The following is a 53,425-nucleotide window of genomic DNA, read 5'->3' on the forward strand; positions in this document are numbered from 1 at the left end:
CGTAAAGCGGCGTCAATTTCGCCCGCAGATGGGCCAGCAGCGGCTCGTGCGACAGAGGCGCGCCGGTCACTAGCTCGACCAACTCGGCCGCGCTGTAACGCTGGCCGTGCAGGTGGATCTTTGACGCCAGCCAATCTCGCAGCGGCTGGAACTCGCCGGCGGCAAACTGCTCCGCCAACCCTCCCAACTCGCGGTCGGCCTGAGCAAAAAACTGCGCGGCATAGAGGTTGCCCAGCGAATACGTGGGAAAATAGCCGAACAGCCCCGCCGACCAATGAATGTCCTGCAAAGCGCCGTCGGCGTCGTTCGGCGGCGACACGCCCAGATACGACGCATATTTTTGCGTCCACGCGCCGGGCAAGTCCGCAACGGTCAGCGAACCGCCCAACAGATCCTGCTCCAACTCGAAGCGGATCAGAATGTGCAGATTGTAGGTCGCTTCGTCCGACTCGATGCGGATCAACGATGGCCGCACGGCGTTGATCGCGAAGTGAAAATCGTCCAACGGCACGTCGCCCAGCGCGTCGGCAAACGTCGCTTGGGCCGCCGGGTAAAAATAGTCCCAGAAGCTGCGGTGCCGGCCGACCAGGTTTTCCCACATCCGCGATTGCGATTCGTGAATGCCCATCGACACCGCCTCGCCGGGCGGAAGTCCGAACAAGCCGGCCGGCAGTCCTTGATCGTAAATGCCGTGCCCGGCCTCGTGCAGCGTGCCGAAAAAAGCGCAACCGAAATTGTGCTCTTCATACCGCGTGGTGATGCGGCAGTCGTGCGGACCCGGCGCGGTGCAGAAAGGATGGGCGGTCACATCCAGCCGTCCCCGCGAGAAATCGAAGCCGATCCGCGCGGCCGCCTCGCGCGAGAACTTCTGCTGGCCTTCCACGGGGTAATGGCGGTGCAGCAGGGCCAAGTCGGGCGAGCGGCGGCTGTCGCGGATCTCGGCCACCAGCGGCACCAACTCTTCGCGCAAAGCGCCGAGCACGCGGGTGAGATTGCTGGTCCGCTCGTCGGGTTCGTAATCGTCGAGCAGCGCGTCGTAAAGCGACTCCTGGTAGCCGATGGCCTGAGCTTGCTCGCGCTTCAGCTCGATCGTCTTTTGCAGCAGCGGAGCGAAGGAGGCAAAGTCGTCGTGTTGCCGCGCGGTTTGCCACACTTGCTGGCCCAGCACGCTGGTGCGGGTCAGTTCTTCCACCAAGCTCTGCGGCAGCTTCGTCTTCTTATCGTATTGCCGCTTCAACTGCCGGATCGTGGTGCCGGTTTCGCTGGTGGGGTCGGCGGCCAGCGGGCTATCGACGAGCTCGGCCAGCCAATCGCCCACGCGGCGATCGGTCTGCCGGCGATGTATGAGGCCGGAGAGCAAGGTCATCTGCTCGGCGCGATAATCGGCCGCGGCCGGCGGCAGCAAGCACCGCTCGTCCCAGCCCAGCAGGGCCTCGATCGACTGCAAGAGCGCCGTCTCGTGGACGAAGTGGCAGAGATTGTCGTAAGTCGCGTGTGGTGATGACATGGCGGCACGCATCAACGGCTCGCATCAGCCGGCAACGTCGAGCTACCTGACACCGAAATCGTCGGACCGATTGGTGGCGGTTGATCCGAAATGCCTTGCAGCCGTGCCAACAGCTCTTCGCGATGACGTACCATCACGCCCATTAGCTCGTCATCGTCGATATAGCCGAGGCCGTGCCCGAAGTAGTTCTCGCCGAGCAGCCCGAGGTGCGACATCAACTGCCCCAGCCGCACGTCGGGCGACCGTTCCCAAAGCTCGGCCAACAACGCAATCGCCGATCGCTGGTTATCGGATGGCATGCTACTTTTTCGCCGCCGCGTACCGTTCCGCCACCGCGGACCAATTCACCACGTTCCACCAAGCGGCCAGATAATCCGCGCGGCGGTTCTGGTACTTCAGGTAATAGGCATGCTCCCAGACGTCGCAGCCGACGATCGGCGTATGGCCGTGCATCAGCGGATTGTCCTGGTTGGGGGTGCTCTCCACCACCAGCTTCTTGTTCTTGTCGAGACTCAGCCAGGCCCAGCCGCTGCCGAAGCGGCCCATGCCGGCTTTGCTGAAGGCGTCTTTGAAAGCGTCGAAGCCGCCCAACTCGCTTTTGATGGCGTCGCCCAGCGGGCCGGTCGGTGTGCCGCCCGCCTTCGGCCCCATGATCGTCCAGAACAGCGAGTGGTTGGCGTGCCCGCCGCCGTTGTTCCGCACCGCCTGACGGATGTTTTCGGGCACCTTGTCGATGTTCGCGCACAGCGACTCGACGCTCTGGCTGCCCAGGTCGGTGTTGGCGATGGCGTTGTTGACGTTCGTCACGTAGGCCGCATGGTGCTTGTCGTGGTGAATCTCCATCGTCTTGGCGTCGATGTGGGGTTCAAGCGCGTCGAAGGCATACGGCAGAGGCGGTACGGTAAAAGCCATGGCATAGGTCTCCTGTCAATGCGTGCTGGCCCCAATTGGCAAATGCTTGCGCCCGCAGCATAGCGGATCGGCGAAAAACTGGGTAGGGGCCTGGTCGCTCGACCCTACCACTTCCAGCCCGGCCGCAGCTCTGCGTTCACGACACAGCCTTCGGGCCAGCGGCCTTGATAAAGATCGGCGATGCATTGGGCCGCCATCGTGCTCATGTCGCGCTGGCTTTCGAAGTCGAGGCCGCCCATGTGCGGCGAGAGGAGCACGTTGTCGAGCTTCAGCAGCGGGCTGTCGAGCGGCAATGGCTCGGTCTTGAACACGTCCAGTCCGGCCGCCATCAGTTTTCCGCCGGCCAAGGCCTCAGCCAAAGCATTTTCATCGACCAGGCCGCCGCGCGACGTATTGATTAGCACAGCACCTTGCTTCATGCGGGCCAACGTGCGGGCGTCGATCAGGTCGGTCGTTTCGGGCGTGCAGGGCAGGTGCAGGCTGACGATGTCGGCATCGGCCAACAACTCGTCGAGCGACATCAGTTTCACACCGTGCAGCCCGGCAAAGGCTTCGTTCGGTTGCGGGTCGTAGGCGATGACTTTCAATCCCAGGCCGATGGCCCGCGGCACCACCGCCTGGCCGATCCGGCCGAGGCCGACCAGGCCGAGAGTGCGGCCCGCCAATCGCGGCAATGCCTGCCGCCGCCAGACACCGCCGCGCACCTCCCGGTCGCGGCCGGGAAAACCTCGGAACACGCCCAGCAGCAGAACCAGCGTGGTTTCGGCGACCGAGTGGTGGTTGGTGCCGGGCACAATCGTCACCAGCGTGCCCGCCCGGCTGGCCGCCGCCACGTCGATGGCGTCGTAACCCACGCCCATTCGCGCAATCACGCGCAGACCCGCTTTTTCCAGCACCTCGCGGTCATAGAGCTCGCTGCCCGCCAAGACGGCGGAAGCGCCTTGAAGCTGCTCCATGAGCAAGCCGGCGTCGGGGACCGATTCGGAGAGCTTGACGCTGGGATAAGCGACCTCAAAACCAGCGGTTTCCAGGACGTTGCGATAGGGACCGGGCTGGTTCTTGATGACGGTGGGAGTGACGAGTACGCGGGGCATGGTCGAAGGCGGCTGGTTGGCGGTCAGTGACGGGCTGGAAGTCCAGGGACCAGTGTCGGATTTTCTTCGGCCGGCTTCAAGCGCTAATGGCGATTTCAGGGCTTGCCAGAACGGCCCGATGGGCTTACGTTGGTCGGCATGTTGTACCGTCCCTCCGGCCCTGCGCGGCAACTGCACAGCGTGGCATTGCGCCACCGCCATCCGCTCGCGCGCGGCGCTGCGCCCGGCGCACGGGGGCGGTTCTGGAGTTCGGCGGGTCAGCCGGGCGAAGCGACTCACCGCCGCCAGGAAAGCCCCTGCCAACGCGACGACCACCTGGCGCGCGTCGAAGCGGTTTTGTTCGTGGCCCACGAGCCGCTGACGACGCGCAAAATTGCCCGCCTGGCCGGCTTGGCGGACGGCACCGAAGCACGTACACTGATTCGCCGGCTGAACCGGTTTTATGATTCGCAGGCCAGCGCCTTTCGGGTCGAGCAGGTGGCGGGCGGCTTTCAGCTTTTGACGAGGCCCAAGTTCGGCGGTTGGTTGCGCCGGCTGCATCCCTCGCCCGTCGAGACGCGGCTCTCGGCGCCGGCGCTGGAGACGCTGGCGGTGGTGGCCTATCGCCAGCCGGTGGTGCGGGCGGAAATCGAATCGATTCGCGGGGTGCAGTGCGGCGAAATGCTGCGACAGTTGATCGAGCGCGATCTGGTCCGCATCGCCGGCCGGTCGCACGAGTTGGGGCGTCCCTTTTTATATGGCACGACCCGACGGTTCCTTCAATGGCTCGGCCTGCAAAGCATCGACGATTTGCCGCGGGCAGAGTTGTTGCGGGCCAAGCCGGCAGGTACGCTAGACAACTCACCAGAGAACACACCCGTCGCGCGGCGGGACAACGAACCAACCCCGAGGAATGATTTGAACGAGGAGTCTGAAGTGAAGACGGAAATGAGCGTGGAGTCTGCCTACGAGGAACCCTGGAAGTTTGCCGCCGAGACGCTGGTGCTGCCGCGCGCCGCGGCCGACGAAAAGGCCGAGGACGTCGACGAAGACGACTTTGGCGATGAAGACGACGACGACGATGAAGACGACGACTTGGATGAAGACGACGATCTCGATGACGACGATCTCGAGGATGACGAGTGGGAGGAAGTCGACGACGACGATGACGACTGGGACGACGAAGACGAAGATGAAGACTGGGACGAGGAAGACGAGGACGACGAAGACGAAGACGAGGACTGGGAAGACGACTAAGAGGCCCGTCGGCCCTGAAAAAGTTCCACGCTCCATTCCGCTTGCCACGTGGCCCGCTTGCGCCGGCGGGGTCGGGAGTACGGTTGAGAATCCGCTGATAGAGCGCGGGCAGCCACGATTGCGGTGTACCGCCGGCCGAGTTATAAAACTCCGGGCTGTCGGCAAAACCGGCCTTGATCTGCTCCGGTCCGCCCGTGGCGTGCCAGATGCCCTTCCAGTACGTCAGCCCGTTCGCGTCCAGCGGCCGCAACAGGTACTGCTCGTAGTACTTGCCCAACACCTTGTCGAGCAGCTCGTCGCTCTCGAAGAAGCCGTAGGCCATGTCGCCCGTGTTGCCGCCGGTGTTGAAATAGACGGCGAAGTTTATGAAATGCGACACCCCGAAAGCGCGATCTTGATGAAGAGCGATCTAATGCTCGTCTATCCCGAAAAAGACAGATGCGTGATTGCGGCAACGGCGCAGGTATCGAAGGTGCAGCCGCCTCAACCCGCATAGCTCTTTCTCCCGTGCGCCATCCCGCACTCGATTTGCCGCAAGACTTCTTTGGGCGGCAGCCCGGAATCAAGTCACAGGCAAATTGCTGGCCCGCAGCACGGTTTCTTGCACGGACAAGTCGTGATCGTAGGAAAAATCGGCCTGTTTCTCGCCGCGAAGAATCGCCGCCATGTCGGACGCGTCGGCCACGTAGCGTTCGTATTTCGCCACGCGGACCTCCTGATAGCCGGCCCGATAGTCGCCGCGGGCCTGGGAAAACGCCACCCGTGCGGCGGGCGGTTCCAGCGGCTGAATATGGAACGTCCCTTCGCTGCCGCAGACCGTCAATTGCCGCCGCGCAAAACCGTCGACTTCCAAAGCGCTGGCCCGCACCGTCGCCGTGGCTTTGGGATATTCAAGCACGGCCAGCATGTTGTCCATCAGTCCATCGTCGAGCCGAGACGTATGGCGCGGAAACGGCGTCACCCGTTCGGGCTTGCCCAGCACCGCGATCACCAAGTCGATCACGTGGCAGCCGAGCTCGAACATCATGCCGCCCGGATAGTTGGCCAGCTCGCGCCGAACGTCGGGCGCGACGACCTTGCTCATGATCGCCGAGACCTCGAAGGGCTCGCCCAGCCAACCACGGGCGAGCAGTTCGCCCAGCAGCACGACGGCCGGATTGTACCGCAGCATATAGCCCATTTGCACAAGCAGCTTTTGTTTGGCGGCAGCCTGCAGGATCCGCCGATACCGCGGCAGCGATTCGCCGGCCGGCTTGTCGAGGTGAACGTGTTTGCCGGCGGCGACGCAGGTTTCGGCGGCCGGCAGCAGGTCGCGGACGCGGGTCTCGACCAGCACCGCTTCGAGGCCCGGCACGTTCAGCAGTTGCTCCGGGGTCATCCAAGGCAACCCCTGAAACGCGGCCTGGTTCGCGGCCCGCAGGCGCAAATCGTCGTCAGGCTCGACGAGGCCCACGACTTCATAGTCGGGCGACCGGCGATAGACGGCGAGTTTGCCGGCGTGGGCATGGCCGACGCCGATCTGGCCGATCTTGATCTTCGTTCTTTTGGTCGGTCCGGCGGCGCGGGCCATGTCGGTCAAGGCGAGCGTCGAACCGGCCAGGAATGTGCGGCGAGAGAAGCTGTGCATAGCTCGTGTTTTCGCGTTCGGAGCTTGATGGCGGCGGCTGGGAGTATCCTATACTTCACGCGGCCGACCACCGCCAATGTCTCATTCTCGGCCGCGTGAAGTATATCGAGGCCATGCCCATCGCGGAAAGCCCGGACCTTCCGCCGGGTAGTGGGCCGCCGCTTGCGATTGCGTCGCGAGAACCTGTCCACTACAATAGGCACAAAAGGTAGAGGGACATGAATTTATTCCCAATCGTTTGGGACAACGGACTCAGCGTCCTCGAAGTGGGGCGGCTCTTGCAAGAAAAAGGCATCGCCCTGATCAAGGCGGCGCCGGGCGACGCGGAAGGCCGTGAGTTGCGCCACATCGTCGGACGTCTGGGGACGGCTGAGGAGCACGACCGACTCGGCCGAGTTGTCTGGGACATCCGCTATGATGCTCTGGCCGCGGCACAAGGGGCGACGGCGTCGCTGACGATGGAGCCGTTGCCGTTTCACACCGACGGCGCCTTCCAAAATCCCTCGCCTCGCTTCTTGGCGCAGTACGTCGTGCGCGAAGACCGCTTCGGGGGCGGCAAAACGCTGCTCGTCGAGGTCGCGTCGGTTCTGCGCCGACTTTCGGCAGATACGCTCGGCATTTTGAGATCGAAACATTTCCGCTTCTATGCTCCCGCCGAATATGCCAACGGCATCCCGCACCACGACGCGCCCATTCTCTTTGGAGACGGGCTGCTGCGCTATCGCCGCGCGATCATCGACGAAGACGCGCACGGGGGTGCCAAAGCGGTCCTGGACGAGCTCGACGCCGCCATCAGCGCCGTCGAGCCGACGGCTCTGCCGTTGCGGTCCGGCGACATTCTGCTGCTGGACAACGCGCGGTTCCTGCACGCCCGCACCGAGTTGCGCGATCCCGAGCGCCACCTGTTGCGGATGCGTTTTTCCCGCCCAACTCGCGGTCCCACGGCCATCGGTGCGGATTCTCCGTCGAATTGAGTCTTCTTGCTGACAGGCATTTTCTTTGCCGCGCGGCATGGATAGACCCGCGGCTCAACCGCACCAGTTTCACCTGGACGTCGGGCCTGATGACGCACGCGTCGAGCCGTCCAACGCCGCCTTGCGCGTACTGTGATACCACAGCAGCCGATAACCATCGCTCGTCACGGTTTCGTCGTTGCACACGGAGAGCCGGTCGAGCACTTCGCCCGCCTCGTCGGCCACGTCGTAGACCCACTGCCAAGCGACGGCGACGCCTTCCCGCAAACGCGAACGGAACGATTCGTCCTCCTTGCGCGTGCGCGGCAACACCGTCGCGAACCGTCCGCCCCGCGCCGCGATGTGGGCCAGATTCTCCTTGCTGGCCAGCTTGCAGTCCGCCACGTAGAGAAAGTCGCGCTTGCCTGTCAACTGGCAGACGCGTTCCCAGGTGTCGATGTGCGTGGTGTCGTCCGTCACGTTGCCGCTGGAGGTGGTGAAAAACACCGGCACGCTGCCGTCTTCGTTGATCGTCAGCGTATGCGGCAATCGCGTCGGGCGATGCCAGTTCGGCGACATCGCGAGGCGTCAGGTCTAATTCCGTGGCGTGCGGCACCAGGTGCTCCCCATGACGTTAAGGCCATATCCGTACTGGCATTAGCCTAACAAACCCGCGGGGGAAGTTCACCTTCCTGCTGTGCGGCATGCTGGTAGCGGCCTATTTCTGAGTTGGGCGAAGCGTTGCCAAGACGGGCAGCCACCCGCTATGATGCTAAGGAAATTTCTGCCCGACCCATCTGTTTTATCGGAGCCGAACGATGCGAGCGCTGGTTGTGTCTTTCTTGGTACTTTTCGCGGCGACGACGGCGAGCTCCGCCGAAAAGCCGGCGTCGCCCGTCGGCAAGCAGATCGAAGACTTCAAGCTGCAAGACTATCTTGGCACGGGGCACCGGCTCGCCGACTTGAAAGACAAGCAGGCGGTCGTCGTCGCGTTCCTCGGCACCGAATGCCCGCTCTGCCTGCATTATGGTCCACGATTGGCGGAGCTGGCCAAGGAATACGAACCCAAGGGCGTGGCGTTTGTCGGCATCGACTCGAATCAGCAAGACTCGCTCGAAGAGATCGCCCATTACGTCCGCGTCCACAAGATCGACTTCACACTGTTGAAAGACCCCGGCAATGCCGTGGCCGACCAGTTCGGCGCGGTGCGTACGCCGGAGGTTTTTCTGCTCGACGGCCAGCGGACCGTGCGTTATTGGGGCCGCATCGACGACCAGTTCGGCGTCGGCTATGCCCGGCCTGCGCCCGAGCATCGCGAGCTGGCCGAGGCGATCGACGCCGTGCTGGCGGGAAAAGAAGTCGCCAGCCCCGTCACGAAGGCGGTCGGCTGTCACGTTGGCCGCGTCCGCCGAAAGCCGCCCACCGGCGACATCACCTACGCCAAGCACGTCGCGCCGATTCTCAACGCCCACTGCGTGCGCTGCCATCGTCAGGGCGAGATCGGCCCCTTCACGCTCACCAAGTATGAAGACGTCGTCGGCTGGACCGAAACGATCCGCGAAGTGATCGCCGAGCGGCGCATGCCTCCCTGGCACGCCAATCCCCAATTCGGCCATTTTCGCAATGACGCCAGTTTGTCGGAAGCCGACCAGAAGCTGATCTTCCAATGGCTCGATAACGGCGCTCCCGAAGGCGATCCGGCCGACCTGCCTCCGCCGCCGGAGTTTGTCGAAGGCTGGCGGATTCCGCGGCCCGATCTCGTGCTGTCGATGCCCAAGCCGTTTACCGTGCCGGCCAAAGGCGTGGTGCAATATCAGCATTTCGTGACCGACGCGAGCTTTGACGAAGACAAGTGGGTCCGGGCGGCGGAAGTGCGGCCGGGCAACCGGGCCGTGGTCCATCATTTGGTGTTGTATTTTGTTCCACCGGGAACCGAGAAGATGCGTGGTGAGGCGGTGATTTTCAATTCGCTGGCCGGCTACGCGCCGGGCATGCCCGCCACGGTCTTGCCGCCCGGCCTCGCCAAGCGAGTTCCCAAAGGCTCGAAGCTCATCATCCAATGCCACTATACGCCCAATGGCAGCGAGCAGACCGACCAGAGCACGGCGGGTATCGTGTTCGCCGACCCGGCCACCGTCAAGCAGCAGTTGAACACGGAAATGTGCCTGAACTTCAAGCTGAACATCCCGCCGGGCGAAAAGAACTACCGGGCCGAGGCCGAGCATCGCTTCGACCAGGACACCTACCTCTATTCGCTGTTGCCGCACATGCACCTGCGCGGCAAGTCGTTCCGCTTCGAAGCCCGTTACCCTGACGGCCGCAACGAAACGCTCGTCGATGTTCCGCGTTACGACTTCAACTGGCAGAACTCATACGTGCTGGCCGAGCGGAAGCGGATGCCCGAAGGGACGGTGATGCACGGCACGGCGATCTTCGACAACTCGGCCGACAATCTGACGAACCCCGACCCGACGGCCACCGTGCGGTGGGGCGATCAGACCTGGGAAGAGATGATGGTCGGCACGTTCGAAACCACCCGTGCCGACCAGGATCTTTCGCTCGGCACGCCTACGGCGAAGCGACTCGATAGCGGCGACTACGAAGTGAGTTTCGCCTATCGCCCGAATGTGGAAGCCCGCGAGGTCTATCTGGCCGGCGAGTTCAATGAGTGGCAGCCGACCGGCCATAAGATGGACGGCCCCGACGCCGAAGGTCGCTACACGACCACGCTCGTCCTCAAGCCCGGCATGCACGAGTACAAGTACGTCATCGACGGCAGCCGCTGGCGCGCCGATCCGGGCAACCCGAACCAGAACGGCCTATACCACAACAGCGTGCTGCGGCTGGGCGAGGGGCGATAGGGCCGCGCAGCGAGGATGCCAACGGCCCGCAGCCAAACAAAGGCGGCGTCGGCCAGAGGCTCTGGCCGACGCCGCTCAAAATAATCACAAAGCCAAAAAGCGACTGCCACATCGAAAACCGGGGCATCGCCGCGGCACAACGTTTTCGGTCGTATCGAGACGATACTCGCCGCGGCTCTGCCCCAGCCACCGAGTTCAGCCGTTACTGCACGACTTACAGGGAAACCGCTACCGCCCGCCGGCGCCACCGGCACGCAGCCCGCTGCCCAAGCTCGTGCCCAACAGCTTGTTGACCCCCTCTTCGGCCTCGATGCGATAGCGGACGCCGTTTTCGATGTTCTCCAACGTGATGCTCACGTGGTCCTTGCCGCCCTTCAGACTCTCCGCCAGCATGGCCGCCATCGGATTGCCGTTCTGCGACGAAACCAACTTCAACACCGGTGCCAACGCCAGCGTAATCCGCATCGGCGCCGGATCTTTTTCCGCGCCCTCGGCCGATTTGTCGATCACCCGCTTGATGGTCGCCGGGCCCTCTTCGCCGACGGCGATGTAAAACGTGTCTTCGCCGAAGGCCATCACGATTCTCACCGGATCGCCCAGGGCCTGCTTCAACTGCTCGGCATTTTCGGCGTCGTCGTCGACCGGCACCGAAAGAGCATGGAAACGGTGCCCCTTGTATTTCTCGACGTTGAACTTCGGCTTCGGCAGCTCGGCGTCTTCGGCCGCCAGGGTGATAAACTCCTTGGCGATTTTCTCCAGTTCGGCGGCATCGGCCACCAGCACGCCCGCCACCAGCGTAAAGGGCTTCTCGCCCACCAGCGCGATGCCCGCGTTCAAGCGGCCTTCTTCCTCGAGCGTTTCTTCCAACACCTCGAACAGGTCGCCGGCCAGTTCCTTGGCCTTGGCCTTCTGCTCATCGTCCAGGTCGTCTTCATCATCGATTTCGGAGAAAAGCTGCGTGCGCAGTCCCTCGAGCATACTCTCGATCTGCTCCTCTTGCTCCTCGCCGTCCGCCACCGGTGTGTTCAGGTGCAGCGAGGCGATGGCATCGGGCAGCAAAAAGCCGGCCATCCGCGAGTCCTCGGCCTCTTCCGACGAGGCGGCAATCTGCTTGGCCGTGTCCGTCCCTTCCAAGGCCGTCACGGCGATGTCGAGATAGGTGCGGCTCTCCTCACGGTCGATATTCAAGCCAACGGTAATCTGGTCGACCTCGTTGATGCCCTTGACCAGCGACTCAGCCTGAGTGCGAGCGATCTTGGCTTTCAATTCGGCCTGCTCGTCGTCGCCCAGGTTTTGCTGCAAGCCGGTCTCCAGGCCCTGCTTGAGGAGGTCGGCGGCCATGTCGCGCAGGGCCTGGGGAATGCTCTGCACATGCACGCTGACGGCCAGATCGTACTGTTTCTCCAGGCCGCGAAACGGCTTGAGCGGATTGCCGGGCGCGTCTTCCAGCACGCTCTTCTGCTGTGCGATATAGGCCCATTTCCCCTTCTGCGTAATGAATAGCGTGTTGGTGCCGCGTTTGATCTTGTAGACATCGTCGCCGGCGTCGTCGGCCTCGCCGATGATGGCCGCCAGGGCGTCGAGCAATTCCTTCAGATCGGTGACGGGCAAGAACGCCAGCAGGGGAAACTGCGAGCCGTCGGGGGTCACGCTGAGCGAGGCGCCCCACGGCCGGCCCTTGTCCAGCCCGGCCAGGCCCTGGTTCTGCGTGAAGAGCATGAGCAACTGCTCCAGGCCCTTGGCCATGTCGGGATTGCCCGACAATGTTCCCAGGTATTCCAAGTCGCGTTTCAACTCGGCATAACCCGAGAACGTGGCGACGACGACGGGTTGGGGCGACGATTCATCCTCAGCCTTGGCGGCCGGCGCGTGGAAGGCCAACAGCGCCAGAGCCAGAAAGGGCAAGAGCAACTTCTTCACGATCATTCTCCTTGACAGGTCTCAACAACAGGTTTGGTTCCAGGCGACCGCGGACATCTCCAGTCCCGCCCGCGGGCTATCGAGCGCCGGGCGGGGCGATTGCGCAGTCCCTACGTTTTATGCCAAACTTGCCGGCAATACCACTGGGCACGCTCCCGCATGTGCGATTCAGACACAAAAGGCTAGGTCGGGAACCGTCGCGGCGCGTGGCCCGACGATTGCAGCACGCCAGAAAAGCGTGAGAATTGGGCAAGAGTTTAGCGTTCGCGGAACGTGATGCGGCCCTTCGAGAGGTCGTAGGGCGACAACTCGACGCGCACCTTGTCGCCGGGAACAATGCGAATGAAGTTTTTGCGCATTTTGCCGGCGACATGGGCGATCACGGTGTGTCCACCCTCGATGGTGACGCGGAACCGGGTGTTCGCCAAGGCTTGCGTCACCACGCCTTCGACTTCCAATGCTTCTTCTTTTTGGGCCATACTAATCCTGTGCGGGACGACGATCGAGCGCGGCCGCGAAAAAGCGGCCGACAAGAACTCATCAGTATTGTAATGATTCGGCGGGCTTTGGTCCAGATAGGCTTGACATGCTCAAGAACGTAACGGATGTCTTTCCCCTCACCGGCATGCAGCAGATGATGCTGGTGCGGACACTTCGCGATCCGCAATCGTCGCTCTTCGTCGAGCGGCTCAGTGCCACGATGGAAGGGCGGCTCGACCTGGCGATCATGCGGCAAGCGTGGCAGCGGGCGGCCGAACTGCACCCGGCCCTGCGGACGGCGATCGTCTGGCAGGGGCTCGACCGGCCGCTGCAAGTCGTGCGCGAACGGGTCGATTTGCCCTTGGTCGAGCACGACGTTCGCGGGCTCTCCGCGACGGAACAGGAACGCCGCCTGACCGAGCGGTCGGCCGCCGCCGCACAGCCGTTCGATCTCGGTTCCGCGCCTTTGGTGCGGCTCGACGTGTTTCGATTGGCCGACGACCGTTACCGGTTCTTCTGCCATGCCCATCATCTGCTGTTCGATGGCTGGAGCCTGGCCATTCTTGTAGGCGAGGTTTTAGAGTTCTACCGCCGCCTCGCGACCGGGCAGCCCGTGACCCTTCGCCCACCGCGGGGATTTCGCGACTACGTAGCCTGGCTGCAAAAGCAGGACGAACGCGCGGCACAGGATTTTTGGCAAAACAAGCTGGCCGGTTTTCGCGCGCCCACGCCCATCGGCTTTCGGCGGGCCACGGCGAGCAATGCAGAGCGCGGGCAGATTTCGCTCGCCGCGCGGCTTGCGCCGCCCGATGCCGCCCAGCTCAAAGACTGGCTCCGGCAGCGGCAACTGACCCTGAGTACGCTGCTGCACGGCGCCTGGGCGATCACGCTGGCCCGGCATAGCGGCCAGCGCGAGGTGGCGTTTGGCACGACGGTGTCGGGCCGTCCGGCCGACCTGCCGGGCGTCGACGTCATGGTCGGGCCGTTCATCAACAACGTCCCCTTGCGGGTCCGCTTCGCCGGCCAGAAGGTGCTCGATTGGCTCAAGCAGGTGCAAAGCGGCCTGGGCGAGTTGACCGGCTTTCAGCACACGCCGCTGGTCGACATCGAACGCTGGAGCGACTTGGACGGTCACGCGCGGCTGTTCGAGAGCCTGGTCGTGCTGGAGAACTACCCGCGCGCCATCGCGGCCCTGGAATCGCTGCCGGACCTGCGCCTCAGCGATTTTCGGGGCACGGCCACGACGACCTATCCGTTGTCGCTGGTGGCGCGGCCCCAAGAGGCTTCGTTCGACCTTTGCTACGATCGCCGACGGTTCTCGCCCGATGAAGCAGAGGTCTTGCTGCGCGAGTTCGAACACCTGGTCGTGCAGCTTCCGGAGCGCGAAGACGAACTGGTGGACAGCCTTCTCGCCGGACCACCGCAGGCCGCGGGAGCGGTTTCGCCCGCTCTCTGGGACGCGACTTCGCTGGCGGAAGCCACGGCGGCGACGGCCGAGCGGGCTTCCGCCGAATACGTCGCGCCGCGCGACGCGGTCGAGCGCACGCTGGCGGCGATGTGGTGCGGCCTGACCGGCCGGGAAAAAGTGGGCGTGCGCGACAACTTCTTTGAGTTGGGCGGCGACTCGTTGATGGCCGTGCGCTTGATGGCCGAGGTCGAACGGGAGTTCGGCCGCAAGCTGCCGCTGGTATGGCTGTTTCAGGATCCGACGATCGAGCGCCTGGCCGACGTGCTGCGTTCGGGCGACCAGCCGGCGATTTGCCTGGTGCCGATTCGGCCGCGCCGCGCCGGCTCACGGCCGCCCTTGTTCTGCGCGCACCCGGCGGGTGGCACGGTGTTTTGCTATCGCGAGCTGGCCCGGCTGCTGCCCGACGATCGGCCGGTTTACGGTTTGCAGGCCCGCGGCATCGACGGCCGCGAGCCGCCTCGTGCCCGGTTGGAGGAGATGGCGGCCGACTACGTGGCCGAGGTCCGCAAGCTTCAGCCCGTCGGTCCCTATTGGCTGCTCGGTTGGTCGCTGGGCGGCTTGATCGCCTTCGAGATGGGCCGTCAGCTTGCCGCGCAGGGACAGCGGGCGGCGCTGGTGGCGATCATCGACGCGGGCATGATCCGGCCGGGCGACACGTTCGACGAACACGACTTCGTACCGATGCTGTTGCAGCTTTTTCCCGAAGACCTGCGGCCCACCGAAGAAGAATTCAAGAACCTCAAGGCCGACGAGCAACTCGACTTTTTCCGCGTGCGGGCCGAGCGGGCCAGGCTGGTGGCTGTGAATGACAGCCCGATCGAAGACCAGCACGTGTTCCAGGTGTTCCAGGCGAACATGAGCGCGCTTTTGGACTATCGTCCCGAGCCGTTTGCCGGCAAGCTGACGCTGTTTCGCGCCCGGCGGGATGCCACGCCGATGCATCGCGAGCAGCTCATGGGTTGGGGGCCGTGGGCCTTGGGCGGCGTCGACGAGCACCGCATCGAGGGCGAGCACGTGAACCTGTTCCGCGAGCCCTACATCAGCCAGTTGGCCCAGGAAATTCGCATGGCGCTGGATGCGGAACCGTCACCGTAACGTGGATCCCGCGCATCCACCCATCCGGCCGCGCTTCGGTCGCTACGCTTTCTTTTTTCTCGGTTTGCGGCCGGCGGTCTTCCTGTGTTCCGCTTTTGCCCATTTGCCGAATGCGTGAACCACGTCCTCGGTTGGTTCGTTGGGCAGCCGGGCGAGAAAGCGGTCAATGTCGTCAGGACTGAGGAATGGATACGAGAGACTCTGGGTGACTTCATGATAATCGCCCTCTCGCAGCGCGAAAAAACGCGTTATCTTGCCGTCATGCTTCCAAATTTCCGGGATTTGCAATGCCGCATAGATTCGCATGCGGCGCTTCGACGGCCGCCGCAAGTCAACTTCGATGACCAGGTCAGGCGGCGGATCGCGTTCTGCGTTGAAGTCGAAACGCCCCCGCATGGCCGGCTCGTTGGCAATGAAATAGGTTTCATCTGGTTCGAGGCCCCGACGCAATGATCGCCGCCGCCTTGTCGCGCTACCGAAGCCCTCCACGCGTATTCCTATCGACCAACTCATTTCCTCGATGAATCGTCCGATCACGTACGAAAGTTTTTCATGTCTATCCGAGGGTGACATCATCTCGAGGAAGCCTCGATCGTAGGTGTGCCGAAGGCGATGATCAGGCAATGCCTTAAGAAGGGCATCGTATTGCTCCCAAGTAACACCGCGCATGCGAGAGGGCAAAGACAGCGTTTCCGTGCGGGGATCGTAGCGCAGCCTCTCCGACCCGAATGCGGCTGCGATCCGATCGTGTGATTTACGCGGCACAAAGTAAATATCCACCCATCGCGTGCCCGCTACCGACGCGTGTCGCATTGCTTCACCTTTTGGCAACGGCAGGAATTGGGTCGTACATCTTGGGCGTTCGGCGTCGTTTTTTAGCGATTGCAATCGGTCGACTTCCAGTCGTCAAAACGATCCCGAGCGTGATCGAGGAACGCCCTGGTCAACGTTTGGAAATGCGGAGGCGATTTGAGCGTATTGGTCTGGCTCGACCATCACGATCTGAATGCGATTTGACAGAATAGCCATTTGAGACGACTCCCACTTAGGGACCTTTCTTCTTCCGCGGTTTTCGGGCGACGAGTTTCCGATGTTCCGCTTTCGCCCATTTTGTGAAGGCGTGAAACACGTCATTGCTTGGTTCGCTGGCGAGCCGAGCGAGAAAGCGGTCCAGATCGGCCGGAGCGACGAACGGAAACGAGAGGCTTTGCTCGACTTCCTCGTATTTACCCTTGGCCCCAAGAGCAAAGAATCGCATCGCCTGACCGTCGTATTTCCAGACCTCCGGGACGCGGAGTGCCGCGTAAATGCGCATGCGTCGGCTCGACGGTCGTCGCAAGTCGACCTCGACGACCAGGTCCGGCGGCGGGTCGCGCCGCGGGTTGTAGTCGAACTTGCCCTGCATCGCTGATGCGTTCGCGATGTAATACGTTTCATCCGGCTCGAGGCCGCTTTCCGCGGACCTCCGCCGATAGGTTGCGGATCCGAAGGGCTCGAATAGGATACCGAGCGAAAGGGCCATCTGCTCGATGAACCCCCCAATGACTCTCTTCAGCTTGTCATGCTTCTGGGATGGCGGCATGATCTCGAGAAACCCTCGGTCGTAGGTATGCCGCAGCCTGTGATCGGGCAGCGCTTTGAGCAAGGTGTCGTACTGCTCCCATGTCACTCCCCGCATGCGCGAGGGCAGGGCGAGGGTTTCCGTATCGGGGTCGTAGCGCAGCCTCTCGGCGCCAAATTCGGATGCTATTCTCTCGCCTGACTTGGGCGGCACGTCGAACAGTTTCATCCAACCCGTGGGGGAGTTCGCTTTTCGCAACATCAAGCACCTCGCGGCCATCGCAAAATGGCTTCTCGCTGTTCATTGGTAAGCACCCGAAACGGTCGAACATGGTGCTTAAGAATCAACTCGAATTGTCCCGACTATCGTCGATAATCGCCCATCTTCGGCAGATTCTTATGCACATCCGGGCCGAAGTAGCGCAGGCTCACCAGCGGCTCGCTGCCGGTGTTCTCGATCTCGACCCCGGCCGTCGCCGCCTCGTACGAGATGAAGACTTCGTCTTCAGTCTCTTCGCCGAAGCGGATCATGGCCGGCGTTTGCAAAGCCAACTTGCCGATGCGGCCGCGGCCCTGCACGGTAATCCAGCCGCTGGCGCAGCCGTCTTTCAAGGTACACTTCGCGCCCGGCTCCAGCGTCAGCTCCTTGGCGCTAAAGAGCTGCTGACCATCGATGGTGCCGTAGACGATCCAGCGGTCGGTAGCACCGTTCGCCGAAGCGCTCCGGTCGACGATCGGTTCCAGGTAGTTGTGTTCTTTGAAGTGCGTGTCGACGTTCTTTTCCCAGTCGAGCTGGTCGATGATGAAGTCGAGGTCGCGGTGTTTCTCCTTGGGCACGTCTTTCACCAATAGCGACCAGGGCACTTCGCGGCCTTCGACCAGCGACTGGAACATGCCGAACACGTCGGATCCCCATTGCGGCTCGTAGGTGCAAAGCGAGCCGGGAGCGTGCAGCACTCCGGGCGGAATCAGCCAGCCGGTGCCCCGCTTCAGCCGGTAGGCCCGTGACAGGTCGAGAATGCCGTTGTCGCCCTGGTCCCAGTCTTCCAGGCACTTGCGCACCTGCTGGCGCGTGGTGCCCGGCTCGAGGCCCATGAAGGTGTAGGCGAAGTTGTTATCGACGTTGTTCAACTGCGGCGGGAAGTAATAGCTTTCGGGCTTGCCCTCTTGCCCGGTGAGCTTGGCGTGCCGGAAGCTCTGGTGCATGTGGTGGGGGATCGGCCCCATGTTGTCGAAGAACTTGGAGTAGACCGGCCAGCGCTTGTATTTGTCGAACATGGGCTGGCCGATCAGCCGGCCGCCGGCTTCGGCCACGGCGTCGCGGAGCGTGAAGCGCTGGCCTTCGAAGGCGACGTAGCTGAGTCCCTCGTCGGGCGTGCGGTTCTCGTTGGCCGCTTCGGTGGCGCTGGCGAACCAGCGTTCGTCGATGCCGCCGCGGTGCGCGCCGTAGGCGTACCAATCGCTGGGCGCCAGCTTGATCCGCTTGCCGGGGTGCAGAAAGCTGCGCGGCACCCAGGTGGGCGTGAGCCGCAACAGCCCTTGGCCGGCGTCGATGGCCCGGTCCAACAGCTTGCCGATGTTGTCTTTGCCGACGATCTTCGAGGTAACCATAAAGAAAATGAACTCCGCTTTCGGGCGCGCGAGGAAACAGATGGCGGCAACGGGGCCGCTCGAATTGTTTTATTCGTTGGGAGAGCGACTGGCAAGCGGCGGCCGAGAGCCGTTCACGCCGGAATTGGTCTGTAGGGAGCGGCCTCCGTGGCGTTCCGCCGATCGAGAGCGGGATCATGACATGTGCAGCCAACGAGCCATTTGGCATATAATGGGGCGATAAACTGCCTCGATGCCCGTATGGGCCACCGACTCGTTTTCCATTTCACCGGTTTTCCGAGGGATAAGCCCATGGACGTTGATTCAGACGAAAAGTGCGAGATTGGTTGTCTTGTCCGCGATATCGTCGACGATCCGGCCAAATGGATGGATACGCCGAACGATCAGCTTGGCGGCCGCAAACCCCATGAGTTCGTCGGCACCCCCCAGGAACGCCTGCTCAGAGAACTGTTGAGGTCCATTAAGCATGGAATGCCCACATGAAGCTGGCGAGCTGTGCCTCCCTTGTTCTTGGACCCACGACGGGCACGTGGTACCGCGCCGTCCAGCCCAAGCATTGGCCGACCTCACTCACCACGGCACACACGAAGACAATCCCAAGCCGCTTCGGTGCCGGAACCACGGCGCATCCCGGGTTCGAGATTCTTTATCTCGCGGAAGACCAGCAAGTCGCGCTCTTCGAGGTGCAAGCTCTGCTTGGTTCACCGCTGCCCGGAGCAGCTTACGCTCCGAATCCGGCGCAGACGTGGGTCATCGTCAACGTTAGCGTCGCCCTCTCGAAGGTGGCCGATCTTTGCCACGTGCCCGAGCGAAAGAAAATCCAGACCAGTGTTCAGGAATTGACGGGCGATTGGCGCGGTTATGGGCTTCGCAGCCCGAACGCCAGGCTGGCGGCTCCCTATTGGAGCAACGTGCCAACCCAAAAGCTGGGCGCCGAGCTCTATAATGTCCGCGACCTTGAGGCTTTCGTGACGTATTCTGCGAAGGTTCCAACTCGCAGAAACCTCGTTGTCTTTCCACAAAAGCTGCTGCCGGGCAGCCGACTGACTCTTCGCTTCTTCAACCCGCACACTCTCGCGACGCACACCGAGAGAATTGGACCGTGATCCTTGCGGCCGCGCCTTTCAGTGGGACCGCGGAAGAGAGGGCGGCGGCTCAGACCTCTTTAAGCAACTCGTCAATCACACTATCGCCACTTCTGGCCGACAGCCTTGCGTGATCGTAAAGGTCGGTCATCCAATCGACGTCGTCCTCTTGCGGCACAAATTCCTCGACAATCTTGCCCTGTTTGTTCAAGAGAGTCGCCTCAAGGTAGCGGACCGATGAGACAGGCGCGTCGTCGGGCATCGGGCGTTCTTTGCGCGCGATAAGCACCGCCCCGTTGTGAAATTCGGCCAGGAAGGTGTCTTCGTCAGCCGTTTCTTTCCAACTTATCTCTCCGCCAAGCGTCTGCCGCAGCACACGATGCAGAAACTCGGTCAGCTTATTCGTCGCCATTCGATTGCTCCATCAACTCCGCATGGTACTGCTGGAATCGCATATTATGCAAGCGTTTCCGTGCCTGCCTGCTTGGCGTGCCTGGACGCCAAGCAAAACGGGCCCTCGCCGCGCGTGCGACGAAGGCCCGTTGCTTTCACCCCTCGCTGACGACAAACGCTACGAGCGGTCCTTCGAGTCGCCCGAGTCGCTGCCTTCCTTCTCGAGCTGCTTCATGAGTTCTTTGGCACGGTCCAGGTGTTCTTGCGCAATGTGCTCGCTCTCCTCGATCACTTGATCGAGTTGCGGCGAGGCGTACCGGCTGAATACCTTCAGGCTGGTGAGCATCTCGTGGTGCATGCCCAACTGCATGCCGATGTAGCACTTGTCGAACTCCTCGCCCTCTTTTTCTTCCAGCTCGTGCTGGGCGGAAGCCACGCACTGCTGACCAAGCTGCTGCTTCAGCCGGATGATGTTCAAACCGCCGGCGGGTTGAAGGCCACGATTGGCCGCGTAGTCTTGTGGTCCTGGCCTGCCCATCCCGGTAAATCGCTGCAATTGCTCGACGGTCCGAGCGTGGTCGTCGATCAGTTGCTTGGCGAAGTCCTTAACCTCGTCGCTGGAAGCCCGTTCTTCCGCCAACCGGGCCAACTGAATTTCACCGCGGTCATCGACGAGCAGCCAATTGGCAACCTGCTGATCGGTGAGACTGGCGCCCTGCCGTTGGTCCACGGCGCCCTGTGTGTAACTGCGATTGGCCATCCGCGGCTGCCCTTGTTGATACGGTCCCTGCTGATACGGTCCTTGCTGATACGCTCCCTGCCGATACTGCTCTTGCTGATACGGTCCCTGCTGATACTGTTGGTACTGCGGCTGGGCATATTGGTTTTGATACGCCGGCTCATAGGTTTGTGAGTAACGACGGCTGCGGCGGAGTTGGGCCGAAGCCACCGAACAGGCCGAAATGAGCACGCTTGCCGCGGCAATGCTGACGATCCACTTGCGCATGGAGAAACCCTCCCTTTCCTTGGAACAAGAAGCCACGTACACCTCGCAACGCACTTCGCCGCTGAGGCGGACAAAATACCGTGGAGCAGGGGTGCGAGCACAAGATGTGCCGGCAGGCGCCGAAATGCGGGCTAAGGAGCCGAAATCACCATCGCTACCGCCTGCCCCATCACCGAATGGTTGAGCAGCAGGGCCGTCGGCTTGCAACCGGTCAGCGGACGACCGGCCACGACGTGGACCGGGCAGGCCGGATCCGGTCGTTCGTAGTTCAGCGTGACAGGGACGCGACCGTTTACCAGGGCCAACACACTGGCCACCGCCTCGACCGCTCCCGTGCCCGACGAGAGGTTGCCGAAATAGCTCTTTGGGGCGGTGACGGGCACGTCGCCCAGTTCCGCGCGGATCGCTTGGGCCTCCGCGCGGTCGTCGCCGACGGTGCTCAGGCCGTGCGCGTTCACATGGCCGATGTCGCTCGGCCGTAAACCGGCCGATCGAAGTGCGGCCACGATCGAGCGTCGCGTGGCGCCGCCCTCCGGCGGGCGACCATCAATCCGGCGCTCGTGCGATGTGCCGTAACCGACAATACGGGCGAACATCTTCGCACCGCGTGCCGCCGCGTGTTCGCGACGCTCCAGGACCAGTGCCGCGGCCCCTTCGCCGTTCACAAAACCATCGCGCGAGGAATCGAAGGGCCGCGAAAGCCTTTCCGGCTCACCGCGGCGCCGCGTCACTTCTTGCAGCTTGCTGCGCACCCACAGCACAGGGTGGATTCGCGAAGCCGTTCCCCCGCCGATCATCACATCGGCGTCGCCACGCTCGATCACCCGCACCGCTTCTCCCAGTGCCATCAGACTCGATGCCTCGGCGAGCGAATGGGAGTTGTTCGGTCCGCGGGCATCATGGGCGATGGCGATGTGGCAGGCCGGCATGTTCGGCAGGTATTTCAGCATCCAGAGGGGGTAGATTTCTTCCATGGCGGCCTTGCCCCACAGCCGGAAGTCGAAGCGGCCATCGACCATCGAGCGACGGTAGGCGTTGGCAATGTCCTCCGGCTCGCAATGGATCATGTCGGCCCCGAACACCACGCCGAGCCGCTCCGGATCGACGCCTTGCGGAGCCAGCGCAGCCTCGGAAACGGCCAAACTGGCCGCCACCACCCCCATTTGGATGTCTCGCGACATGACTTTCAGGCTTTTACGGGGTTTGACGAACTCCTTGGCGTCAAAATCAACCACCTCGGCCCCGAAGTCGGGTCCGATGCCGCTGGTGTCAAATGCCGAAATGCGGCGTACGCCGGAGACCTGGCCCTCCAGTGAATTCCAGAATGCGGCCGTGCCGATGCCGATAGGGCTCACGACCCCAAGCCCGGTAATCACGACGTCGGGGACCGGCGACATTTTGGCCTGAGAAAAGAGCAAACTACGGGAGGAGAGGTCACCGACCGGTTGCTAAGAAATTCGTTGTCTCCGAAGTCCTTGCGCACGATTTATGCTAGCCCACCGGCCGAATCGCCACAAGCGCAATCATCGAGGCTTGCCCAGAACGCTAATATTATCCAGGACTCCCAATTTAGCCGAAGCCGGGCCGAATGCTCAATCAAACGGCCTTTTTTACCATCAGGTTTGACATCTCGATATGCCCCAACGGGTTTATTGCAACAGCGACGCCAACTTTTCGATTCGTGAAGCGCGATCGATCGTGCGCGATTTGTTCGAGCCGAATCCCGCCATATACTGGGGCGACTTTCTCTCGAGCCTGGCACTGGGCGCCGCATGTTTCTTTGCCTCGCGGCGGGTCACGCCTTATTCGCCCGGACAGGTTTTGCTCGCGCTGGCGGCCTGCTTGGCCTATTATCGCGCGGCGTTGTTCATTCACGAGTTGACGCACCTGCGGAAAGAATCGTTTGTGGCGTTCCGCGTTGCTTGGAACGTGCTCTGCGGCATTCCGTTTTTTATGCCCTCATTTCTCTACTACACGCACTTGGCCCATCACGCGCGCCAGCATTATGGAACGCCCGATGACGGCGAATACCTGCCGTTGGGCATCCGCCCCCGCGGCGAAACCCTGAAGTACCTTTTGCAGCCGCTCGTAATTCCTGTGCTGGCAGTGCTGCGGTTTGTGCTGTTCACGCCGTTGACCTGGGTCAGTCCGCGGCTGAGGCGTTTCGTGCAGCAGCGGGCATCCAGCATGGTAATGGATCCGAGCTATGTGCGTCCGCTGCCGAAGCCGGTTGAGCTGCGCATTTGGCGTCTCCAAGAGGCGGGCTGTTTTCTGTATGGCCTGGCAGCGGCGATCTTGTTCGCAGGTGGCTGGTTGCCGGTCAGCCTGCTCGCGCACGCCTATGTGACCGCGGTGGTCGTGCTGCTGTTGAATCACGTCCGCACGCTGGGAGCGCACCGCTTTCGCCATCAGGGCGAGCCATTGACGTTTGTCGAGCAACTGCTCGATTCCGTCAACTATCCGCGCTGGCCTTTGACCAGCGAGCTGTGGGCGCCGGTGGGCCTGCGGTTCCATGCGCTGCACCACCTGTTTCCCTCGCTTCCTTATCACGCCTTGCCCGAAGCGCATCGCCGGCTGATGCGGCAACTCCCCGGCGAGTCGCCCTATCGACGAACCGAAAGTCGCGGCCTGTGGGCCAGCCTGCGCGAGCTATGGCAGGCCGCGGGCAGCTCTTCCCCAGAAGCCGTATCGCCCCACGGCGGTGGCACGCGCACCGGCCGCGCTGCCGGCGGGGCCACGATGTCGGGCGCCGCATAAGGTTAAGAGGCGATCCGAACACTTCCGTGGGGCGGCCTTCCCAGGCCGTCGCATGCCACGGCGGATGAACCGCGGCGGGTGCGAAACTTTTTGGCCGCCGGAGGGTTATATTCACTGCGGTGACCGATCGCTGGTTCTCGCCGCTTCCGCTCCCTTCCCTCTCAAGGATTCCTCAAACATGCTCTATCGACGCCTCTCCTTTGTCGCCCTGCTGTTGGCGGGGTCCGCCGTCCAAGCCGAAGAAAGCGCCAAGCCCGACGCCAACCAGTCCGCACTCTTCAAGCAGATCGATGCCAACGGCGACAACCAGATCAGCGAAGACGAAGTGCCGCAAGACAAACGGCGGTTGTTCGCCCGCCTGTTGCGCCGCGGCGATGCCAATGCCGACGGCAAGTTGAGCCAGGAAGAGTTTACCAAGGCGATCGCCGACGAGCGTCCTCAAGCGCCGGCTGCGGGGCCGGGCGGCGACGGCGGAGATCGGTTTCGGCAGTTCCTGGAAGCCGACCCGGCTGAAGCCTTCAAGCGGCTCGATGCGAATGGAGACGGCAAAATCGAGTTGAGCGAGGTGCCGGAACAAGGGCAGGGACGGCTGGCACAGTTCCTGGAATACTACGATGCCAACCGCGACAAGGCGCTGAGCCTCGACGAATTCCGCAAGGGTCACGAGATACTGCGTGCGCAGGCGGGAATCGGCCAGCCGCCGCGGCCCGCAATGCCCGGCGGGCTGCTGAAGGTTCTGGATACCAATGGCGACGGCGCTCTGTCGAAGGAAGAGATCGCTGCCGCCGCCGATTCGCTCCGCAAACTCGATCGCGACAGCGATGGTTCGCTCAGCCCGCGCGAATTGCAGGCGGTGCTGCCGCGTCCGCCAGGGCAATCGGCTCCGGCTCCATCCGGTGAAAAGCGGCCCGATGGGAATCCGCGTCCGGAAGCGGCCAGGTTATTGGAGCGGCTCCGTTCGATGGATGCCAATGGCGACGGCAAGTGGAGCGAGAGCGAGCTGCCGCCTTTCTTACGGCCGCGGTTCAGCAAGATCGACGCCAACGGCGATGGGCTGGTCGACGGCGACGAGTTGAAGCAGGCGCTGGCCTCGTTGCGGCAACCGCAGCAGTAGCCGCCATCGTAGCGTAAGCGTCCTCGCTTGCGCCGCAGCCCCGTTGCGGCCGCCGGAGCAACTGCCAAAAAAGCTCGCATCGGCAGCAGCGATTTGATTCATGCCGGTGTCATGCGCGCAACGTTGAGCGATACCGCACGTCAAGCATGACGAGTCTTAGCGAGCATGGCCCGGGTTCTCAACGCCATGGCGCATACCGACTTCGGCCGCGCGAACCCGCGGGCGAGGCTTTGTGTCTGGCCACTTAGTGGCCGCTGGCACGGGAATCGCATAGGTGGAGAGCGACTATCCTGGCTGCCAAACGCCGTGCGAGCAAATGTTAGCCAGGCACCTTCTGGGAGATGCTGCGATGAGCCCGGTTCCATCCAAAGGGAAAAAAGGATTCCAACTCGTTTCAGACCACGACGATCGGCTCGGCTTGCCGGTCGCCGACCAAACGGTTTACGTTCCCTTTGCCGCCTGGTTGGATGAACAGTTGGAAGAGCTCGTCACACGATGGATACACTTGGCGGCACCCAACGCTTCGCGACGCGAACGGGCAATTCACAGCCGCCGACGATAGCAGCTACTCTTTCAGCAGCCAATTGACCGCTTCCAAAACGGCACTCGATGGTTCGCCAGCAGACTCCACCAATTTGGCCGGTTGGCCGGCCGCCGCATAACTCTTGCGCACCAGCGCAGCCGCCTCGCCCTTCTCGCCCGCCAACCACAGCGGCCGCGGCGCCGAAAGGGCCAGCAAGGCCGGGATGTCTCCATACTTCACCGCGCCGGGCAGAAACGCCGGGTCGTCGAAGCTGCTCAGCCGCTGAAAACGGAAACCGGCGGTGTCGATGGCAACGTGGTCGATGGCCGGGCCTGCCAGAGCGGCGGCCGCCGCGACCCACGGCCCGGCCCCGTTCATGCCCACCAGATCGACCCGTTCCGGCTTGTGCTCGTTCAGCTTGGCAAAAGCGACCAGTGCCAAAACATCGTGGACCCGCGAGGCAAACAGCGGATGGTTGTAGCCGTAGGTGTAGCCGGCGAATTCCCGCGGGTTTTTGACGCGGCGGTTCTTCATCGGCGGCTGACCCGCGGCCACAAACTCACCTTGCCCCAGCAAGTCGATGCCGCCGACCGAAGTGCCCGCCGCCACCAGCTTCATCACCTCCGGCCGAGGCTTGCCGTCCGTAGCGTACAACCCGGCCTTGCCCGAACCGTCGATCCACAGCACGGCCCGCTTGTTCCAATTCTTGGGCAGCAAGAACGCCACAGGAAGCTCTTGGCCGTGCAGCGGGTTTCGCAGCAGGCCCGCGAATTCCGTGTAGTCGCCGCGATCTTCTTCCACCGATTTCTCGAATTCCGGCGAGCCGATTTCGGCCAGCGAATGACCCAGGATGGCCTCGACGGCGCCTCCCACCACCTCTCGGTATTTCGTCAGCGTCGCGGCATCGCGCGGCTGAAGCGCGGCGATCTGCCGCTCGGCGTCCTGCGTCATTTGCTTGATCAGGCTCCGCTCATAATCGTCGCCGCCGGCCGGCTTGGGATGCGCGTCGTCCCAGACCGTCATCTCCGCGACCGAGAGCGGCACGAAGTCTTCTTCCACGATCGGGTCGGTATAGCCGAGCTTGAGATGCTTGTTGAACCACGAGTACATCGCCGCCCGGCTGACGTAATTGTAGTTGTGCGGAAATTGCACCAGCGGCTTTGCCATCACGTTTGCTTCCGCGCCGAGCAGCTTGTAAAGTTGCTTCAGTTCGGGCAGGCCCTTGGTGGCGATCTCTTTGGTCCAGTCGTCGGCGCCGGTCATTCCCAATGGTTTGGGAGCAAACAGGCCGGCCAGCTCGATGTTGCCGGTGTCGATCCGCAGCAGGCTGCAGTTCTCGCAGGTACAGCCGCCCTGCATGGCCGTCGAGACCATCACGGCCGGAAAGGCCGCCGCCGGCCGCGAATCGACCGCGCATAAGATGAATGTCTGTGTGCCACCGCCGCTGGCGCCCGTCACGCCGATGCGCGTGGCGTCGACCTCCGGCAAGCCGCCTATCCAGTCGAGTGCCCGAACGGAGTTATACGTCTGCAGGCCCATCACCGATTGCAGACGCAACTCGGCCTGAGCGCTGAACAGTCCCCATTGGTCGGCCGATTCCATCTGCGGACGGATCTTTCCATATCGGTGGGCCAGCTCGTACGAGATTTGCTGGCTGTCGGCGTAGCCCAGCATGTCATAGTGGAACACGAGGCAGCCCATGCGGGCAAGCTGCACGCAACGGGCCTGCAACGGAAAGCGGCCGCTGCTGACGAACCGCTCCGCTCCATCGGCGATCTGCTGCCGGGCCATCGCCACGCCCTGATCGACGAAGCGGCCGTTGGCCCAATGTCCGTGCGGGCAGAGCACCGCCGGCAGTTTGCCGTTGCGGCCTTTTGGGCGATAAAGGCTGCCCGTCACAAAATGGCCCGGATAGCTTTCGAGGTACACTCGGTCAACCGTGTACTCATTGCGATCGACGCGGCCATGCACGACGGCATTGACCGGCGTCGAGTTGGGCATGGGCCATATTCCAGTGGCCACTTTGGCTTGCCGCCGCACGCGCTCGGCACGCTTCCGCCACTCTTCAGCCGTGGCCGGCACGTTCAGGGGGAAATAGCCGTCCAGGTCTTTCGGCTCGGCCAACCGTTTGTCGGCGGGGAGCTTGCCCGGCGGCAGCGCCCGCGGCGCGTCGGCCTGGACCAGCGATGCGTAAGATAGGATTACGACTGCCAGGAGGGCCTGGGGCGACGGTGGACGGATGTGAGACGGCATCATGGGTGGCAAACTCCCTGTTAGAGCAATCGTTGCGAAACGCGGCACTGCGCTGCCAATGTAAGCCACGGACCGGCCGATTGCCACTGTTTTGCCGGCGGGTCCAGTCGATTCAATACCGGCCAGAATCGCAAAGAGGAAACCAGGTGGGGGGTGATCGCGAATTCGTTGGTCATCGCGTCGGGAAGTACCCAGCCACCTCTCGCCCCCGTTCTCATCGTGCCGCCCGCGCATCGCGCAACGCTTTCAGATACTCGACGATCTCGTCGTGCGCCGCCGTGGTTTGCGTGATGACCAAGGCTCCGGCATTGGTAAACCCCTCGATGGCGCCCGGACCACCCACTTCGTCCCACGTCGTCGGCACCAGATTATTGGTGATATTGTCGATCAGCGCAGGAAAGTCCAACGCGGGCCGGTCGGCCGGCGCATCGGGCGGACGCACCACAAGATCAAACACCGGATAGACCCTGGCAAGGAGCATGTTTTCGGCCTCGGTTTTGGAGGTGATCATCAGCACTTCGTTGCGAATCACGTAGGTCAGATCCAGCTCGTCCAAGGTCAGCCGCAATAGCGCGCGGAGCGTGATGCCCTTGATGCGGCGCGTGATCGGCGTGTCGCTGTTCACGCCCGCGTCGGTGAGGGCCTTGCTGTCGAGTTGGATATCGATTCCGTGCCTTTGCTTGAGATACTCGATCACGTCGCTGAGCGGCTGCTCGGCAAAGTCGATCTCCGTCAGTTGGCCGAGCTCTTTCTGGATGCGTGCCTCGCGCGCGCCAGGCTCTGGCTCGGCCATTTGCGGCCAGCCGCCCTTGCTGCCCGCGAGCGAAAGCCGCACGGCAGGATAAACGGTGCTGGCTACGCTGCCGGGCAAAAGCCCCTCGATGAGCTTGCCGACGCGGTACTGAATTTCGTCGGTCTGCCGGACGACGACCGTTTCTCCCGCTGCCCGAATCATGCCTTCGCCCGTGGGTTCCCAGCTTTGCGGCTCAATCATTTCGGGAACCAGCTTGGCGATGGCCTTGGCCCAGGCTTCGAGCTTGGTCGGCGACGGCGAGTCGGCAGGCGGCGCGGCCACGAGGGCCACGTTGTTTTGCTCTTTCGCCGGGGCCGCGGCCTTCGCGCCGCCCACGGGCTGCTGCCCCGGCGGAGCGGCTGCTTGCGTCGGCTTTGCCGGCGCCGCCCGTTGGGCGAGGTGGTAGACCTTGATCGGAAGCGGCTCCTTGATTTGAAGCGGTTCGTTCGACGGCGCCGGCGGACGCCCGGCGAAAGGATCGAGCGGCTTGGCCGCCTCGATCTGCTTGTCCCGCGTGCGGCGCAAGGCGGCGAGCAGCTCGGCGATCTCTTCGTGGGCCTCTTCGGCCTGGGAGATGGCAAGCGCGTGCGAGTTGCGCACGAATTTGATCGACCCGGGGCCGCCCACCTCGTCCCAGGTCCTCGGCGCCATCGTGCTGACGATCAGCTCAATCAAGGCGCGGGCATCCTCGGCCTTCTTCTGGCCGGGCCTCAAGGGCGGCCGAAACTCGCTGTCGAGCGTCACCAGGTCTTCGACCGGATATATCCTGCAAGTCAGGTGGTTTTCGGCTTCGGTCTTGCTGGTAATCAGGAGAAAGCCGTCGCCCACGACGTAGGTCAGGTCGAGCTCGCTTAAGACCAGCCGCAACAACGAGCGGAGCGTAATGCCCTGGATGGTGTGCGTGATCGGTGTATCGCTTGCCACGCCGGCGTCGGCGAGGGCCTTGTTGTCGATCTGGATCTCGATCTCATGCTTTTGCTTGAGAGATTCGATCACGTCGCTGAGCGGCTGTTCGGCAAAGTCGAGCTCGCTCGGCTGATCGAGGGCGGTGAGGATTGCCGCCTGGCGCGGCGTGGGCAGCGGCCGCGCGGCGGTATCGGGTTCAGCCGCGGACATACTCGGCAGGAGCGACAAGCAGACAAACGCGCTGAAAACGACGGGGCCGACGCGCAACATGGCGGTTCTCCTTCTCTGTTCTGACCGGAACACGAACTGTGCCAAGAGATGGGCCGGCCGGCATCGCCTTTTATGCCGAACGGCCGACGCGCTTCCCAACCTACCACCGCCGCCGCCACGAAGCAAGCATCGTCGCAGCTTGTGTCAGCGCGTCGTCGCGTTCCGCTCGCTAGGATCCGACCGAATACGTCAGCAGCAGCCGGTCCGCCACAACTTCGCTTTCCAGTGTTTGCCCGGCGAGTTGAAAACGACGGAGCATCGAGCGGCCGCAGTTCACCATGGCTTCCGTCGCGAACAATCCGTGCGGCAGAGGCACATCGCAGATTTTGTCTCCTGATCGCTTGGTGCCGTCGATGGAAAGTGCCACAAACACGCCTCGCGATTTGCAGCGGGCAATGGCCTCGAAAAGTTGAGCCAGGCTGAAGCTCTGCGCGCCGTAAAGGATGCCCTGACTGTCGACGTACGGCGGATCGCAATAGACTAAGTCTCCTGCTCTTGCGCGGTCCATGACCTCGGCGTAATCGGCCAGAACGAACTGCGTTCCGCGGCAGCGCTGCCGCCATTCGTCGGCGCGCTTCGCGAACGAGGCGGCCGAGATTGGCTGATGGACCCCGCAGGGCGTCGACATATATCCGTCGGCCTTGCGGAAACGCACGACTCCGCCGTAGCACGCGCGACAGAGGAAAACCAGGTCACCACCGTTCGGCTGCGCGTTGTAAGACGCTTTAACCTGCTCATAAACGGTTTCTTTCGACTCGCGTCGCAGACGTTCCCGACGTTCGGTGTACCACGCTTTGAGTTGGTCGGGGTCGTTTTGCAACGCCCGCCAGATTTCCGTCAGCGGCCTGAACGCGTCCGAGCCGGTCCCTGAATCGGGGGCCAGCGTGGCCAGCACGGCCCCACTGCCCAGGAACGGCTCGTAATAGGTGCCGAATTCTCGCGGGAAGTACGAAACAATCTCATGGGCGAACCGCTGTTTGTTCCCCACCCATTTCAGAAGTTGGCGGCGAAATGGGCGTACCTCCCGCGGAACCTCTGAAAACAACGGTAATTGTTGAAGTTGCATCCGTTACATCCTGGCCAATAGGCATTGGTTCATATCAGGCCGTGAAGCATATCCGATGTTGGGATGCAAATACAAAGCGATAACTGCATGAACGGCGTGGATTGCACTCGATTGGCAGCACATACTGGAAACCAGCGTGGAAGGGCAACGAAAGCATCCTTTTCTAGGAGTCGGCAAATGAAATCGGTGGTTCAAGGGCGATGGTGCGGCGCTGCGGTGTTGGTCGTTCTGCTTGCCGCCGGCTGCCAGCGCGGGCCGCGGACGATGACCGGCATCGAAGACGCGGGCAAAGCCGCCGCGGCCAAGCCGAAGGCCAAGGTGGTCGGTCCGGCGGGCCGCGAGCCGGGGGTCGCCGTGCGCACGGTGCGGGCCTTCCGCGAATGGGGCGTGCGCGAGACGGCCGCCGATGCCCTGGCGCGCATCGGCGATGCGGCCGTGCCCGCCTTGCTCGACACCTTGGCCGATCCCGATCCGGACGTCCGCGCGCAGGCGGCACACGCCTTGGCGCGGATGGGACAGAAAGCGGAGCCGGCCGTGCCCGCCTTGATCCATGCCCTGGACGATCCGAACCAGGACGTGCGACAGGGCGCCGCGCGGGCCCTCGGCCAGATTGGTTCGGGCGCCGAAGAAGCCGTGCCGGCCTTAATCAAGGCCATCAAAGATCCACGCAACAAATCGACGCCGAAAGCCGTCGAAGTCGAGACGAAGGTTGTTGAGTAGGGTTCAGGGTTCAGGGTTCGGGGTTCAGGGTTCGGGGTTCAGGGTTCAGGGTTCAGGGCGCGAGCCTTGCGTCTTGTGCCGTGCGTCGAAGATATTGGGGCATCCCTCATCCCTCATCCCTCATCCCTCATCCCTTCCATGGCCAGCCACCTCCGCGGCGATGCACTGCAAATTTGGCGGGCCGGTGTGGCGGGCGTCGACTCGGCGCGATTGGTGCGAGACGCCGTTCATGCCGAAGGATCGTGTCTGAACGTCGGCGAGGAAACGCTCGACCTTCGTCGTGTCCGCCGCATTGCCGTCGTCGGGGCCGGCAAAGCGGGTGCGGGAATGGCCGCCGGATTGCTCGACGCACTCGGACCGCAAATGATCGCGCAGAAGAAAGTTGCGGGTTGGATCAACGTCCCGGCCGATTGCGTCCGACCGCTGCCGCCCTTCGTGCTGCACCCGGCACGTCCCGCGGGCGTCAACGAGCCGACCGAAGCGGGAGTGCATGGCGCGAACCAAATCCTCGATCTGGTCGGCTCGTTGACCAACGACGATCTTTGCCTGGCCTTGATTTCCGGCGGCGCCAGCGCTCTCTTGCCCGCACCCGTCGATGACATCTCTTTGGCCGACAAGCTCGCCGTGACGCGGCACCTCAGCGCCGCAGGAGCCACCATCAACGAGCTGAATGCCGTCCGTAAGCAGATCAGCCGCATCAAGGGTGGCGGACTTGCCCGTGCCTGCCGGGCCGGCGCGCTGATCAGCCTCATCATTTCCGACGTGCCGGGCGATCCGCTGGACGTGATCGCGTCTGGCCCGACCGTGCCCGATGCCAGCACGCCTCAAGCCGCGCTGGAGGTGCTCCAGCGGTTCGGCGCCCGGCAGGCCGGAATTTCGCCGCGCGTGTTTGAGTATCTCCGTGGCAAAACGCAAATCGCCGCGCCGCCGCCCTCGTGTCGCGTCATGAACGTGGTCATTGGCAACAACGCCACCGCCGTCGACGCGGCAGGTCGCGAGGCGGAGCGACTTGGTTATTCGCACGTCATGGCTTCGGCGCCGGCCAGCGAAGGAGCGGCTGAGGACGTGGGGCGGCACCTGGCCGGCTTGGCCCTGTCAATGCGGGAGGGCACCGGCCCCGACTGTCTGATCACGGGCGGCGAGCCGGTCGTCAAGTTGCCCGACGCGGCCGAGCGCGGTCTGGGAGGCCGCAACCAGCAGCTTGCCTTGGCGGCGCTGGAGCGGTTGGCCCCGCAGGGTTGCACGGGCATCACGCTCGTTTCCGGCGGCACCGACGGCGAGGATGGACCGACGGACGCGGCCGGAGCGTTCATCGACGCCGAGGTGCTCTCCGCTGCCCGGCGCCAGGGGCTCGACATTTCCGACTATCTCCGCCGGTGCGACGCTTATCACTTCTTCGCCGCCACGGGCGGTCTGATTAAAACCGGGCCGACGCACACGAATGTGTGCGATCTGCGTGTGGTGGTGGTCGGTCGCCGGTAGGGTAGGGCCAGCGAGCTTGCGAGCGCCGGCCCACCGAAAGCGAGGCGTTAGGCATTGGGCGTTAGGCTCGCTGTACCTAACGCCTAACGCCTAACGCCTTCCAACTACGCAGTACGCAACGGCGCCAGTGGACGAGACCGTGCCCGCGTGCTAGCCTAAGCGCCAAGGCTTACGTCACCCTTATAGTAACCCGGGAGTTTCTGCCATGACCATGTATCTTCGCTTGCTGACGACATTGAGTGTTCTCGTTGCCTCGGCCACGTCGCTGACCGCGGCCGACTTGAAGCCGGGCGATCCGGCTCCCGCGTTTTCGTTGAAAGGCAGCGACGGCAAGACCCACTCGCTGGACGACTTCAAGGGCAAGAAGGTGGTCGTCATCGCCTGGTTTCCCAAGGCCTTTACCGGCGGCTGCACCAAAGAGTGCAAGTCGATGCGCGACGACGGGAAAGAGTTGCGCAAGTACGAGGTGGCCTATTTTACGGCCAGCGTTGATGAGCCGCAAAAGAACAAAGAGTTCGCCGAGTCGTTGGGCCTCGACTTTCCCATCCTCAGCGATCCGGAGAAGGACGTGGCGAAAGAGTACGGAGTGTTGCGGCCCGACGGCGGCGTGACGAACCGCTGGACGTTCTACATCGGCAAGAACGGCAAAGTGCTCTACGTCGATAAAAGCGTGAACACCGCCGAGCACGGCAAAGACATCGCCAAGAAACTCGACGAGCTGGGAGTCGAAAAGAAGTGAGCTAATACCGCAGGGTCGGCGAGGGCGGGTCGTCGACCGGGGGCAACGGTTGCAGGTTGTTGCCCGTGGCGACGGGAAGCGGTACGCCGCGCGGCGCGACGTCGCGGGCGGCAATGCTTTCGCGCCGGCGCGGCTCCTCGCCGACCGTGGCCGAGGAATCCGCATTCGGCTGCTCAGCGGGCGCGGCCGCGGCAATCATCGGCGCATCGCCTCCCTGCTCCGGGACGTTGCTGAGCGATTCAACCCACTCGCGCGCCTCGTCCATGGCCGGATTTTCGGCCAGTGCCAGCTTGAAGTGGTCGAGCGCGGCCTGCCGCTGGCCTCGCTTATCGAGCAAGTAGCCGAGGTTGTAATGGGCTTTGGCCGGACCGTGGGCGTCGGTCAGATGCGCCAGGGCTTCGTCGTTGCGCCCCTGGGCCACCAGCGCCATGGCGATGTTGTTGCGATAGAGAGCACGGTCGGGGTCCAACTCGATGGCGCGGGAGAGCATCACGACCGCATCGTCATATCGCTGCTGCCGGGCGTAGCAGAGGCCGAGATCGTTGAAGGCAACGGGGTCCTTCGGATAGTGCCGAGTGGCAAGCACATAGTATTCGCTGGCCCGGTCGAGCTGGCCCTGCCGGTCGAAGTGCCGGCCCAAGCCGATGAACGCGGCGAGATTCTGCGGCTCCAGTTCCAGGGCCTTGTGAAACATGCGTCGGGCGGCCTCGGCATCGCCGTTCTGCTCGAACGTTTCTCCCATGGCGACATAGTCGCTGGCCTTGGTGGGGGCGATGCCACTGGCCAACGCCGTGGGGTCGGTCGGCGGCACCGGGTTCTTCTTCGATGTCTTAAAAACCTTCGACACCGACTTTCCGAGACTCGACTGGCTTACCGCACTGGCGATTTGTTTCATCGGGCCGGGTTTGGGAGCCGCCAGCGGCGTGATGGGGGTTCCGCCTCGGAACGAGGGAAAACCCGCGCATCCCAGCGCGGCCAACGAGATCAAAGCCGTCTGGCCGAGGGCCGCGAAATAGGACTTGCGCACAACACGTCTCCGTCAAGCAGCGCGTTCTGTTGCCGGCCGGCCGCCCGCGCGGCGTTGGCCATTGTCATTTCATCGTCTGTCAGTCAACGCGCGCTGTAACCTTTCAATCAGCCGGCGATTCGTGAGAACTAGAACCCGCCGCCGCCGCCACCGGCACCACCACCGCCACCGCCGCCACCACCGCCGCCCCCGGTTGAACTGGTGTTGGCGGGCAAGCGCGGGTCGGGAGTGGTCTCGTTGAATTTGGTGCCGATGGTATTGATGTATTCGGCCGGCGCGACGCGGGGCCGAATATTCGTTTGGGCCACCAGCGGGCCCTCGGCAAAGACGTTGATGTGGGAGACGAGCTCGCTGACCGACTGGTTTCGCGCGGCGGTCGTCTCCTCGTCGCGTGCTTGCAACACGAACACCGTGCGGTGTTCGGGCGGAGAGTAGGTCAGGATGTCGCGGACTTTGAGTTCGCCCGCCTCGTTCAGTATGCCCGTCGTCGGATCGAAGTGGTCGTCGCTGAGCGTGTTTTGCGTCCGCCAGCCGTTATTGATCATGACGGCGAACGGCGCCCGTGCCGCCATGCGGTCGGGCACCAAGAACGGGGCCGGCCAGCATCTGTTGCGCTGGGCGATTTGCCGGGCACGCTTGAAGAGCTGTGCGTCGGCTTGCGAGGGGAGCATGCAGAGGGCCACGCCAATTGCCGCCAGAATCGTTCGCCGGAGCATCCGTTTCTCCCTTCGTGAAAAGCCGTTGGCGGCAACGGGCGCCTGCACGGGCACGCGCCGCGATGTTGCCGCGCCACAAACCGAACATTAGTCAGTATCGGCAAGCGGGGGCGAAGAATGCGAGCCGCTTCGTGGACCCTTCCAACTCGCCTGATCGGCAAGGTTTGACAACCGATCAAACCGCGTCGCCCGTCCGCTCGGCGGCTTCTTCCCAGTGCTCGTAGAGCGTTTTCACCGCGGCTTCCTGCTCGGCGATCTCGGTCTGAATCTCCTTGACGCGGCGGCCGTCGCGGACCACTTCCGGCGAAACCAGATCGGCGTGTAATTCTGCGATGCGGGTTTCGCGCTCGATGATCTCGGCCTCGACCTCGGCGGGCTTGCGATAGGGAAATCGCCAGATGCGCTTCGTCTTGGCCTCGCTCGGCTTCTTTGCCGACTTGGCGGCTTCGTCTTTCTTGGCGGCCGTCGTCGCCGGAGCGGCCAGCCCTTTGCGGACGAAGTGCAGATACGTCTCGTAGTTGCCGTCGATCACGCGAAAGCGGCCTGGTTCGACAATCAGCAAGTGGTCGGCCACACGGTTCAAGAAGTAGCGGTCGTGACTGACGAACAACACCGTGCCGTCAAAGGTGGTCAGCGAACGCTCCAGCGAGTCGCAGGCCCACAGGTCGAGATGGTTGGTCGGTTCGTCGAGCACCAGAAAGTTGACGTCGCTGGCTGAAAGTTGGGCCAAGGCCGCCCGGCTCCGCTCACCCCCACTTAAGCTGTCGACGCGCTGAAAGACGGCGTCGCCCGTCAGGCCGAAACGGGCCAGCAGGCCGCGGCGCTGCGGTTCGTTGAACTCCTTGCCGGCGGGCCGGACCGCCTCGACCACGGGCAGACTCGCGTCGAGTTCCGAAAGCAACTGATCGTAATAGCCGATTCGCACGCCGCGGCCCAACTGCACCGTGCCGGCGTCGGGCGTAGCCTGGCCGATCAGGCAGCGCAGCAGCGTCGTCTTGCCGGTGCCGTTGGGACCGAGAATCCCCCAGCGCTCGCCACGCTCGATCTGGAACGTAAGATCGGCGAACAGCGGCCGGTCGTATCCCTTCGCCAGACTTTCGGCCCGCAGCACGATGTCGCCGGTGCGATCGGCCGCGGGAAAGCCCATCGCCGGGCCTGCGATCTCGCGCGGCGGCTCGACCCGCTCGATGCGGGCCAGTTTCTTCTCGCGGTCTTTGGCCTGGGCGCTTTTCTGCCCGTAGAAGTTGCGGCGGATGAACTCCTCGGTCTTGGCGATCTGCTCTTGCTGCTTTTCATAGGTCCGCGCCTGCACCTTCAGCCGCTCGGCCTTCTGTTTCCAATAAGCGGAAAAGTTGCCGACGTAATCGTCGACCGTGCCCTGAAACAGCTCCAGCGTGCGGTCGGTCACCTTGTCGAGAAAGTAGCGGTCGTGGCTGACGACGAGAATGGCCTGGTCGGTCTCGCTGAGGAACGATTCAAGCCACTCGGTGGCCTCGATGTCGAGGTGGTTGGACGGTTCGTCGAGCAGCATCAAGTCAGGCCCGCGCAACAGCAGCTTGGCCAGCATCAGCCGGTTTTGCTGGCCTCCGCTGAGCTGCTCGATCGGCCGCCGGAAACTGGCCCGATCGAAGCCCAGACCGTCGAGCACTCGCTCGATTTTGTGATCGAGGTGGTAGGCGTCGCGGTGCTCGAGTTCGTATTGCAGTCGGTCGTAACGCTTGGCGAGTTGTGCCCGGTCTTGCGGGTCGGTGGCGACGCTCAAGGCATGGGCCACCGCTTCGCCGTCGCGGGACAGCGAGACGAGGTCTTCCAGGGCCGTCATCGCTTCGTCCCAGAGCGTGCGGCCGGGCGACCATTCGGGCTGCTGCTCCAGATAATCCATGCGGGCAGACTCGTGGACCTCGACCGCGCCCGAATCGGCCTCGTCCTTTCCGGCCACGATCCGCAACAGCGTCGTCTTGCCGGCGCCGTTGGGCCCAACCAGCCCAGCTTTTTCGCCCGGCCGGATTTCGAACGTCACACCGGCCAGCACCGGATCGGGACCAAAATGCTTGGTGACTTCGGTGACGGAGAGCAGGATCATGTGGGGCAACAAGGTTTCGGCGAGGGCAAACTACAAACTTCGAGCAAGCGGGGCAACAATGCAAGGGGTGGGCATCAACCGCGCAAAAAAACGGCCGCGTCGCAAGGGAGTAACGACGCGGACCTCGATTCAACCCGCGTCCGCTGAAGGCGTGACTCCCCGGTCGCCGTAATGATAGAATCATGGCTGACGCCAAATTCTGGTGAAACTTTTCGGTTGGCTCGGGCGTCAAACATTCGGGGCAGGCGGCCCTGCCGCCGGCGTGTGCCGGTAATGGCCGGGTGGAGGTCCCATTTCGTTTATCCGGCTGGTGCCGGGCTTCGTTGCGATCGAAACCGTTCGCCCTTGAGGAGGAGTTGAGGCATGAGATCCCGCACGCATCGCACCCTGTTTGTCGCGTTGGCTTGGTTGAGCAGCATTTCGGCGGCGTCGATTTCGGCCGCCGATAAGCCCGAAAAGAAGCCCGCCGAACGACCACAAATCGAGCCGGCCGAGCCGACGGTGCCCGACAGCATCAGGGCATTGCTCGAAGACCGCAGATACGCCGACGCCGTGGCGGCCATCGACAAGGCGGTGGGCGACAAAACAGCCGACCAGGAATGGCTGGCCTATCTCAAAGCCCGATCACTTTACCTGGCCGGCAGTTACGACGATTCGATCGCCGCCTACAAGGCCGCCGAGACAAGGTTCCCCGAGAGCCGCTGGCAACGTCGATACCGGTTTGGCCGCGCGCTGGCGCTGGCCCGCAAAGGCGATTTCCAGGCCGCAGAGCAGATTTATCGTGCCGAGGCCGAGCACCTCTTGTCGGCCGATCGCAAGGAGGAACTGGCCGACATCTATCTGGAGTTCGCCGACGGCTACTTCAAGCCGGCCGACGAACAGCAGCAGCCCAACTATGCCAAGGCCCTCGAGTTCTACAACAAGGCGCTCGAAGTCGGCCCGAAGCCCGAAAAACGCGAAGAGATCGAGCTGCGTGTGGCACGCTGCTACCAGGAGTTGGGCAACCATCAGGAGGCTGCCAACCGTTACACGCAGTTCACCAAAGACCATCCGGATAGCGCCCTCGACCTGGAAGCCCGTTTTCGCCTGGGCGAGGTGCAGTTGACGATGGGCCAACGTGAGGAAGCCCGTCGCACCTGGCAGGACCTGCTGGCCACCTACGCCGACAACAACAGCGAGCGGATTGCCGAGGCGACGTTCCGGCTTTCGGAGACCTACGGCTTGCCCGCTCCCTCGTCGACGGAAGACCTGGAACTGGGCGTCGCCTCGTTGGAGACGTTCCTGAAAGAATTCCCCGAGCACAAGCTGGCCGGGCAAGCCTATCTGCGCATCGCCAATGCCTACGTCCATTGCGGACGATACGAAGACGCGGTGAAGAGGCTCAAAAAGTTCTTGGGCGACGAGCGGTCCGCCGGTCGCGAAGAGCTGGCCGATGCCCGCGTGCTATTGGGCCGTTCGTATCAGCTTCAGAAGAAGTTCGACGAGGCGCTGGCCACTTGGCGCGACTACCTGGCCAAGCATCCGGCCCATTCGGCCTGGAGCGACGTGCAACGTTCGATCATCGACACCGAGTTTCTCCAAGGCGCCGAGGCGGCCAAAGCCAAACGCTACGATCAGGCCCGCAAGCTGTGGCAAGAGTTCCTGGTCAAATACCCGCTCGATCCGCGTGCCCCGCGCATCCTGCTCGAATTCGGCCGCATGAAGTTTTTGGAAGAAGATTACGACGCGGCCATCGCCGAGTGGCGGCGCGTCGTCTCGAAGTATCCCAACACGAATGAATCGTCGCAGGCCCAATACCTGGTGGCCCTCACGCTGGAAGAGAAGCAGGGCAAGCTCGAAGAGGCCCTCAAGGAATATCGGAAAGTGACGTGGGGCAACTACGCCGCCAAGGCCCAGCAGCGCATCAGCCGACTCACCGCCAAGGAAATGACGGTCGCCACCGAGCGCGTGTTCCGCTCGAACGAGACGCCCAAGATCAAGCTCACCACCCGCAACATCGAGTCGGTCACGGTTCGGGCCTACACGGTCGATCTGGAAACCTACTTTCGCAAGATGCACCTGGCCGGCGGCGTGGAAGGTCTCGACATCGCCCTGATCGACCCCGACAAGACGTTCGAGTTCGATGTGCCGAAATATGCCCAGTATCAGCAGCTTGCCAGCGAAGTGGAGATCCCCTTCGAGTTCCGCGTGGCCGGCGTGCCGGGCGGCGTGATGGCCGTCACCGTCAGCGGCAAGACGCTGGAGGCGACGACGCTGGTCATCCAGAGCGACCTCGACGTGATCGTCAAAAGCTCGCGCGACGAAATCTTTGTGTTTGCCCAGAACATGCGGACCGGCAAGCCGTGGCCCAAGGTGCGGCTGTTGATTTCCAACGGCCAGCAGGTGTTTGCCGAAGGCGAGGCGGGCGACGATGGCGTGTTCCAGAAATCGTACCAAGAACTGAAGTCGGCCGGCGACGTGCGGGTGTTCTCGGTGGCTGATTTAAGCGTGGCCTCGAACGTTGTCGGCCTGAACGGCGTCGGCGTCTCCAGCGGTCTCACCGCGCGCGGCTACATCTATCCCGATCGCCCCGCTTATCGCGCCGGGCAGCTCGTTCACGTTCGTGGCGTCGTTCGCAACGTGGCCGACGACCGTTTTACGATCGACGAAGGCAAGAAGTTTCATTTTGAGGTTTACGACAGCCGCAGCCGCCTCATTCGGCAAGACGAAGTGACGCTGGGCAAATTCGGCAGCTTCCATGCGCACTTTGTGTTGCCCGACAGCAGCGTGGTCGGCGACTATCGCATCCAGGTTTATGACGACGCCGGGCAAAACTACCAGGGCGCCTTCCGCGTTCACGAATATCAGCTCGAACCGGTGCGTCTGGCGGTCGATACCGATCGAAAAGTTTTTTATCGAGGCGAAGAGATCGTCGGTAAGATCACTGCCAAATTCTATTACGGCGCCCCGCTGGCCGACCGCGAGATTCGCTATCAGCTTGCCGGCGGCCGAGTCTACACCGGCACCACCGACGAAAAGGGCGAGCTGGAGTTCAAGCTGCCGACGCGCGAATACCGCGAGTCGCAAACGCTGCCGCTGGTGGTCACGCTGGCCGAGCGGAACCTGCGAACGAGCGTCAACTTCTATCTCGCCACGCAGGGCTTTTCGATCGGCCTGAGCACCGTCCGCAAGGTGTTCGTCTCCGGTGAGACGTTTGAGGTTTCCCTCAACACCCGCGATGCCGAGGGCAAACCGATCAGTGAAGAACTAACTTTGAACGTACTCAAACGGACGACCGTCGAGGGCAAAGTCGGCGAAACCGAAGCCGAAGAGCACGAAATCGCGACCGACAAGGACGGCAAAGGCCGGCTTACGCTGCGACTAGAAGAAGGCGGCCAGTATGCGCTGCGCGCGGAAGGAACCGATCGTTTCGACAACCCGATTTCGGGCACGTCGCTGGTGCAGATTTCCGATGACAGCGACCGCGTTCGTCTGCGCATCCTGGCGGACCGTCACACATACAAAGTCGGCGATCGCGCCACCGTGCAGTTGCACTGGCGCGAAGCCCCGGCTTTGGCGCTGGTGACCTTCCAGGGCGGCAAGATTTTGGATTACCAGCTCGTGCAGCTTAAGACCGGCGCCAACGAGCTGGCGATCCCCATGACGACGCTCTTGGCGCCGAATTTCGATCTGGCCGTCGCCGTGATGACCGACGCCCGTGAGGCGAAGGAAAAAGACGACGACCCGGAAAACAACTCTGTAGGGAACGGGGCGCCCCCTGGGCCCCGTGGCGTTCCGCGGCGCTTCCACGAGGCATCCAGCCCCTTCACGGTCGAGCGCGAGCTACGATTGACGATCGCAACCAAGCCGAAGCAAGGCGACGCTGCCCGGCCGGGCGAAGAGGTTGAGGTAACGATCACGGCCAGCGATCCGCAAGGCAAGCCGGTCGAAGCCGAGCTGAGCCTGGCGATGATCGAGCAGGCGCTCTGGGAGATGTTCGGTTCGAACGTCGCTGCCATCGCCGACTTCTTCCGCGGCCAACCGCGCGCCTCAGCCGTACGCACCGCGTCCAGCGTGGCATTCTCCTACTATCCCGCAACGCAGCCCATCAACCCGCAGTTGTTGGCGGAAAAGGATCGGAGGGAAGTTGAGGCGATGGAGGAAGAGCGACGCAAGGCGTTGAGTGAACTGACTTCAAGTCAAACGGCCGAGTTGCAACGGCAACAGATCGCGGCGGAGCCACAAGCGAGAGCGAAAGTCAATCGCGAACTGTCCTTGCGCAACGGCAACATGGACGACGCTCTAGTGGCAGAAGAACTCGGCGAGGTCGAGAGCGTGCTAGGGACCAACGTTTATCCAGTTGGCGATCTTGTCGGCACGATCGAACATGATGCAAAAACTCAGAGCCGCGCGAGTGGCGACGTCTTTTACGATCAGATTCGCCGTCCAAGGGGATCGATGGTGGTTGAGGAATCAGCGATTCCATTCGATGATCTTTCAGTTAGTGGCGTGCCGGCCGCCAATGGCCCCGTGGCTGGCGGATTAGGCGGTTTCGCAGGACGGAGGTCTGGCCTGGCCAGCCGCCAGGCCGGTGCAGAGGCATACGGTTTTGGGGTTAACGACGGAAAGGTAAAGGCTCGACCGTTTTTTGAGCAAGACGAAGCTAAGTCCGAAGCGGCCAAGTCGGAGTTGGCGGATCGCAATCAGATGTATTTCGCTCCGGCCGATGCCAGCGCGCTGATGATGGGTCGGCTGGCGAAACCGGAATCCAACCCCACGGTCCTCTTGGCCGATGGAAGCCAGAAAACCTGGCAACTCGGCTTGAACTTCACGATACCCGACGGACAAAAGCTACGTGATGCGGCTGAAAAAAATGCGAAGCTGCTTGAGGAGGCTGAGGCGATGAGAACAGCGGGGGCCGTAATACTGCCGCCGCAAGCATCCCAAGAAACGGCATACTGGAATCCCGCAATCGTCACCGACAAGGACGGTAAGGCCACCGTTACGATCACATTGCCAGAGCGGACAACGGCGTGGAAGCTGCTGGCGAAGGGGATCACCACCGAGACACTGGCTGGGGAAGCCGAGAGCGAGCTGGTGGTTAAGAAGGAGCTGTTCGGCGAGCTGAAGCTGCCGCTGGCCTTCACCGACGGCGATGAGGCCGAGATTCTCACGACCATGCACAACGACGCGGTCGAGAAGGGGAAGATCGAGGTCACGCTTAAGACGACCATTGGTGGCAAGGCGGTCGAAGAGAAGAAGACGATCGAAGCGAGCAAGGGAATGCAGGAGGTGCCGTTCAGCGTGAAGTTGGAACTGCCCCGAGAGGAAGAACGGCAGAAGGCAGAAGGCAAAGGGCAGAAAGAGGAAGCAAGCACAGACGCTGTTGAAATCGAGTTGACGATCGTCGCCGGGGAGAAGCGCGATGTGGTGCGGCGGACGGTGCCGATTCGGCCTTATGGGATGCCGGTGTTCGCAACGGCCAGCGGCTCGGCCACCAGCGATACCACGGCCTTCGTCGAAGCGCCCGAAGGCATGACGCTCGAATCGCCCAAGCTGGAGGTGATCGTCGGCCCGACCGTCGAGCAAAGCTTGCTCGACGCACTTCTAGCGCCGGCGCCGTTATGCCAGCTTGGTGCCTTGCGATTGGCTTCGGGCATCGATACCTCGACGAGCGACCTGATGGCGGCCATCGGTTTGCAGCGTCTCGTTGGCGCCACGCGGCAGGCCGGCACGCCGCAGGCCGAAGCGCTTGATGCCCGAGTGCGCTCGTCGTTGAGCTTGCTGGTTTCGTCGCAGAACGACGATGGCGGCTGGAGTTGGACCGGACGCGGCGGTGCCAGCAATCGCTACACGTCGGCGCGCGTTGTCTGGGCGCTCAGCCTCGGCAAAGCCGCCGGCTACAAAGTAGCCGACGACAACTTTGAGAAGGCCATCGGATACATTCAGAGCCAGGTGGCGACGACGGCGGAGACGGATTATGACAGCAAATCGGTGCTGCTGGCCGCGCTCGCCTCGGCCGGCCGCGGCGACTTTACATTGGCCAACCGGCTCTATCGCAATCGGCCCGCGCTCTCGACCGGTGCGCTGGTCTACCTGGCGCTGGCCCTGGCCGAGATGGACCGGCAGCCAATGGCCCACGACCTGTTCGAGCTGCTCGCCAAGCGAAAGCTCGACGGCAGCGTCGAAGAACTCAACACACGGGCAGTGCTGGCCTGGAACGATTCGTCGGCCGAACTGCGGGCACTTTACCTGTTGGCCCTGGAAAAAGCCGAGCCGGAAAGCACCAAAATCAGGGACCACGTCGATTGGCTGATGGCCCATCGCACCGGGCATCGCTGGTCGCCCGACAAGGCGACCGGCCCCGCTATGTTGGCGCTGGGCCAGTGGTTCGCCAAAACGCGTTTCGACACCGAGCATTATCAGCTTACGCTGGTCGTCAACGGTTTTGAGGTGACGAAACTCGATGTGACGCCCGAGGCCAAGACGCAAACCGTTGCCATCCCGGCGGGCCTGCTCAAGAAAGACAAGCAGCGGATTCAGTTCCAGTTGGCCGGCCGCGGCCAATACACCTATCAGTGCTTGCTGAGCGGCTTCGTGCCGGCCGGCAAGCTCAAGAGCACCACTAAGAATTGGCTGGTCAAACGTTTCTACGAGCCGGCCCCGCGCGAGCTGGACGGGCAGACCATTCCCCGCGGGTTCGACGTGTTGCAAGGGGCTTTCACCACGTTCCGCAATCCGCTCACGCAGTTGCCCGTCGGCCAGCGCGGCCACGTCGAGCTCCATGTCTCGCGCATCAACTTGCGGGCAGACACGGCCGACGAAAAGGTGGAATACCTGGTCGTCAGCGAGCCGCTGCCGGCCGGTGTGACGGTGATCGAGCAATCGGTCACCGGCGCGTTCGAGCGGTTCGAGCTGACGCCCGGCGAGATCACGTTCTTCATCGGCAGTCAGAAGTGGCCCGGACCGATCCAGTTCGACGTCCACGGCTATCTGCCGGGCGAGTACCGCGCGGGGCCGACCGCCGTCCGCAACGCCTATCGGCCCGATCAGCTCGCCGTGGCCGACGCGCGGCAGCTCACGGTGCTGCCGCTGGGGCAAAAGAGCCAGGACGAGTATCGCCTCTCGCCGCGCGAGTTGTTCGAGTTCGGCAAGCGCTACTTCGAGAAACACGAGTGGCAGGCTGCGGCGGCGCATCTGACCGAGCTGATGAACAAGTGGAACTTGCAGCCGCAGTTCTATCAGGAGTCTGCCCGGATGCTGCTCGACGTTTATCTGGAGCTGGGCGTCGACGCCGAGATCGTCCGTTGGTTCGAGCTGATCAAGGAAAAGTGGCCCGACGTAGAGTTGCCGTTTGCGAAGATCGTGCGGGTCGGCGCCGCTTATGACAAGATCGGCGAATATGAGCGGAGCTTTTTGGTGTTCCGGGCGACGATCGAAGGCAGCTTCTCGCGCGAAAGCAACGTGGCCGGCTTCTTGGAGGGCCAGGGAGAATTTTTGCGGAGCGTGGCGGTGATGGGGCGGCTGCTGGCCGAGTATCCGCCGGAGCCCTACGCCGCGGCGGCCCAGTATGCCTTGGCCCAGCGCGTGTATGCCTATGCTCAGCAGGCGGCGGGCGACCAGAAGCTGCGCGACAAGAAGATCACGCGGGTCGATTTGATCGAGCACGCCGTCACCATGCTCGACGGCTTTTTGACGGCTTATCCCGAAGACCCGGCGGCCGACCAGGCGAGTTTTTCGCTGGCCAATGCGCTGTTGGAACTGAAGGCCTACGCCCGAGCGGTCGAACGCTGCCAGCGGTTCGCCGAGCGGTATTCGTCGAGCGACTATCTCGACAGTTTCTGGTACATCGTCGGCTACAGCTACTTCGCCCTGGGCGAGCACGAAAGGGCGCTGGAGATGTGCCGCAAGGTGGCCGAAGCGAAGCACGTCGATCGCCAGACGGGCCGCGAGGAAGAAAGCCGCAACAAGTGGCAGGCGATCTACATTCTGGCCCAGGTCTACAACAGCCTGGGCAAAGCGGCCGAGGCGATCAAGGAGTATACTCGCGTGGAGGAGCGGTTCGCCGACGCTCGCCGGGCGATCGAGTATTTCACCCGCAAGGCGATCGAGCTGCCCGAGGTGAGCACGTTCGAGCCGGACGAAAAGGTTAAGGTCGATCTGAAGTTTCGCAACGTCGCCCGTTGCGACACGCGGGTCTACAAGATCGACCTGATGAAGTTCAGCTTGTTGAAGCGAAACCTGTCGCACATCACCGACATCAACCTGGCCGGCATCCGCCCCTATCACGAGGCGGCGATCGAGCTGGGCGACGGCAAAGACTATCGCGATCGCACGCGGAAGCTGCCGTTGCCGCTGAAGGACGAAGGGGCTTACCTGGTCGTCTGCCGCGGCGACGATCTGCACGCCAGCGGTCTGGTGCTGGTGACGCCGCTCAAGGTTGAGGTGCAGGAAGAGCCTTCATCGGGCGAGGTGCGGACGACGGTGAAAGACGTGACGAAGGACCGCTACATCAACGAGGTCCACGTCAAGGTGATCGGTAGCCGCAACGCCGAGTTCATTTCGGGCGAAACCGACTTGCGGGGCGTGTTTGTGGCCAATGGCGTGCAAGGCACGGCCACGGTGATTGCCGAGGAAGGCGACAACCGCTACGCCTTCTTCCGCGGACACGCCGAGCTCGGCACACCTCCGCCGCCGGCAGCGACGCCAGCCGAGCAGCAGCCCGCCGGCGCGGCCGGCAAGCCAATGGCCAACGACAGCGAGCAGTTGCTGCGTCAGTTGCAGGAGAGCAACAGCATGATCCAGCAAATGCAGTGCGAGAACCTGAAGAACATTTATCAGCAGAACAAGCAAGGAGTGCAGTTGAAGGAGGCGTTTTAAGCGATATAACGAGGGCTCCGATGGTATACTGGAGTTGGTGGACGGCGTAACCCGTGCGACGAGAGTCGCCAAATTATTGCAGGGAACGACGGTACGCGTCGAGGTGCTCGGCAAGCTGCGTCAACCGAAGGCCCAGAGTCCCAAGATCGGGGACACGATATGAAAACCAGTGAGGTAATTGTCGGGCTGTTGGAGCGAATGGCCGAGGTGCGCGCGCGATGCCCGGAGATGCGATTCGGCCAAATTCTGGCGACGGTAGGTTTGCTGGCAGAGGACGAGACCGGGCATTCGCTCTGGGAGGTCGAGGATAGCGACCTCCTCGCTGCGCTGGAGCGATTCGCCCGCGACTTGGCGGCGCGTGAGCAGCCGGCCGAAGCAAACGCCACAGCCGACTCCAGCGGCAAATAGCATGGACCGCAGTCAACGCGCCATCTGAAGGGAGCTTGTGTTGCAGCCGTGAGATTGGCCAGCCTCCTATCGCTTGGGCGAAATCTGTCGACGATCGACGCCGGGCGCGGCGACGTCGGGCAGGTCGGCTTCGACGCCGGGCACCGCGCGGCCCGAGACGCCCGGCAAAGTTCGCTGCCCGACGCCCGGCACTCGCCGTCCGGAGATTCCCGGCAACGATTCCTCCGTCACCGAGGCACGAGGCTGCTCCGTAGCCCGCACTTGAGTCTCTGAATCGGCAGCGGCGGGAAGGTACAACGTGGCCACGCCGCCCGCGGGCGCGGCGTCGACCGTCGATTCGAACTTTTCGCGCATCACAGCGAGCTGCCGCAAGCCGTTGGCAGCTTGGGCTGCCTGGCGAAGTATCTCAGGACGAAGCCTGGCCGCGGAGGGCACCGCTTCGTTCGGCCGCGCCAGTGTCGGCCGCCGTTCAGCATGCTCGCGGCGGGCCTGATAACGCTCCGCGAGACGCGCCGCCCAGTGGGCGTTCTTGGGCTGGTGCCGCCAACGCTCGTAGGCAAAGTCCGGCTCGGGACGCCCCGTGGCGTCCGGCTCGTACCAAGGTTTGATGTCGGCAGCGCCAGGCAGGACATCGAAATAGTCGCCGAAATAGAAGTGACCGTACACCGCGCCGACGAACAATGCCTCGCTCAAGTCGGCAAGGTTGATCGCCAACGCCGGCTTGGGCGAAACGTTCGATTGCGTGCCGGCGGCCATTGGCAGCAGCGCCAGCCCGCGACGCTCGATCGCGAAATCCCAATAGCCGGGCACGAATACGCTGCCTCGCGGGGTCCAGACCGAGTGCGATGGCATCCACACCCATCCCGCTTTGAACGGTGCCTGAAAGCCGCGCCGCCAAACGTATTTTTCTCCCTCGTAACTCCAATAACCGGGGACGGCAAAGCGATCGCCGGGGGGCGTCGGTGCGGGCGGTTCGTTTGCCGGCGGGGGCGGGGGCGGCAGGTATTGCAGCCGTGGCTGATTGCGCGGAAACCAGAAGCCGCGGACCCAGCGCCAACCCTGGTCTGCCACACTCCAATAGCCCGGCACCCAGCGCATGCCCGGCGGTGGGACGCGCCACACGCCGGGCACCCAAACCAGATCGCCCATCGCCGGCTCCCAGCCCCAGTAGCCGGGAATCCAAGCGGCCGCTGCGATACCGGGTTTCGTTGCCGGCGGCGTGTGGGCCAGCGGTGGAGGTGGCCGCCCGTCGAAGACCGTGCCCGGTGTTTCGGCGCCTGAGAGCGGTTGGGCGAACGCCTCGTGAATCGGGCCGCGGACCGGCACCGCTGCTTCTGAAGGCCGTCCCGCGGCTGAAACGGCTCTGGTTGTCGGCACCACGGCCGTCATGAACATGAGCGCCGCCAGCCCTCTTAACGGCAATGTTGATTTCCTGTGCATCGTATCCTGCCTGAGTTGTGTGGATTGTGTATCGCCAGCGCGCCCAACTCACCTTGCCCCGCCGCGGCAAAACGCTATGATTCCACCCGCATCTCTTCCTTCATTCTAACGGAGCAAGAACGGTGGCCAGCCTGGCAGCACTCGGCGGCGGTTTCTTTCGGCTTCTGCCGGCATTATGGCTGACTTTGTTGGCGGTCGCACTGGCAAGTTCCGGCGGCTGTCAAAGTAGCCAACGCAATAGCGAGCTGGCTCACACAAAAAACGGCGTGGGCGGGGCCTTGACGGAGTACTCCGTCGCGGAGCACGCCCAACGCAACGGCATTTCCAACGAAGAGGCCCGCCGCCAATTGCAGCAGAAAGTGGGCCAGCGCGACGAGGAACAGGCGCTAGACAATATCGACGAGGCTGGCACGCGGACCGAGTAACCGTGGTATAATTGGTCGGTCGGTTTGAATTGGCGAAGGGTTTTGGAGGAGTGAAATGACGCAGCACGAACAGGTCATTAATCAAATGCTTGTAGGCGGCGCCACGCAAAAGATTCGTCCGTCGCGGGCGGCGGAGGCAATCGCGCTGATCGATCGATGGTTGAATGACGAATCTGATTGCGACGAGAAAACCTGGCCCGAATTGAAGGCCGCTCTCGACCGCGATCGGCCATCCGATAGAAAGCTGTTCGATGAGTAGATTCGATGAGTAGAATCGCACCTGTCGCGATTCGCCCAGGCCAGCTTGTGGGACCAGATTATCTAGGCGAGTGCTGACACTTGGCCCCTGATGCCTGACGCCTGACGACTATCACCAGTCCACTCGCTGCGCCCACTCCATCCCACATCTCTCATCTTTTTCCGTGGCCCCCGGTGCATCGTTTCGAGTAGAATAGACGATTCATCGAATTCATCGCGGACCTTGGGCCACATTCATCTGTCATGATTTGCGTCAGTATCGGACGTGGGCGGCACCGGCACGTCATCGCCGAGCATAAGCACCTGGTCGAACAAGGCGCCCAGCTCGTCGAGTTGCGGCTCGACTACATCAACGGCCAGATCAACCTGAAGCGCCTGCTTGTCGAACGGCCCGGTCCCGTCATCGTCACCATCCGCCGGCCTCAAGACGGGGGCAAGTACAGCGGCACCGAACAGGAGCGCCAGGTGCTGCTGCGGACCGCCATCGCCGACGGCGTCGACTACGTCGACCTGGAGGAAGATGTCGCCGGGGCGATTCCGCGGTACGGCAAGACCAAACGCATCGTCAGCCTGCACGACTTCCGCAAGACGCCCGACGACCTGGAAGCCATCCACGCTCGGCTGGCGAAGCTCGATCCCGACATCATCAAAATCTCGACGCTGGCCAATCAACCGCACGACAATGTGCGGATGCTGCGGATGGTGAAGGAGAGCAAGGTGCCGACGGTGGGCATCTGCATGGGCGACATCGGCACGCCGTCGCGGCTGCTGGTGGGGCGTTGCGGCGCGCCGTTCAGCTATGCCACGTTTCATCACGAGCGGACGCTCGCGCCGGGGCAGCTCAGCTTCCAGCAAATGAGGGAGATCTACGGCTACGACCAGATCACGGCCGAGACGGAGGTTTACGGGGTCATCGGCGACCCAATCGCCCAGAGCCTCAGCCCGATCATCCACAACGCCGCTTTCCGCGAGCTTAAGCTCAACAAAGTTTACATTCCCTTCCGCATTCCGCGCGAAGACCTGAACAGCTTTCTGGACGACGTGCCCGAACTGGGCATCAAGGGCCTGAGCGTCACCATTCCGCACAAAGAGGCGGTGCTCAAGCGGGTGACGAAGATCGACGGCGCGGTGCGCGGCATCACGGCCGCCAACACGCTGGTCTTCGAAGAAGAACAGCTCGCGGGCTATAACACCGACTATCGCGGCGCCATGGACTGCCTCACCGACGCGCTGACCAACGAACGCGGCGACGCCGACGTCACCAGCAAAGTGGCCCTGGTGCTGGGGGCGGGCGGGGCGGCCAAGGCCATCGCCTTCGGCCTGCAGCGGCGCGGGGCCGAAGTGGTCATCGCCAGCCGCACCCGCGAGCGGGCCGACAAGCTGGCCGGCGCGCTCAACTGCAAGGCCGTCGATTGGGGCACGCGGCACAACTTCTGGGTCGACCTGCTGGTCAACTGCACGCCCGTCGGCATGCACCCGCACGTCGACGAATCGCCTTACGACAAGCACTACCTGAAACCGTCGATGATCGTGTTCGACACCGTTTACAATCCCGAAAGCACGCTGTTGGTCAAGGACGCACGGGCACGGAGCTGCACGGTCGTGACCGGCGTCGATATGTTCATCCGGCAGGCGGCCCTGCAATTCAAGCTGTTCACCGGCCAGGACGCCCCCGCCGAACTGATGCGTGAAAGGCTCAAACGGACGATCGGCCCGGCCAAGCAGTAGTGGTTAGTGGTTAGTGGTTAGTGGTTAGTGGTTAGTGGTTAGTGGTTAGTGGTTAGTGGTTAGTGGTTAGTGGTTAGTGGTTAGTGGTTAGTGGTTAGGGACGGCGATCCCAAGACCCAAGACCAAAGACCCCAATCCAAAATCCAAAATCCAAAATTGCCTCCACCCCGTCCTGCATGAAACTCGTTCTCATCGGCTATCGAGGCACTGGCAAGAGCACGGTTGCCCGGCATCTCGCCTTGGAACTGGGCTGCGATTGGGTCGACGCCGATGTAGAAATTGAATTGAAGGCGGGCAAGTCGATCGCCGCCCTCTTCACCGATGACGGTGAGGGCCGTTTTCGCGACCTGGAAGAGGAAGTGCTGGCGGAACTGGTGTCGAGAGAGAACCTGGTCATTGCGGCCGGCGGCGGCGCCGTGTTGCGTGAGGCGAACCGGCGGCAGCTTGCCCGCTGCGACCGTGTCGTCTGGTTGCAAGCGTCGCCGGCGACGATTCTCAAGCGGACCGCGCTCGATGCCACGACGGCCGGCCGGCGACCGAAACTCACCACGGCCGGCGGCGAGGAGGAAGTCGTGCGCCTGTTGACCGAGCGCGGACCGCTTTACAAGCAGTGTGCCGACATGCAAATTGACACCGACGAAAAATCACCGGGCGAAATCGCCCAAGTAATCATCGAGCAGATTCATCTCTAAAAGGAAATCTCGTGATCGAACTGGAGAAAATACCGATTTACTACCGGCTGGCGGCCGTCTTTGCCGCCGGTGTGTTGTTGGGACACATCGCCACCCTGCTGGCTTATGGTCTTAGTATGCGGCCGGGCCGCAATCCTTGGTCGCGGTTGCACCCTTACGATGGGCGCGGCCGTTGGCGCGATCGGCTGCCGCTCGTCGGCTGGTGGCGGCTGGCCCGCAAAAGCGAAACCTTGGGCCGCGGTTTTTGGATCTCGCCGCTGCTGGCCGAACTCTTGATGGGTGCTCTCTGTGCGGCACTCTACTGGTGGGAGGTCGAACGGGGCATGCTGGTCTCGGGGGGCCAAGTGGCGGCCGGCGCCAAGATACCGCCGAGTCCGATCACCTGGGAAATCATGTACGCGATCTTCGCCGCCCACGTGGTGTTGTCGTTCTTCATGCTTGCCGCGACGCTCATCGACTTCGACGAGCGGATTATTCCCGACGAAATCACGGTGCCGGGCACGCTGATCGGTTTGATGTTGGCGGCCGGGTATTCATGGACATTGATGCCCGTCGACGTACACGTGAAGCCGCCCGGAATTCAGTTCGTCGAGTTCATGACGTTGGTGTATCCCGCCCGAAGCTACCCCGACCAGTGGCCGGCCTGGCTGGAGGCGCCCAAGCAAACCCTGCCGCTGCTCATCGGCCTGGGGGTATTTTGGCTCTGGTGCCTGTCGCTGCTCCCCTGGTTGTGGCTTCCGCGGCGCGGGTTCGAAAAAGCCGTGCGGATGTTTATCGGCCATGCGGTCCGGTCGCGGAACTTTCCGTCGATCCTCATGATCGCTGTCTGCGGCGGGGCGGGCATCATGATGGTTTGGTGGTTGGGCGGGCCGGGCTGGGCGGCGCTGTTGACTTCGCTCAGCGGGCTGGCCATGGGCGGCGCCCTGATTTGGTCGGTGCGGATCATCTTCTCGGCCCTTCTGGGAAAAGAGGCCATGGGATTCGGCGACGTGACGCTGCTGGCAATGATCGGCGCGTACCTGGGCTGGCAGGCGCCGATTTTCATCTTTTTTGTGGCCCCCTGCATCGGACTTGTCTTCGGCCTCACGCAGTGGGCTTTGGGGATGGGCCGCGAGATTCCTTACGGTCCCTTCCTTTGTCTGGCGACCGTGATCGTGGTGTTCGCTTGGCGGTGGTTCTGGGAAAGGTTCGTCCAATGGTTCGAGCCCCTGGGCGAGAACGCGCCCCTGCCGGCGCTCGTGCAGGTCTTGCTGGAGCCGATTCCGGGCCTCGCTTTGCCGCCCATTCTTTCGGCCCTGATGTTCTTCTTCGCAGTCGGCGCCTTGCTCGCCGGGGTCCGTCATCTGGTGCTGTCACTGCGCGCCTAACGCTTTGTCAGGCATCGATATGAGGGATGGCCGCAGGCCCTGATTTCGAGCGGCCCACGCCAACCCATTCGACGACCAGCGGTCGGTCTTCGCTCTGCTGAACCCTGAACCCCGAACCCTCCTACGCAACCACGAGGCATGCGAGGGTCCAGCCAACAACGGCGACCAGGGCCAGCAGGCAGCCGGTCGCTGCCTTGCCGCCGCTCTTGGTGTACCGCAGGCCGCTGCCGGGCACGCTGATCGACGTATAGCGTCGCGCGCATGCATTGACGCCCGTGCGGAACCCTTTTCCGCCCATCGAGTCGCCGACGCCCGACTTGCCGACATTGATTCTCCAGCGGCCCGATGCTGGCGCTTTTTGGTACGATGAATCAGCTCCCCTGCGTTATGCGATCGACCGCGTCGCGAAGCTTCTGGAGTTGTCTTGGGGTCATACCACGCATTGCGCGTACAATCTGCAAGACTTCGACGGGCGCCTCAGCAATGGTTGCTGACAAATCGTCAGGGGCCCTGCCCGCCAACGCGACCCACTGGTCGGGATCCTCCTCCAGCAGCTCTGCCATCCGTCTCACACGATCCACAGTTGGCGGCATCACGCTGCACTGTTCGACGCGGCATAGGTACGTGGGGCTAATGCCAGCGAGCTCGGCGAACCGGCGCAGACCGAGTTTTTTCCCCAGACGCTTTGCGCGGAGGACATGCCCAAATGGCGCAGCGCCGCTGGTGCCGGAAGTCTTCTCTCGGTTGGCGGTTTTCATATCAGTGTCCTAGCAACTCATACCGTTACTGAAGGTCCTCTTTTCGCAGCCGCAGCATTCTCGCGGCTTCGCTCCAAGTTTTACCCAGCTTACTGAGTTCAAGTTTCGCGGTTTTCGCGAGGCAGTTTCGGTCAAATTGAAATCGGCCTCCATGCCAAAAACGGGTAAACCTGTGGTGCATCAAACATCCCAGGCAACCCGCGGCAAGGAGGCCGAACATGCAAGTTACTTCA

General features: G+C 62.9%; 42 protein-coding genes and 1 pseudogene. 20 read left to right on the top strand and 23 right to left on the bottom strand.

Annotation, left to right across the window (positions count from 1 at the left end; all coding sequences use genetic code 11):
* The 4 genes from VNH11_12490 to VNH11_12505 all read right to left on the bottom strand — a co-directional run.
* The coding region (locus tag VNH11_12490; GenBank protein ID HVA47178.1) for a carboxypeptidase M32 at positions 1–1,507 on the bottom strand (1,507 nt) is incomplete at its 3' end.
* Positions 1,508–1,518: 11 nt separating this feature from the next.
* Positions 1,519–1,806 (bottom strand): hypothetical protein, encoded by a 288-nt coding sequence (locus tag VNH11_12495; protein HVA47179.1) that lies wholly within the window; start codon positions 1,804–1,806, stop codon positions 1,519–1,521.
* 1 nt (position 1,807) lies between these two features.
* A complete protein-coding gene (locus tag VNH11_12500; GenBank protein ID HVA47180.1) occupies positions 1,808–2,419 on the bottom strand; it encodes a superoxide dismutase in 612 nt (203 codons plus the stop codon).
* Positions 2,420–2,523: 104 nt separating this feature from the next.
* Positions 2,524–3,513 (bottom strand): phosphoglycerate dehydrogenase, encoded by a 990-nt coding sequence (locus VNH11_12505; GenBank protein HVA47181.1) that lies wholly within the window; start codon positions 3,511–3,513, stop codon positions 2,524–2,526.
* A 138-nt stretch (positions 3,514–3,651) separates the two neighbouring features.
* Between VNH11_12505 and scpB the strand changes: the two genes are divergently transcribed.
* Positions 3,652–4,749, top strand: a complete 1,098-nt coding sequence (gene scpB / locus VNH11_12510; GenBank protein HVA47182.1) for an SMC-Scp complex subunit ScpB — start codon at positions 3,652–3,654, stop codon at positions 4,747–4,749.
* Positions 4,750–4,948: 199 nt separating this feature from the next.
* Positions 4,949–5,245, top strand: coding sequence for a hypothetical protein (locus tag VNH11_12515; protein ID HVA47183.1), 297 nt, complete (start codon positions 4,949–4,951; stop codon positions 5,243–5,245).
* A gap of 66 nt (positions 5,246–5,311) precedes the next feature.
* On the opposite strand, the gene VNH11_12520 is transcribed toward VNH11_12515, so the two are convergent.
* Positions 5,312–6,376: a Gfo/Idh/MocA family oxidoreductase gene (locus VNH11_12520; GenBank protein HVA47184.1), complete on the bottom strand. Its 1,065-nt coding sequence runs from the start codon at positions 6,374–6,376 to the stop codon at positions 5,312–5,314.
* A 218-nt stretch (positions 6,377–6,594) separates the two neighbouring features.
* Here VNH11_12520 and VNH11_12525 point away from each other — a divergent pair, with 218 nt between their 5' ends.
* Positions 6,595–7,350 (top strand): TauD/TfdA family dioxygenase, encoded by a 756-nt coding sequence (locus tag VNH11_12525; protein HVA47185.1) that lies wholly within the window; start codon positions 6,595–6,597, stop codon positions 7,348–7,350.
* Positions 7,351–7,419: 69 nt separating this feature from the next.
* On the opposite strand, the gene VNH11_12530 is transcribed toward VNH11_12525, so the two are convergent.
* Positions 7,420–7,908, bottom strand: coding sequence for a hypothetical protein (locus VNH11_12530; protein ID HVA47186.1), 489 nt, complete (start codon positions 7,906–7,908; stop codon positions 7,420–7,422).
* A gap of 239 nt (positions 7,909–8,147) precedes the next feature.
* Here VNH11_12530 and VNH11_12535 point away from each other — a divergent pair, with 239 nt between their 5' ends.
* A complete protein-coding gene (locus VNH11_12535; GenBank protein HVA47187.1) occupies positions 8,148–10,190 on the top strand; it encodes a redoxin domain-containing protein in 2,043 nt (680 codons plus the stop codon).
* Between the two features lie 228 nt (positions 10,191–10,418).
* Here VNH11_12535 and VNH11_12540 read toward each other — a convergent pair whose 3' ends face one another.
* The gene (locus tag VNH11_12540) at positions 10,419–12,110 is read right to left on the bottom strand and encodes a hypothetical protein (protein ID HVA47188.1); all 1,692 of its coding nucleotides are present in this window, start codon (positions 12,108–12,110) and stop codon (positions 10,419–10,421) included.
* A gap of 257 nt (positions 12,111–12,367) precedes the next feature.
* Positions 12,368–12,589, bottom strand: a complete 222-nt coding sequence (gene infA, locus VNH11_12545; GenBank protein HVA47189.1) for a translation initiation factor IF-1 — start codon at positions 12,587–12,589, stop codon at positions 12,368–12,370.
* A 107-nt stretch (positions 12,590–12,696) separates the two neighbouring features.
* On the opposite strand from infA, the gene VNH11_12550 reads away from it, so the two are divergent.
* Positions 12,697–15,153: an alpha/beta fold hydrolase gene (locus tag VNH11_12550; GenBank protein ID HVA47190.1), complete on the top strand. Its 2,457-nt coding sequence runs from the start codon at positions 12,697–12,699 to the stop codon at positions 15,151–15,153.
* Positions 15,154–15,195: 42 nt separating this feature from the next.
* Here the strand turns inward: VNH11_12550 and VNH11_12555 are convergent, their stop codons facing one another.
* From VNH11_12555 to VNH11_12565, 3 genes are all read right to left on the bottom strand, one after another.
* Positions 15,196–15,966: a Uma2 family endonuclease gene (locus VNH11_12555; protein ID HVA47191.1), complete on the bottom strand. Its 771-nt coding sequence runs from the start codon at positions 15,964–15,966 to the stop codon at positions 15,196–15,198.
* Between the two features lie 232 nt (positions 15,967–16,198).
* Positions 16,199–16,975 (bottom strand): Uma2 family endonuclease, encoded by a 777-nt coding sequence (locus VNH11_12560; GenBank protein ID HVA47192.1) that lies wholly within the window; start codon positions 16,973–16,975, stop codon positions 16,199–16,201.
* 101 nt (positions 16,976–17,076) lie between these two features.
* The gene (locus VNH11_12565; GenBank protein HVA47193.1) at positions 17,077–18,324 is read right to left on the bottom strand and encodes a hypothetical protein; all 1,248 of its coding nucleotides are present in this window, start codon (positions 18,322–18,324) and stop codon (positions 17,077–17,079) included.
* A gap of 291 nt (positions 18,325–18,615) precedes the next feature.
* Between VNH11_12565 and VNH11_12570 the strand changes: the two genes are divergently transcribed.
* Both VNH11_12570 and VNH11_12575 read left to right on the top strand, forming a co-directional pair.
* On the top strand, positions 18,616–18,807 hold the full coding sequence (locus tag VNH11_12570) for an MbcA/ParS/Xre antitoxin family protein (GenBank protein ID HVA47194.1): 192 nt from the start codon (positions 18,616–18,618) through the stop codon (positions 18,805–18,807).
* Positions 18,804–19,430 carry an RES family NAD+ phosphorylase gene (locus tag VNH11_12575; GenBank protein HVA47195.1) on the top strand — a complete coding sequence of 209 codons (627 nt, stop codon included), beginning with the start codon at positions 18,804–18,806 and terminating at the stop codon, positions 19,428–19,430. Before VNH11_12570 ends, VNH11_12575 begins: the two co-directional genes overlap by 4 nt.
* Positions 19,431–19,479: 49 nt before the next feature.
* Here VNH11_12575 and VNH11_12580 read toward each other — a convergent pair whose 3' ends face one another.
* The 3 genes from VNH11_12580 to VNH11_12590 all read right to left on the bottom strand — a co-directional run bounded on the left by VNH11_12580 (position 19,480) and on the right by VNH11_12590 (position 22,205).
* Positions 19,480–19,821, bottom strand: coding sequence for a hypothetical protein (locus VNH11_12580; protein HVA47196.1), 342 nt, complete (start codon positions 19,819–19,821; stop codon positions 19,480–19,482).
* A gap of 159 nt (positions 19,822–19,980) precedes the next feature.
* Positions 19,981–20,808: a DUF4142 domain-containing protein gene (locus VNH11_12585; protein HVA47197.1), complete on the bottom strand. Its 828-nt coding sequence runs from the start codon at positions 20,806–20,808 to the stop codon at positions 19,981–19,983.
* Between the two features lie 131 nt (positions 20,809–20,939).
* Positions 20,940–22,205, bottom strand: coding sequence for a beta-ketoacyl-[acyl-carrier-protein] synthase family protein (locus tag VNH11_12590; GenBank protein ID HVA47198.1), 1,266 nt, complete (start codon positions 22,203–22,205; stop codon positions 20,940–20,942).
* Positions 22,206–22,443: 238 nt separating this feature from the next.
* Between VNH11_12590 and VNH11_12595 the strand changes: the two genes are divergently transcribed.
* The 3 genes from VNH11_12595 to VNH11_12605 all read left to right on the top strand — a co-directional run bounded on the left by VNH11_12595 (position 22,444) and on the right by VNH11_12605 (position 25,241).
* Positions 22,444–23,565 carry a fatty acid desaturase gene (locus VNH11_12595; GenBank protein ID HVA47199.1) on the top strand — a complete coding sequence of 374 codons (1,122 nt, stop codon included), beginning with the start codon at positions 22,444–22,446 and terminating at the stop codon, positions 23,563–23,565.
* Positions 23,566–23,743: 178 nt separating this feature from the next.
* Positions 23,744–24,679, top strand: a complete 936-nt coding sequence (locus VNH11_12600; GenBank protein HVA47200.1) for a hypothetical protein — start codon at positions 23,744–23,746, stop codon at positions 24,677–24,679.
* A 349-nt stretch (positions 24,680–25,028) separates the two neighbouring features.
* A complete protein-coding gene (locus VNH11_12605) occupies positions 25,029–25,241 on the top strand; it encodes a hypothetical protein (GenBank protein HVA47201.1) in 213 nt (70 codons plus the stop codon).
* Between the two features lie 3 nt (positions 25,242–25,244).
* On the opposite strand, the gene VNH11_12610 is transcribed toward VNH11_12605, so the two are convergent.
* From VNH11_12610 to VNH11_12620, 3 genes are all read right to left on the bottom strand, one after another.
* A complete protein-coding gene (locus VNH11_12610) occupies positions 25,245–27,458 on the bottom strand; it encodes an acetylxylan esterase (protein ID HVA47202.1) in 2,214 nt (737 codons plus the stop codon).
* A gap of 211 nt (positions 27,459–27,669) precedes the next feature.
* Complete coding sequence (locus VNH11_12615) at positions 27,670–29,424, bottom strand: hypothetical protein (protein ID HVA47203.1); 1,755 nt, start codon at positions 29,422–29,424, stop codon at positions 27,670–27,672.
* Positions 29,425–29,593: 169 nt separating this feature from the next.
* Positions 29,594–30,490, bottom strand: a complete 897-nt coding sequence (locus VNH11_12620; GenBank protein ID HVA47204.1) for a DNA adenine methylase — start codon at positions 30,488–30,490, stop codon at positions 29,594–29,596.
* Between the two features lie 177 nt (positions 30,491–30,667).
* Between VNH11_12620 and VNH11_12625 the strand changes: the two genes are divergently transcribed.
* The 3 genes from VNH11_12625 (at position 30,668) to VNH11_12635 (ending at position 33,431) form a co-directional block, all read left to right on the top strand.
* Positions 30,668–31,210 carry a HEAT repeat domain-containing protein gene (locus VNH11_12625; protein HVA47205.1) on the top strand — a complete coding sequence of 181 codons (543 nt, stop codon included), beginning with the start codon at positions 30,668–30,670 and terminating at the stop codon, positions 31,208–31,210.
* A gap of 138 nt (positions 31,211–31,348) precedes the next feature.
* A complete protein-coding gene (locus VNH11_12630; GenBank protein HVA47206.1) occupies positions 31,349–32,692 on the top strand; it encodes a DUF4147 domain-containing protein in 1,344 nt (447 codons plus the stop codon).
* A 205-nt stretch (positions 32,693–32,897) separates the two neighbouring features.
* Positions 32,898–33,431: a peroxiredoxin gene (locus VNH11_12635; protein ID HVA47207.1), complete on the top strand. Its 534-nt coding sequence runs from the start codon at positions 32,898–32,900 to the stop codon at positions 33,429–33,431.
* 1 nt (position 33,432) lies between these two features.
* Here the strand turns inward: VNH11_12635 and VNH11_12640 are convergent, their stop codons facing one another.
* From VNH11_12640 to VNH11_12650, 3 genes are all read right to left on the bottom strand, one after another.
* On the bottom strand, positions 33,433–34,458 hold the full coding sequence (locus VNH11_12640) for a tetratricopeptide repeat protein (protein HVA47208.1): 1,026 nt from the start codon (positions 34,456–34,458) through the stop codon (positions 33,433–33,435).
* Positions 34,459–34,586: 128 nt separating this feature from the next.
* Positions 34,587–35,174 carry a hypothetical protein gene (locus VNH11_12645; GenBank protein ID HVA47209.1) on the bottom strand — a complete coding sequence of 196 codons (588 nt, stop codon included), beginning with the start codon at positions 35,172–35,174 and terminating at the stop codon, positions 34,587–34,589.
* 175 nt (positions 35,175–35,349) lie between these two features.
* Entirely contained in the window at positions 35,350–37,257 is a 1,908-nt protein-coding gene (locus tag VNH11_12650; GenBank protein HVA47210.1) for an ABC-F family ATP-binding cassette domain-containing protein, read from the bottom strand.
* A 363-nt stretch (positions 37,258–37,620) separates the two neighbouring features.
* Between VNH11_12650 and VNH11_12655 the strand changes: the two genes are divergently transcribed.
* A complete protein-coding gene (locus tag VNH11_12655; GenBank protein ID HVA47211.1) occupies positions 37,621–46,116 on the top strand; it encodes a tetratricopeptide repeat protein in 8,496 nt (2,831 codons plus the stop codon).
* Between the two features lie 159 nt (positions 46,117–46,275).
* Entirely contained in the window at positions 46,276–46,524 is a 249-nt protein-coding gene (locus VNH11_12660) for a hypothetical protein (protein HVA47212.1), read from the top strand.
* A 66-nt stretch (positions 46,525–46,590) separates the two neighbouring features.
* On the opposite strand, the gene VNH11_12665 is transcribed toward VNH11_12660, so the two are convergent.
* Complete coding sequence (locus tag VNH11_12665) at positions 46,591–47,964, bottom strand: hypothetical protein (GenBank protein HVA47213.1); 1,374 nt, start codon at positions 47,962–47,964, stop codon at positions 46,591–46,593.
* 122 nt (positions 47,965–48,086) lie between these two features.
* Between VNH11_12665 and VNH11_12670 the strand changes: the two genes are divergently transcribed.
* The 5 genes from VNH11_12670 (at position 48,087) to VNH11_12690 (ending at position 52,434) form a co-directional block, all read left to right on the top strand.
* Entirely contained in the window at positions 48,087–48,389 is a 303-nt protein-coding gene (locus tag VNH11_12670) for a hypothetical protein (protein ID HVA47214.1), read from the top strand.
* Between the two features lie 55 nt (positions 48,390–48,444).
* A complete protein-coding gene (locus VNH11_12675; GenBank protein HVA47215.1) occupies positions 48,445–48,648 on the top strand; it encodes a hypothetical protein in 204 nt (67 codons plus the stop codon).
* 242 nt (positions 48,649–48,890) lie between these two features.
* The gene (aroE, locus tag VNH11_12680; protein HVA47216.1) at positions 48,891–50,375 is read left to right on the top strand and encodes a shikimate dehydrogenase; all 1,485 of its coding nucleotides are present in this window, start codon (positions 48,891–48,893) and stop codon (positions 50,373–50,375) included.
* A 176-nt stretch (positions 50,376–50,551) separates the two neighbouring features.
* Positions 50,552–51,067: a shikimate kinase gene (locus VNH11_12685; protein HVA47217.1), complete on the top strand. Its 516-nt coding sequence runs from the start codon at positions 50,552–50,554 to the stop codon at positions 51,065–51,067.
* 11 nt (positions 51,068–51,078) lie between these two features.
* On the top strand, positions 51,079–52,434 hold the full coding sequence (locus VNH11_12690; GenBank protein HVA47218.1) for an A24 family peptidase: 1,356 nt from the start codon (positions 51,079–51,081) through the stop codon (positions 52,432–52,434).
* A 121-nt stretch (positions 52,435–52,555) separates the two neighbouring features.
* On the opposite strand, the pseudogene VNH11_12695 reads toward VNH11_12690, so the two are convergent.
* Together VNH11_12695 and VNH11_12700 are read right to left on the bottom strand one after the other, a co-directional pair.
* Positions 52,556–52,786: pseudogene (locus tag VNH11_12695) on the bottom strand (DUF4236 domain-containing protein).
* A gap of 19 nt (positions 52,787–52,805) precedes the next feature.
* The gene (locus tag VNH11_12700) at positions 52,806–53,192 is read right to left on the bottom strand and encodes a helix-turn-helix transcriptional regulator (GenBank protein HVA47219.1); all 387 of its coding nucleotides are present in this window, start codon (positions 53,190–53,192) and stop codon (positions 52,806–52,808) included.
* Positions 53,193–53,425 lie beyond the last annotated feature (233 nt).

Source organism: Pirellulales bacterium (genome assembly GCA_035533075.1).
GTDB lineage: Bacteria > Planctomycetota > Planctomycetia > Pirellulales > JAICIG01 > DASSFG01.

What these genes read in the sequence shown, in the direction of transcription:
- VNH11_12685 (HVA47217.1), top strand. Translation starts at nt 50,552, where the DNA reads ATGAAACTCGTTCTCATCGGCTATCGAGGCACTGGCAAGAGCACGGTT.
- VNH11_12620 (HVA47204.1), bottom strand. Translation starts at nt 30,490, where the DNA reads ATGCAACTTCAACAATTACCGTTGTTTTCAGAGGTTCCGCGGGAGGTA.
- VNH11_12585 (HVA47197.1), bottom strand. Translation starts at nt 20,808, where the DNA reads ATGCGCAAGTGGATCGTCAGCATTGCCGCGGCAAGCGTGCTCATTTCG.
- VNH11_12555 (HVA47191.1), bottom strand. Translation starts at nt 15,966, where the DNA reads ATGCGACACGCGTCGGTAGCGGGCACGCGATGGGTGGATATTTACTTT.
- VNH11_12590 (HVA47198.1), bottom strand. Translation starts at nt 22,205, where the DNA reads ATGTCGCCGGTCCCCGACGTCGTGATTACCGGGCTTGGGGTCGTGAGC.
- VNH11_12500 (HVA47180.1), bottom strand. Translation starts at nt 2,419, where the DNA reads ATGGCTTTTACCGTACCGCCTCTGCCGTATGCCTTCGACGCGCTTGAA.
- VNH11_12630 (HVA47206.1), top strand. Translation starts at nt 31,349, where the DNA reads ATGGCCAGCCACCTCCGCGGCGATGCACTGCAAATTTGGCGGGCCGGT.
- VNH11_12600 (HVA47200.1), top strand. Translation starts at nt 23,744, where the DNA reads ATGCTCTATCGACGCCTCTCCTTTGTCGCCCTGCTGTTGGCGGGGTCC.
- VNH11_12580 (HVA47196.1), bottom strand. Translation starts at nt 19,821, where the DNA reads ATGGCGACGAATAAGCTGACCGAGTTTCTGCATCGTGTGCTGCGGCAG.
- VNH11_12675 (HVA47215.1), top strand. Translation starts at nt 48,445, where the DNA reads ATGACGCAGCACGAACAGGTCATTAATCAAATGCTTGTAGGCGGCGCC.
- infA (HVA47189.1), bottom strand. Translation starts at nt 12,589, where the DNA reads ATGGCCCAAAAAGAAGAAGCATTGGAAGTCGAAGGCGTGGTGACGCAA.
- VNH11_12505 (HVA47181.1), bottom strand. Translation starts at nt 3,513, where the DNA reads ATGCCCCGCGTACTCGTCACTCCCACCGTCATCAAGAACCAGCCCGGT.
- VNH11_12525 (HVA47185.1), top strand. Translation starts at nt 6,595, where the DNA reads ATGAATTTATTCCCAATCGTTTGGGACAACGGACTCAGCGTCCTCGAA.
- scpB (HVA47182.1), top strand. Translation starts at nt 3,652, where the DNA reads ATGTTGTACCGTCCCTCCGGCCCTGCGCGGCAACTGCACAGCGTGGCA.
- VNH11_12655 (HVA47211.1), top strand. Translation starts at nt 37,621, where the DNA reads ATGAGATCCCGCACGCATCGCACCCTGTTTGTCGCGTTGGCTTGGTTG.
- VNH11_12550 (HVA47190.1), top strand. Translation starts at nt 12,697, where the DNA reads ATGCTCAAGAACGTAACGGATGTCTTTCCCCTCACCGGCATGCAGCAG.
- VNH11_12700 (HVA47219.1), bottom strand. Translation starts at nt 53,192, where the DNA reads ATGAAAACCGCCAACCGAGAGAAGACTTCCGGCACCAGCGGCGCTGCG.
- VNH11_12530 (HVA47186.1), bottom strand. Translation starts at nt 7,908, where the DNA reads ATGTCGCCGAACTGGCATCGCCCGACGCGATTGCCGCATACGCTGACG.
- VNH11_12610 (HVA47202.1), bottom strand. Translation starts at nt 27,458, where the DNA reads ATGATGCCGTCTCACATCCGTCCACCGTCGCCCCAGGCCCTCCTGGCA.
- VNH11_12605 (HVA47201.1), top strand. Translation starts at nt 25,029, where the DNA reads ATGAGCCCGGTTCCATCCAAAGGGAAAAAAGGATTCCAACTCGTTTCA.
- VNH11_12575 (HVA47195.1), top strand. Translation starts at nt 18,804, where the DNA reads ATGAAGCTGGCGAGCTGTGCCTCCCTTGTTCTTGGACCCACGACGGGC.
- VNH11_12660 (HVA47212.1), top strand. Translation starts at nt 46,276, where the DNA reads ATGAAAACCAGTGAGGTAATTGTCGGGCTGTTGGAGCGAATGGCCGAG.
- VNH11_12650 (HVA47210.1), bottom strand. Translation starts at nt 37,257, where the DNA reads ATGATCCTGCTCTCCGTCACCGAAGTCACCAAGCATTTTGGTCCCGAT.
- VNH11_12520 (HVA47184.1), bottom strand. Translation starts at nt 6,376, where the DNA reads ATGCACAGCTTCTCTCGCCGCACATTCCTGGCCGGTTCGACGCTCGCC.
- VNH11_12645 (HVA47209.1), bottom strand. Translation starts at nt 35,174, where the DNA reads ATGCTCCGGCGAACGATTCTGGCGGCAATTGGCGTGGCCCTCTGCATG.
- VNH11_12625 (HVA47205.1), top strand. Translation starts at nt 30,668, where the DNA reads ATGAAATCGGTGGTTCAAGGGCGATGGTGCGGCGCTGCGGTGTTGGTC.
- VNH11_12535 (HVA47187.1), top strand. Translation starts at nt 8,148, where the DNA reads ATGCGAGCGCTGGTTGTGTCTTTCTTGGTACTTTTCGCGGCGACGACG.
- VNH11_12565 (HVA47193.1), bottom strand. Translation starts at nt 18,324, where the DNA reads ATGGTTACCTCGAAGATCGTCGGCAAAGACAACATCGGCAAGCTGTTG.
- aroE (HVA47216.1), top strand. Translation starts at nt 48,891, where the DNA reads ATGATTTGCGTCAGTATCGGACGTGGGCGGCACCGGCACGTCATCGCC.
- VNH11_12560 (HVA47192.1), bottom strand. Translation starts at nt 16,975, where the DNA reads ATGTTGCGAAAAGCGAACTCCCCCACGGGTTGGATGAAACTGTTCGAC.
- VNH11_12665 (HVA47213.1), bottom strand. Translation starts at nt 47,964, where the DNA reads ATGCACAGGAAATCAACATTGCCGTTAAGAGGGCTGGCGGCGCTCATG.
- VNH11_12595 (HVA47199.1), top strand. Translation starts at nt 22,444, where the DNA reads ATGCCCCAACGGGTTTATTGCAACAGCGACGCCAACTTTTCGATTCGT.
- VNH11_12495 (HVA47179.1), bottom strand. Translation starts at nt 1,806, where the DNA reads ATGCCATCCGATAACCAGCGATCGGCGATTGCGTTGTTGGCCGAGCTT.
- VNH11_12635 (HVA47207.1), top strand. Translation starts at nt 32,898, where the DNA reads ATGACCATGTATCTTCGCTTGCTGACGACATTGAGTGTTCTCGTTGCC.
- VNH11_12570 (HVA47194.1), top strand. Translation starts at nt 18,616, where the DNA reads ATGGACGTTGATTCAGACGAAAAGTGCGAGATTGGTTGTCTTGTCCGC.
- VNH11_12615 (HVA47203.1), bottom strand. Translation starts at nt 29,424, where the DNA reads ATGTTGCGCGTCGGCCCCGTCGTTTTCAGCGCGTTTGTCTGCTTGTCG.